Source organism: Lysobacter sp. 2RAF19, from assembly GCF_052115395.1.
In the GTDB taxonomy this organism is placed as follows: Bacteria; Pseudomonadota; Gammaproteobacteria; order Xanthomonadales; family Xanthomonadaceae; genus Noviluteimonas.
This window is the reverse complement of the sequence record NZ_JBFRGO010000004.1, coordinates 165,624-222,555: the sequence shown is the minus strand read 5'-3', so window position 1 is coordinate 222,555 and position 56,932 is coordinate 165,624. Positions and strand designations below refer to the sequence as shown.

At 66.7% G+C, this 56,932-nt stretch carries 54 protein-coding genes and 1 tRNA gene (2 of these 55 only partly in view); 31 read left to right on the top strand and 24 right to left on the bottom strand.

The genetic code is table 11. The features are described 5' to 3' along the window. The 7 genes from AB4059_RS15100 to groES all read right to left on the bottom strand — a co-directional run. Positions 1-1,034, bottom strand: the 5' portion of a protein-coding gene (locus tag AB4059_RS15100; protein WP_498980008.1) for a flavin monoamine oxidase family protein. It extends 523 nt beyond the left edge of the window; the window shows 1,034 of its 1,557 coding nt (coding positions 1-1,034); its start codon is at positions 1,032-1,034; its stop codon lies beyond the left edge, outside the window. A gap of 34 nt (positions 1,035-1,068) precedes the next feature. After that, complete coding sequence (locus AB4059_RS15095; protein WP_498980006.1) at positions 1,069-1,866, bottom strand: TorF family putative porin; 798 nt, start codon at positions 1,864-1,866, stop codon at positions 1,069-1,071. Positions 1,867-1,875: 9 nt separating this feature from the next. Continuing rightward, a complete protein-coding gene (locus tag AB4059_RS15090) occupies positions 1,876-3,123 on the bottom strand; it encodes a S8 family peptidase (protein ID WP_498980005.1) in 1,248 nt (415 codons plus the stop codon). A gap of 5 nt (positions 3,124-3,128) precedes the next feature. Further along, positions 3,129-3,785: a zf-HC2 domain-containing protein gene (locus AB4059_RS15085; protein ID WP_498980004.1), complete on the bottom strand. Its 657-nt coding sequence runs from the start codon at positions 3,783-3,785 to the stop codon at positions 3,129-3,131. Continuing rightward, positions 3,782-4,387, bottom strand: coding sequence for an RNA polymerase sigma factor (locus tag AB4059_RS15080; protein WP_498980003.1), 606 nt, complete (start codon positions 4,385-4,387; stop codon positions 3,782-3,784). Before AB4059_RS15080 ends, AB4059_RS15085 begins: the two co-directional genes overlap by 4 nt. A 203-nt stretch (positions 4,388-4,590) precedes the next feature. After that, the gene (gene groL, locus AB4059_RS15075) at positions 4,591-6,228 is read right to left on the bottom strand and encodes a chaperonin GroEL (protein WP_498980002.1); all 1,638 of its coding nucleotides are present in this window, start codon (positions 6,226-6,228) and stop codon (positions 4,591-4,593) included. A 56-nt stretch (positions 6,229-6,284) separates the two neighbouring features. Further along, entirely contained in the window at positions 6,285-6,572 is a 288-nt protein-coding gene (gene groES, locus AB4059_RS15070) for a co-chaperone GroES (protein ID WP_156639549.1), read from the bottom strand. A gap of 622 nt (positions 6,573-7,194) precedes the next feature. Between groES and AB4059_RS15065 the strand changes: the two genes are divergently transcribed. From AB4059_RS15065 to purD, 16 genes are all read left to right on the top strand, one after another. After that, positions 7,195-7,623 carry a helix-turn-helix transcriptional regulator gene (locus AB4059_RS15065; RefSeq protein ID WP_498962599.1) on the top strand — a complete coding sequence of 143 codons (429 nt, stop codon included), beginning with the start codon at positions 7,195-7,197 and terminating at the stop codon, positions 7,621-7,623. A gap of 64 nt (positions 7,624-7,687) precedes the next feature. Next, positions 7,688-8,014 (top strand): divalent-cation tolerance protein CutA, encoded by a 327-nt coding sequence (cutA, locus tag AB4059_RS15060; protein ID WP_498980000.1) that lies wholly within the window; start codon positions 7,688-7,690, stop codon positions 8,012-8,014. A 13-nt stretch (positions 8,015-8,027) separates the two neighbouring features. Continuing rightward, positions 8,028-10,223, top strand: coding sequence for a protein-disulfide reductase DsbD (locus AB4059_RS15055; protein WP_498979998.1), 2,196 nt, complete (start codon positions 8,028-8,030; stop codon positions 10,221-10,223). Between the two features lie 17 nt (positions 10,224-10,240). Next, the gene (locus tag AB4059_RS15050) at positions 10,241-10,816 is read left to right on the top strand and encodes a TlpA disulfide reductase family protein (RefSeq protein ID WP_498979996.1); all 576 of its coding nucleotides are present in this window, start codon (positions 10,241-10,243) and stop codon (positions 10,814-10,816) included. 126 nt (positions 10,817-10,942) lie between these two features. Then, complete coding sequence (gene aroQ / locus AB4059_RS15045) at positions 10,943-11,395, top strand: type II 3-dehydroquinate dehydratase (RefSeq protein ID WP_498979994.1); 453 nt, start codon at positions 10,943-10,945, stop codon at positions 11,393-11,395. 8 nt (positions 11,396-11,403) lie between these two features. Beyond that, on the top strand, positions 11,404-11,880 hold the full coding sequence (gene accB / locus AB4059_RS15040; RefSeq protein ID WP_498979993.1) for an acetyl-CoA carboxylase biotin carboxyl carrier protein: 477 nt from the start codon (positions 11,404-11,406) through the stop codon (positions 11,878-11,880). Positions 11,881-11,890: 10 nt separating this feature from the next. Then, entirely contained in the window at positions 11,891-13,258 is a 1,368-nt protein-coding gene (gene accC, locus AB4059_RS15035; protein ID WP_156639553.1) for an acetyl-CoA carboxylase biotin carboxylase subunit, read from the top strand. A gap of 12 nt (positions 13,259-13,270) precedes the next feature. After that, positions 13,271-14,014, top strand: coding sequence for a hypothetical protein (locus AB4059_RS15030; RefSeq protein ID WP_498979991.1), 744 nt, complete (start codon positions 13,271-13,273; stop codon positions 14,012-14,014). A 40-nt stretch (positions 14,015-14,054) separates the two neighbouring features. After that, positions 14,055-14,528, top strand: a complete 474-nt coding sequence (locus tag AB4059_RS15025) for a hypothetical protein (protein WP_498979990.1) — start codon at positions 14,055-14,057, stop codon at positions 14,526-14,528. 39 nt (positions 14,529-14,567) lie between these two features. Then, entirely contained in the window at positions 14,568-15,260 is a 693-nt protein-coding gene (locus tag AB4059_RS15020; protein WP_498979988.1) for a hypothetical protein, read from the top strand. A 119-nt stretch (positions 15,261-15,379) separates the two neighbouring features. Beyond that, complete coding sequence (locus tag AB4059_RS15015) at positions 15,380-16,654, top strand: hypothetical protein (protein ID WP_498979987.1); 1,275 nt, start codon at positions 15,380-15,382, stop codon at positions 16,652-16,654. A 26-nt stretch (positions 16,655-16,680) separates the two neighbouring features. Continuing rightward, positions 16,681-17,601: a 50S ribosomal protein L11 methyltransferase gene (prmA, locus tag AB4059_RS15010; RefSeq protein WP_498979985.1), complete on the top strand. Its 921-nt coding sequence runs from the start codon at positions 16,681-16,683 to the stop codon at positions 17,599-17,601. A 33-nt stretch (positions 17,602-17,634) separates the two neighbouring features. Further along, positions 17,635-19,071: a DUF3426 domain-containing protein gene (locus tag AB4059_RS15005; RefSeq protein WP_498979983.1), complete on the top strand. Its 1,437-nt coding sequence runs from the start codon at positions 17,635-17,637 to the stop codon at positions 19,069-19,071. Positions 19,072-19,167: 96 nt separating this feature from the next. Next, complete coding sequence (fis, locus tag AB4059_RS15000; RefSeq protein ID WP_498979982.1) at positions 19,168-19,437, top strand: DNA-binding transcriptional regulator Fis; 270 nt, start codon at positions 19,168-19,170, stop codon at positions 19,435-19,437. Positions 19,438-19,501: 64 nt separating this feature from the next. After that, positions 19,502-21,073 carry a bifunctional phosphoribosylaminoimidazolecarboxamide formyltransferase/IMP cyclohydrolase gene (gene purH, locus AB4059_RS14995; RefSeq protein ID WP_498979980.1) on the top strand — a complete coding sequence of 524 codons (1,572 nt, stop codon included), beginning with the start codon at positions 19,502-19,504 and terminating at the stop codon, positions 21,071-21,073. A 19-nt stretch (positions 21,074-21,092) separates the two neighbouring features. Beyond that, positions 21,093-22,385: a phosphoribosylamine--glycine ligase gene (gene purD / locus AB4059_RS14990; protein ID WP_498979978.1), complete on the top strand. Its 1,293-nt coding sequence runs from the start codon at positions 21,093-21,095 to the stop codon at positions 22,383-22,385. Positions 22,386-22,649: 264 nt separating this feature from the next. Here purD and AB4059_RS14985 read toward each other — a convergent pair whose 3' ends face one another. Then, entirely contained in the window at positions 22,650-24,509 is a 1,860-nt protein-coding gene (locus tag AB4059_RS14985) for an MFS transporter (protein ID WP_498979976.1), read from the bottom strand. A 33-nt stretch (positions 24,510-24,542) separates the two neighbouring features. Then, a complete protein-coding gene (locus tag AB4059_RS14980) occupies positions 24,543-25,967 on the bottom strand; it encodes a hypothetical protein (RefSeq protein WP_498979975.1) in 1,425 nt (474 codons plus the stop codon). A 90-nt stretch (positions 25,968-26,057) separates the two neighbouring features. On the opposite strand from AB4059_RS14980, the gene AB4059_RS14975 reads away from it, so the two are divergent. Then, positions 26,058-26,453 carry a helix-turn-helix domain-containing protein gene (locus AB4059_RS14975; protein WP_498979973.1) on the top strand — a complete coding sequence of 132 codons (396 nt, stop codon included), beginning with the start codon at positions 26,058-26,060 and terminating at the stop codon, positions 26,451-26,453. Between the two features lie 13 nt (positions 26,454-26,466). On the opposite strand, the gene AB4059_RS14970 is transcribed toward AB4059_RS14975, so the two are convergent. The 5 genes from AB4059_RS14970 to AB4059_RS14950 all read right to left on the bottom strand — a co-directional run bounded on the left by AB4059_RS14970 (position 26,467) and on the right by AB4059_RS14950 (position 29,962). Continuing rightward, a complete protein-coding gene (locus tag AB4059_RS14970; protein ID WP_498979972.1) occupies positions 26,467-27,384 on the bottom strand; it encodes a hypothetical protein in 918 nt (305 codons plus the stop codon). 73 nt (positions 27,385-27,457) lie between these two features. Beyond that, a complete protein-coding gene (gene nudC, locus AB4059_RS14965; RefSeq protein WP_498979970.1) occupies positions 27,458-28,363 on the bottom strand; it encodes an NAD(+) diphosphatase in 906 nt (301 codons plus the stop codon). Next, positions 28,360-28,725: an iron-sulfur cluster insertion protein ErpA gene (gene erpA, locus AB4059_RS14960; RefSeq protein ID WP_498979969.1), complete on the bottom strand. Its 366-nt coding sequence runs from the start codon at positions 28,723-28,725 to the stop codon at positions 28,360-28,362. The genes nudC and erpA overlap by 4 nt, the downstream gene beginning before the upstream one ends. 78 nt (positions 28,726-28,803) lie before the next feature. Then, positions 28,804-29,223 carry a bactofilin family protein gene (locus tag AB4059_RS14955; RefSeq protein WP_498979967.1) on the bottom strand — a complete coding sequence of 140 codons (420 nt, stop codon included), beginning with the start codon at positions 29,221-29,223 and terminating at the stop codon, positions 28,804-28,806. A 4-nt stretch (positions 29,224-29,227) separates the two neighbouring features. Beyond that, positions 29,228-29,962, bottom strand: a complete 735-nt coding sequence (locus AB4059_RS14950) for a DUF6776 family protein (RefSeq protein WP_498979966.1) — start codon at positions 29,960-29,962, stop codon at positions 29,228-29,230. A 93-nt stretch (positions 29,963-30,055) separates the two neighbouring features. Here AB4059_RS14950 and AB4059_RS14945 point away from each other — a divergent pair, with 93 nt between their 5' ends. From AB4059_RS14945 to AB4059_RS14935, 3 genes are all read left to right on the top strand, one after another. Next, positions 30,056-30,661 carry a DUF4126 domain-containing protein gene (locus AB4059_RS14945; RefSeq protein WP_498979964.1) on the top strand — a complete coding sequence of 202 codons (606 nt, stop codon included), beginning with the start codon at positions 30,056-30,058 and terminating at the stop codon, positions 30,659-30,661. A gap of 106 nt (positions 30,662-30,767) precedes the next feature. Further along, complete coding sequence (locus AB4059_RS14940) at positions 30,768-32,942, top strand: EAL domain-containing protein (protein WP_498979962.1); 2,175 nt, start codon at positions 30,768-30,770, stop codon at positions 32,940-32,942. Further along, positions 32,942-35,380, top strand: a complete 2,439-nt coding sequence (locus AB4059_RS14935) for an ATP-binding protein (protein ID WP_498979960.1) — start codon at positions 32,942-32,944, stop codon at positions 35,378-35,380. Before AB4059_RS14940 ends, AB4059_RS14935 begins: the two co-directional genes overlap by 1 nt. A gap of 3 nt (positions 35,381-35,383) precedes the next feature. Here AB4059_RS14935 and bfr read toward each other — a convergent pair whose 3' ends face one another. The 3 genes from bfr to AB4059_RS14920 form a co-directional block, all read right to left on the bottom strand. Further along, positions 35,384-35,854, bottom strand: a complete 471-nt coding sequence (gene bfr / locus AB4059_RS14930) for a bacterioferritin (RefSeq protein ID WP_498962646.1) — start codon at positions 35,852-35,854, stop codon at positions 35,384-35,386. 128 nt (positions 35,855-35,982) lie between these two features. Further along, complete coding sequence (locus AB4059_RS14925) at positions 35,983-36,189, bottom strand: (2Fe-2S)-binding protein (RefSeq protein WP_498979958.1); 207 nt, start codon at positions 36,187-36,189, stop codon at positions 35,983-35,985. A gap of 59 nt (positions 36,190-36,248) precedes the next feature. Next, positions 36,249-36,854, bottom strand: coding sequence for an RNA pyrophosphohydrolase (locus AB4059_RS14920; protein WP_498979957.1), 606 nt, complete (start codon positions 36,852-36,854; stop codon positions 36,249-36,251). A gap of 131 nt (positions 36,855-36,985) precedes the next feature. Between AB4059_RS14920 and AB4059_RS14915 the strand changes: the two genes are divergently transcribed. Beyond that, positions 36,986-37,062: transfer RNA gene (locus AB4059_RS14915), tRNA-Met, on the top strand. Between the two features lie 114 nt (positions 37,063-37,176). Then, complete coding sequence (gene queD, locus AB4059_RS14910) at positions 37,177-37,533, top strand: 6-carboxytetrahydropterin synthase QueD (protein WP_498979955.1); 357 nt, start codon at positions 37,177-37,179, stop codon at positions 37,531-37,533. A gap of 7 nt (positions 37,534-37,540) precedes the next feature. On the opposite strand, the gene AB4059_RS14905 is transcribed toward queD, so the two are convergent. Continuing rightward, a complete protein-coding gene (locus AB4059_RS14905) occupies positions 37,541-38,140 on the bottom strand; it encodes an RES family NAD+ phosphorylase (RefSeq protein WP_498979953.1) in 600 nt (199 codons plus the stop codon). Positions 38,141-38,213: 73 nt separating this feature from the next. Here AB4059_RS14905 and AB4059_RS14900 point away from each other — a divergent pair, with 73 nt between their 5' ends. Then, positions 38,214-39,227 carry a magnesium transporter CorA family protein gene (locus tag AB4059_RS14900; RefSeq protein ID WP_498979952.1) on the top strand — a complete coding sequence of 338 codons (1,014 nt, stop codon included), beginning with the start codon at positions 38,214-38,216 and terminating at the stop codon, positions 39,225-39,227. Positions 39,228-39,265: 38 nt separating this feature from the next. Here the strand turns inward: AB4059_RS14900 and AB4059_RS14895 are convergent, their stop codons facing one another. Beyond that, positions 39,266-39,562, bottom strand: coding sequence for a KGG domain-containing protein (locus AB4059_RS14895; RefSeq protein WP_498979951.1), 297 nt, complete (start codon positions 39,560-39,562; stop codon positions 39,266-39,268). A 104-nt stretch (positions 39,563-39,666) separates the two neighbouring features. Then, the gene (locus tag AB4059_RS14890; protein WP_498979950.1) at positions 39,667-40,281 is read right to left on the bottom strand and encodes a DUF4142 domain-containing protein; all 615 of its coding nucleotides are present in this window, start codon (positions 40,279-40,281) and stop codon (positions 39,667-39,669) included. A gap of 165 nt (positions 40,282-40,446) precedes the next feature. Here AB4059_RS14890 and AB4059_RS14885 point away from each other — a divergent pair, with 165 nt between their 5' ends. Further along, positions 40,447-41,832 carry a sigma-54-dependent transcriptional regulator gene (locus AB4059_RS14885; RefSeq protein ID WP_498979949.1) on the top strand — a complete coding sequence of 462 codons (1,386 nt, stop codon included), beginning with the start codon at positions 40,447-40,449 and terminating at the stop codon, positions 41,830-41,832. A 22-nt stretch (positions 41,833-41,854) separates the two neighbouring features. On the opposite strand, the gene AB4059_RS14880 is transcribed toward AB4059_RS14885, so the two are convergent. Then, positions 41,855-42,781, bottom strand: coding sequence for a BON domain-containing protein (locus AB4059_RS14880; protein ID WP_498979948.1), 927 nt, complete (start codon positions 42,779-42,781; stop codon positions 41,855-41,857). Between the two features lie 153 nt (positions 42,782-42,934). Between AB4059_RS14880 and AB4059_RS14875 the strand changes: the two genes are divergently transcribed. The 4 genes from AB4059_RS14875 (at position 42,935) to AB4059_RS14860 (ending at position 51,428) form a co-directional block, all read left to right on the top strand. Beyond that, positions 42,935-43,480, top strand: coding sequence for a hypothetical protein (locus tag AB4059_RS14875; protein ID WP_498979946.1), 546 nt, complete (start codon positions 42,935-42,937; stop codon positions 43,478-43,480). Positions 43,481-43,561: 81 nt separating this feature from the next. Next, positions 43,562-49,054: a HAMP domain-containing protein gene (locus AB4059_RS14870; protein WP_498979945.1), complete on the top strand. Its 5,493-nt coding sequence runs from the start codon at positions 43,562-43,564 to the stop codon at positions 49,052-49,054. Beyond that, positions 49,039-50,766: a response regulator gene (locus tag AB4059_RS14865; RefSeq protein WP_498979943.1), complete on the top strand. Its 1,728-nt coding sequence runs from the start codon at positions 49,039-49,041 to the stop codon at positions 50,764-50,766. Before AB4059_RS14870 ends, AB4059_RS14865 begins: the two co-directional genes overlap by 16 nt. Continuing rightward, entirely contained in the window at positions 50,766-51,428 is a 663-nt protein-coding gene (locus tag AB4059_RS14860; protein WP_498979941.1) for a sensor histidine kinase, read from the top strand. Before AB4059_RS14865 ends, AB4059_RS14860 begins: the two co-directional genes overlap by 1 nt. Before the next feature lie 6 nt (positions 51,429-51,434). Here AB4059_RS14860 and ligD read toward each other — a convergent pair whose 3' ends face one another. Together ligD and ku are read right to left on the bottom strand one after the other, a co-directional pair. Then, entirely contained in the window at positions 51,435-52,304 is an 870-nt protein-coding gene (gene ligD / locus AB4059_RS14855; protein WP_498979940.1) for a non-homologous end-joining DNA ligase, read from the bottom strand. 3 nt (positions 52,305-52,307) lie between these two features. Then, positions 52,308-53,204, bottom strand: a complete 897-nt coding sequence (gene ku / locus AB4059_RS14850; RefSeq protein WP_498962676.1) for a non-homologous end joining protein Ku — start codon at positions 53,202-53,204, stop codon at positions 52,308-52,310. Positions 53,205-53,419: 215 nt separating this feature from the next. Between ku and AB4059_RS14845 the strand changes: the two genes are divergently transcribed. The 3 genes from AB4059_RS14845 (at position 53,420) to AB4059_RS14835 (ending at position 55,192) form a co-directional block, all read left to right on the top strand. Beyond that, positions 53,420-53,803 (top strand): phasin family protein, encoded by a 384-nt coding sequence (locus AB4059_RS14845; protein WP_498979939.1) that lies wholly within the window; start codon positions 53,420-53,422, stop codon positions 53,801-53,803. A gap of 121 nt (positions 53,804-53,924) precedes the next feature. Further along, positions 53,925-54,281: a PadR family transcriptional regulator gene (locus tag AB4059_RS14840; protein ID WP_498979937.1), complete on the top strand. Its 357-nt coding sequence runs from the start codon at positions 53,925-53,927 to the stop codon at positions 54,279-54,281. Further along, the gene (locus AB4059_RS14835) at positions 54,278-55,192 is read left to right on the top strand and encodes a hypothetical protein (protein ID WP_498979936.1); all 915 of its coding nucleotides are present in this window, start codon (positions 54,278-54,280) and stop codon (positions 55,190-55,192) included. Before AB4059_RS14840 ends, AB4059_RS14835 begins: the two co-directional genes overlap by 4 nt. A gap of 40 nt (positions 55,193-55,232) precedes the next feature. On the opposite strand, the gene AB4059_RS14830 is transcribed toward AB4059_RS14835, so the two are convergent. Next, positions 55,233-56,932, bottom strand: partial view of a multidrug efflux RND transporter permease subunit gene (locus tag AB4059_RS14830; RefSeq protein WP_498979934.1) — the 3' portion only. 1,444 nt of this gene lie beyond the right edge of the window; only the last 1,700 of its 3,144 coding nucleotides appear in the window; its start codon lies off the right edge, out of view; the stop codon is at positions 55,233-55,235.

Sequence of the window (56,932 nt, the reverse complement as noted above, 5' to 3'; positions counted from 1 at the left end):
CGTTTGGGCAGCGGGAAATCGATGCGCACGTTGCGCAACAGCGTGAAGGGCAAAGCGAGGATCACCTGGCCGGCGCGCACGTCGATGCTCGCGCCATCGCGGCGGAAGGTCAGGCGCACGCCGTCGCCGTCGGCGCGCACGGCCTCGAGCACGTGGTCGGTTTCGATCGAATCGCCCATGCGCGCAGCGAGGATGCGCGGGATCTGGTCGTTGCCGCCGCGCACGTGGAAACGTTCGTCGCTCTGCCCGAAGACCTTGAACGCGTCCGCGTCCTGCGTGCCGATGAAGGTCAGGAAATTCAGTGCGCTTTGCTGGTCGATCTCCAGGCCCATCTCCGTGGTGTAGGCCACGTCGATCAGCTTGCGCAGCCAGCCGGAAACGCCGTGTTTGTCGAGCCATTGCGCGATCGACAACGCATCGAGCGCGCGGAAGGCCGGGTTGCCATCGCGGTAATCCAGCGCGCCCTCGCCGAGGGTGGCGAGATCGGCGTTGATCGCGGGCACGAGCGGGACGAAGGCGCGCACGATCTCCGCCTCGTCGATGCGGCGCCCGTCGAACCACCAGGTATCGGCGTCCGTTTCCTCCTTAAGCAGGTCGTCGAGCACGAGGCCCATCTGTTCGGCGAGTTTGCGGATGCGGACGTGCCCGGTGTCGATCAGTTCGCCGCCCAGTTCGATGACCTGCCCGTTCGGGAAATGGTTGCGCAGGCTGAGCATGCGACCGCCGACGCGCGATTGCGCTTCGTAGATGCGCGAGGAGACGCCGGCTTCGCGCAGGCGCCATGCGGCGCTCAGGCCCGCGATGCCCGCGCCGACGATGACGACGTCGGCCGTGCGCGGTTTGTGCGCGACCGGCGCGCACGCGGTAAGCGCGAGGCCCGCGGCCGCGCCCTGCAGCAGGCGGCGACGCGTCGCATCCACGCGCAGTTCGATCCCGCGTCCGTGGAATTCATCCAGCGGCATGTCCACGTTCGCGGCGTTGCGCGCGATCCGCGCGGCGCGTTGCAGCAGGGCGAACAACGGCGTGCGTGCCATGGCGAGCCTTCGAAGTGGGCCTCGGTGCGGGAGACTACCAGCGATGCACGCAGCCCAGCACCCAGCCCGCGCGATCGCGCGGATCGTAGGGCGCGGCGTACCCCGCGGCATCGTTCCCGTCGACCTGTTGCCAGGTCAATTGCACATCGCACACGCGCGTGGTGAGCGCGAACCCGGTGCGGACATCGACGTGCGTGCGGTCCTCGTGCATCGTCGGGGCCGGTGCGTAGGCGGCGTGCTGTGCGTGGTAACTCCCGCTCGGATACGACGGCGGCACATAGGTCGGCTCGTTCGAATCGCCGCTGGAATCGCCACTGCGCGCGATGCCCGCGTGCCAGAGCCAGCGCAAGCGTTCGCCCAGCGGCAGGCTGCCGTCGGCTTCGAAATACACGTTCGACACCTTGCCGAAATAATCGGGCGCGTAATGCAGGCGGAGCGCGACGTGGCGCAGCGCAAGCCCGACATGCGCTTCGGCGTAATCGGCCTGCGCGTCCGCGGTGAAGTGCGCGTAGCGCAGGCCGACATCCCAACTGCGGCCCTGCGCGTCGCGTCGCGCGTAGCCCAGGTAGGGAATGGCCTGCACGCCAGAATCGCCGGCGTAGTGCGTGGTCGATGCGAACAGGCCCGCGTAGGCGCCGCTGGCCCAATCGCGCGACAGGCTCGCCTGCAGCGCGGGATCGCCGTCGCTCAGGGAATAACCGCGATAGCGATAGTCGGAGAGGACGCCAACGCTGCCCGACACCTGCGCATGCGCCGAGAACGCGCAGCCCACCGCCCATGCGGCGAAGACGCATCGCAGTCGTCGGGTCTTCCGTTCCCTGGCGTCGCGCACCACCTTCCCTCAGTGGCGCGGCGTCTCCTGTGCGTCGGCGAGCCTGCAGCCGCAGGCACATCCGGGGCCCGCGCGCGCGAAGGCGGCACAGGCGTCGATCGACAGGGGTCGCGCCGCCGCCGAGCCTAGCGCAGGTACGCCCGCAAGGGCGTCACGCACGCGATCGCCGCGCAGATTCGGCGCGGCATCGCGCAACAGAGCGATCAGCCCGCTCACCTGCGCGGCGGCGAAGGACGTGCCGTTGACCAGGCCCCATCCGCCGTCGACGGTCGTGGTGGGCAGGGCGTCGGCGGGAGCAAGGAATGCGTGGACCGGCAGTGCTTGCGATGGATCGCCGGCCACGGCGATGACCCCGGCCTGCGATGCGGGGAATCCCCCATCGGCCGCATGCGGATCCACGGCAGCGACCACCGATGCGCCACGTGTCGTCGCGACATCGAGCAAGCGCCCGAGCAACACATCCCGCGGGCCGCCGAGACTGAGGTTGATGACCTGCGCGCGCTGGTCGATCGCGAACTGCAGGGCCTTGGCCAGGGTGAAACTGTTGCAACGCGCGCGCACGTTTCCATCGGACTGCCAGCAGGCGCGCAGCGCGAGCAGGCGCGCCTGCGGTGCGACGCCGGCGATGCCGAGCGCGTTGTCCGCGCGCGCCGCGATCAGGCCCGCGACTTCGGTGCCGTGCGTTTCGGGCACTACGCGTGCGCTGTCGTCATCGACGAAATCCCGCGACGCGGCGACCTGGCCGCGCAAGTCGGCGTGCATCGCGGCAACGCCGCTGTCGATCACCGCGACAGTGATGCCGCGGCCTGTCGCGTGCCGATGCACTTCATCGAGGTTCCAGAGCTTCTGCGCAGGCTGCGCGGGCGACAGGGGATCGTCGCTCAAGACTTCGAAGGCGTGCATCGCCTGCACCGATTCGACGCGCGGATCGCGTGCCAGCGCTTCGACCGCGGGCGCGACGGCGCTTTCGTCGCGCGCCTGCAGCACGTAGCAATCCACGCCGAGCGCGGGCATCGCCCAATCGTTGCGCACCGTCAGTCCGTTGGCATCGGCGAGCTTGCGCGCGATGCGTGCGCGTGCCGCACGTCCGGGCGCGTTGCGATAGTCGCCGACGTAACCGGCTTCGGGCGTGTCGTGCACGGCCGGTGCGCGCAGCATCACGAGCAACTCGCGCGCCTGGTCTTGCGTCGCCTGGTTCGGCGTCGCGAACGCGCCACCGGAGAGCACGGCGAACAGCAGGAGGAGCAGCCCGCGCACGCGCGTCACTCCGGCGGCGCGAGGCGTTCGGCCATCGCCACGCCCGGCGATGCGCGCAATGCATTGCGCACGAGTTCGGCCTGGCCCGGCGGCACGGCCACGAGGAAGGCGCCGGCCGCGTTCGGCCCATCGACGATGCGCGCGCGGCTCGCGCCGAGCAACTCCCGCATCTGCGCATCGGTGGTACGCGGGTCGAACACGACGAGCAAGGTGTCGCGCGAGGCTTGCGGTGCGGGCGTTGCGGAGAGAGTCGTGTAGGTTTGCGGCGCCGGTTGCGGATCGCCGAGCAGGAACATCGCCAGCACCGCGATGAAGGCGAACTGCGCCGCGACCGCCACGCGCAGCCACGCCGGCGTGCCGGACCAACCGGCGCGCACGCGGCGCCAATCGAATCGTGCACCCGGCGTGCGACGCGCGGCGTGCAGGCGTTGGTGCATGCGCGCCCAGCCGCGATCGGTTTCGCGCGGGTCCATCGACGGCGGCGGGAGGTCGATCACGCTGCGCAGTCCGGACAGTTCGGCGCGACAGGCCGCGCATTCGAGTAGATGCGCGCGCACGCGCGTTTCCTCGTCCGCATCGAGCGTCGCGTTGGCATACCACGGCAGCAGGCGCTCGACGTCGCGATGCGCGTGGCCTTCGAAGGGGAGGACGTGTCCGCTCACAGCGCTTGCACTCCTTCGTCGCCGAGCAGGGTCTTCATGTGGCGGCGCGCATAGAACATGCGCGTCTTCACCGTCGCCACCGGGCAACCGACGACGTCGGCGATCTCCTTGCAGCTGTATCCGTGGAAGTAGGTCATCTCGATCACGGCGCGGTGTTCGGGCGAGAGTTGGGCCATGACCGCATCCAGGCGTTCGCGCAGTTGCGCGTGGGCCAGTTCGCGATCGGGTTCGCCTTCGCGCGGCGCGGCGGGCTCGTCGATCGGATCGGGCATCGACCAGTCGAGGCGACGGAGCGCCTTCAAGGCTTGCCGGTACGCGATGGCGAACAACCAGGTCGACACGCGCGAGGTCGCATCGAAGGTATGCGCCTTGCGCCATGCGACCAGCATCGTGTCGTCCAACACTTCGTCCACCATCGTCGACTGACGCAACATGCCGCGCAGGAAACGGCGGAGCCTGGGGTGATAGGCGCGGTAAAGCGCCTCGAACGCGCGCATGTCCTCCATCGCCACGAGGCCGACCAGGTCGGCTTCGTCCATCGCGATGGATCTGTCGGTCCCGGTCGGCATCCCGCCGTCGGGCCCTTGGTTGGGGTGCGCCATTCGACCCTCCTGTCGCCCGTCAGTACCGTGCCGGGGGCGGCCGGTTCAAACGATACGCCCAGGGCGTGCGCGCAAAAAAGAAAGGCCCGCTTTCGCGGGCCTCTCTGGTGCAGCGGCTTTAGGACTAGCCCCCTAGTTGGGGGCGGTGCCGGCCGAAGGCCGGCAAGTCGGGGATGGCGCTGCGCACCGCGGTATGGATTTCTTTAGAAATCCATACCCCCCATGCCGCCCATGCCGCCGCCCGGCATGGCCGGTTCGTCCTTCTTCGGCTGCTCGGCCACCATCGCTTCGGTGGTGATCATCAGGCCGGCGATGGACGCTGCGTTCTGCAGCGCGGTGCGGGTGACCTTGGTCGGGTCCAGGATGCCCATCGCGACCATGTCGCCGAACTCGCCGGTCTGCGCGTTGTAACCGAAGTTACCCGAGCCTTCCTTGACCTTGTTCAGCACGACCGACGGCTCTTCGCCGGCGTTGGTGACGATTTCGCGCAGCGGCGCTTCCATCGCGCGCAGCGCGATCTGGACGCCGTGGTTCTGGTCTTCGTTGGCGCCGGTGATCTTGCCCACCGAAGCCAGCGCACGGATCAGCGCAACGCCGCCGCCCGGGACCACGCCTTCTTCCACCGCCGCACGCGTGGCGTGCAGGGCGTCTTCGACGCGCGCCTTCTTTTCCTTCATCTCGATCTCGGTCGAGGCACCGACCTTGATCACCGCAACGCCGCCGGCAAGCTTGGCGACGCGCTCCTGCAGCTTCTCGCGGTCGTAGTCCGACGAGGTCTCTTCGATCTGCGCCTTGATCTGCTTGATGCGCGCTTCGATGGCCGAACCGTCGCCGGCGCCGTCGATGATCGTCGAGTTTTCCTTGGTGACCTGGATCTTCTTGGCGCGGCCCAGATCCTTGATCGTCGCCTTCTCGAGCGAGAGGCCGACTTCCTCGGAGATCACGGTGCCGCCGGTGAGGACGGCCATGTCTTCCAACATCGCCTTGCGACGGTCGCCGAAGCCCGGGGCCTTGACGGCGCAGACCTTCACGATGCCGCGGATGGTGTTGACCACCAGCGTGGCCAGCGCTTCGCCTTCGACTTCCTCGGCGACGATGAGCAGCGGCTTGCCGGCCTTCGCCACGCCTTCAAGGACGGGCAGCAGGTCGCGCACGTTGGAGATCTTCTTGTCGTGCAGCAGGATGAAGGGATCATCCAGCTCGGCCGACATCGACTGCTGGTTGTTGATGAAGTACGGCGAGAGGTAGCCGCGGTCGAACTGCATGCCTTCGACGACGTCGAGCTCGTTTTCCAGGCCCGAACCTTCTTCGACCGTGATGACGCCTTCCTTGCCGACCTTCTTCATCGCCTCGGCGATGATGTTGCCGATCGACTCGTCGGAGTTGGCCGAGATCGTGCCGACCTGCGCGATCGCCTTGTCGTCGGCGGTCGGCTTGCTGATGTTCTTCAGCTCGGCGACGGCCGCGGTCACGGCCTTGTCGATGCCGCGCTTGAGGTCCATCGGGTTCATGCCGGCGGCGACCGCCTTCATGCCTTCACGGATCAGCGCCTGCGCGAGCACGGTGGCGGTGGTGGTGCCGTCGCCGGCGTTGTCGGAGGTCTTGGACGCGACTTCCTTCACCATCTGCGCGCCCATGTTCTCGAACTTGTCGGCCAGCTCGATCTCCTTGGCGACGGACACGCCGTCCTTGGTGATCGTGGGGGCGCCGAAGCTCTTCTCGAGCACGACGTTGCGGCCCTTCGGGCCCAGGGTGGCCTTGACGGCATTGGCGAGCACGTTGACGCCGCGCACCATCTTGGCGCGCGCGTCCTCACCGAAACGAATTTCCTTGGCAGCCATTGCGGATTACCTCAGTAGAAAGTTGCTTGTGTACGTTTGAATGCGAAGGGCGAGACTCAGCCGAGGACGGCGAGGATGTCGTCTTCCTTCACCACGAGGTATTCGGTGCCATCGAGCTTCACTTCGGTGCCGCTGTACTTGCCGAAGAGCACCTTGTCGCCAGCCTTGACCTTCGGGCTGCGCACCGAACCGTTGTCCAGGACCTTGCCTTCGCCGACGGCGACGACTTCGCCCTTGATCGGCTTTTCGGTGGCCGAATCCGGGATCACGATCCCGCCGGCCGACAGCTTTTCTTCTTCCATGCGCTTGATGACCACGCGGTCGTACAGCGGCTTGATGTTCATTGACAACCCTCGCAAGTGCTTGATGCGGTTGGTGAAAGGCCGCAAATTCTAGCAGTCGCCGGAAACGAGTGCCAAGAATTCGCGCAAATGAAGCCCGCAGAGCGGGTCGGCGACTCTAATCGGGGTGCGGCCCCGGGCTTTCAAGGGCGGCTGCGCATTCGAATGAAGGAACCCCTCCCCCGCTTGGCGCAGGGGGGAAGGGCGAGGGAGGGGTTCCGCGGAGCCGGGGCGCCGGGGCGCCGGAAAAAAGGGCGCGCACGTGGCCGTGCGCGCCCTGGGGTCGGGAGTTGCCGAGTCCGTGGCGGGCGATCCCTCGCCGTCCTCCACCCCCAGTCCGTTGCCTTATCGAAAAGTTCCTTTCGACGGAGCGGAGAATTGCGGACTTCGTCCCCGTTGTGAAGGGCGGTGGCGGCCGTGAAACGGTGCTTGTTGGTAGCTAAAACCGATATTTACAGGCTGTGTTCCAGCGCCCGGCTCACGCCCGCTACCAAAAGTAGACAGGTTGCTGCCATTATCATTCACGGGGTGAGCAGCGGTAACATTGTCGCTTCATACCGGCAGTTGCCGTGTGTAACGTGCCGACATGCCTTCACTTGGCACGGATTTTTCTACGTAACCCACCATGACTTCCCAGCAACGCATCCGGCTAGCGCGCCGCCACGCCGCCATGTCGCAAACCCAACTCGCGCAGGCGGTGGGTGTGCAACGTAGCGCCGTGAGTCACTGGGAAGCACCGCAAGGCAAGAATCCGAGCGTCAAGCACTTGCGCGAAATCGCGATGGTGACCGGCGTGCAGTTCGAATGGCTGGCCACGGGCCGCGGCCAGATGGCGCCTTCGCGCGAAACGGTGCTCGATTCGGTGGCGGCGGTCGATGCCCTGCTCGTCGACGACTCGCTCGAACAACGCCTGCTCGTGGCCTTCCGCGAGGCGCCGGTGCGCGCGCGCCTGGCGCTGGTGGAGCTGATGGAAGAACTCGCCAGCCAGCGCACGGGTCGCCCGCGTGCGAAATCGCTGATGACCAGCGACGCGTATTACGACAGCCTGGACTGAAGCCGGCACTTAGCCCGGCCGCGGGACGCGAGTACGCTATGGCGCCCCCGTTTCGGCGCCCGTCGTGAACGCCCTGCTCTGCCTCACCGCCTGCCCCGACCTCGATTCCGCGCAACGCATCGCCGATGCGTTGGTCGAAGAGCGCCTGGCCGCGTGCGTGAATCTCCTGCCGGGCATGCAATCCACGTATCGCTGGCAGGGCAAGGTCGAACACGCCGCCGAAGTGCTGCTCTTGGCCAAGACCACGCGCGTGCGCATGCCCGCGCTGCAGGAGCGCATCGTTGCCCTGCACCCTTACGAACTCCCGGAAGTGCTGGCGGTCGAAGCCGGCGGCCTGCCCGCGTACCTGCAATGGATCGCGCGCGAAACCGACCCTTCCGTCCCCGCCTGACGACTTCTTGCCCATGACGATGTTTTTCCGACGCGCCGCGACGGCCCTGCTCGCCCTGCTCATGGGAACCGTGTCGCTCGCGGCGAACTCGGTCGATGAAAAAGACCTGCTGCCGGTCGACCAGGCCTTCGCGTTCAACGCCAAGGCGGCCTCGCGCGATTCCATCGCACTGACCTGGAAGATCGCGCCGGGCTATTACCTGTATCGCCATCGCACGTCGGTGGAATCGGCCGACTTCACGGGCGCTGCGTTGCAGATGCCGCCCGGCAAGCACAAGCACGACGAATTCTTCGGCGACGTCGAAACCTATCGCACGTTGCTGGAAGCGAAGGTCGTCGGCACGCCGTCCGCCGATGCGCGATCGGTGACGTTGAAGGTGAAGTACCAGGGCTGCGCCGATGTCGGCGTGTGTTATCCGCCGCAGATGCGCACGGTGCAGGTCGCGTTGCCTTCGCAGGCCGGCAGCCTGCTCGATGCGCCCGCGTCCGGCGGGTTGTTGCCCCTGCGCAGCGACAAGGGCGAGCCCCTGCCGGAACAACAGGCCTTCCACATCGAGGCCATCGCCAATGGCGGCAACGCGTTGCTCGTGCGCTTCGCGCCGGCGCCGGGCTATTACCTGTACCGCGACAAGACGCAACTGAAGTTCGACGGCGACGGCATCACGCTGCGCGCGCCGCAATGGCCGCCGGGGAAACAACATCGCGATGAACACTTCGGCGAAGTCGTCGTGTATTTCGATCCGGTCGACGTCAACGTCCCGGTGCAGCGCGCGCATGCGCGTGCAGTCGATGGCACCTTGCAGGTCACCTTCCAGGGCTGCCAGGACGGCGGCATCTGTTATCCGGTGATGACGCGCAGCCTGCCGGTGTCCTTGCCGGCCGGCGATGTGTCGAAGGCGACGACGTTCGACGACAGCGGTGCGCTCGCCGAAGACCAGCGCCTGGCGCAAAGCCTCGGCGGCCAGCATCGCGCGTGGGCGCTGGTGTTGTTCTTCGCCTACGGGCTCGGGCTGGCGTTCACGCCCTGCGTGTTGCCGATGGTGCCGATTCTTTCGGGCCTGATCGCCGGGCGCGGCGAACGCGTCGGTGCATGGCGCGGGTTCTCGCTCTCGACGGTCTACGTGCTCGCCAGCGCGGTGGTGTTCACCATCGCGGGCATCCTCGCGGGCTTGCTGGGCGCGGCGGCCAACCTGCAGTCGGCGATGCAGAACGCCTGGGTACTCGGCGCGTTCGCGTTGTTGTTCGTCGTGCTGTCGCTGTCGATGTTCGGCCTGTACGAATTGCAATTGCCGGCGGGTTTGCGCGCGCGCCTGGGCGCGGCGAGCGATCGCCAGCGCGGTGGTTCGTGGATCGGCGTGGCGGCGATGGGCGCGTTGTCGGCGTTGATCGTCGGGCCCTGCGTCGCGCCGCCGCTGATGGGTGCGGTGCTCTACATCGCGCAGGCGCGGGATCCGGTGTTCGGTGGTGCGGCGCTGTTCCTGCTCGCGCTCGGCATGGGCGCGCCGCTGGTCGCCTTCGGCATCGCAGCGGGGCGCGGGATGCCGACCAGCGGCCCGTGGATGGTCGCGGTGCAGCGCGTGTTCGGCTTCGTGTTCCTCGGCCTTGCGATCTGGATGTTGTCGCGCGTGCTGCCGGCGACGTGGACGCTCGCGTTGTGGGGCCTGCTCGCACTCGGCGCGGCGACGTGGGCGTTCACCCTCGGCAGCAAGCTGGGTTCGAAGATGGCCGCGCGTTTCGCGGGGCTCGTGCTCACGATCGTGGGCGCGGCGCAGTTGCTCGGCGCGTTCGCCGGTTCGCACGATCCCCTGCGCCCGCTCGCGGGTTTGCATGCGGTGCAGGAAGAAGCGATCGCGTTCAAGCGCATCAAGTCGGTCGACGATCTCGATCGCGAAATCGCCGCCGCGCGCGAGGCGGGCAAGCCGGTGATGCTCGACTTCTATGCCGACTGGTGCGTGAGCTGCAAGGAGATGGAGAAGTACGTCTTCACCCAGCCGCAGGTGCACCAGGCCTTGCGCGATTACGTGCTGCTGCAGGCCGACGTCACCGCCAACGATGCGCAGGACCAGGCCCTGATGCAGCGCTTCGGCATCATCGGTCCGCCGATGTCGCTGTTCTTCCGCGACGGGCAGGAGCGTCGCGGGTTGCGGCTGACGGGGTTCGAAGAGACCGACAAGTTCGTCGAACGCGCGCATCGCGGGGCGGCGCCTTGAATGCGTCGGCGAAGGTCGTGCTCGTCGCGGTCGCGGCGGGGACGCTCGGCGTCGTCGCCAGCTTGCTGACTTCCGGCCCGGGGCCGGTGTGGAAGACCGAAGTCGGCCAGCGCGCGTTGAACTCCGCGATGCAGGCCACCGCACCGCCGGTACCCAAGGGCGTCGCGGTCGCCAAACGCGGCGAACGCGTCCCGAACTTCGCGCTGCCGGCCATCGACGGCACGCGCATCGACCTCCCGGCGCACTACGCCGGCCGCCCCGTGCTCATCAACGTCTGGGCCAGCTGGTGCGGCCCGTGCGTGAAAGAGATGCCGGCGCTGCAATCCTTCGCCGGGGAACAGGGCGCCAACGGTGTGCAAGTCGTTGGCATCGCCTTGGATGACGTGGCGGCGGTGCGGGCCTTCATCGCGCGGACCGGCGTGACCTATCCGATCCTCATCGACACCCCCGGCCCCGCCGATGCCGGCGTGCGCCTGGGCAACCCCAAGGGCGTTCTCCCGTATTCGGTGCTGATCTCTCCCGACGGGCAGCTGTTGAAACAACGCATCGGCCCCTTTGAGGAAGGGGAAATCGCAGGCTGGGCAAGGGATTAGAGGCCTTACTCAAAGGTCGGCATAAGTCCTGCGAACTTCGTCGATACGGTAGAGAACTGCGGGCTGGGTTCTGGACACCCGGGGTCGGTTCGGCCAGACTGCGCGTCCGCAACCCCGGCCCCATCGATGGCGAAGCTGCTGGTCCTGCATGGCCCCAACCTCAACCTGCTCGGCACCCGCGAGCCGGAGGTTTATGGCCGCACGACCCTCGCCGAAATCGACGCCGACCTCGCACGTCGCGCGCAGGCCGCCGGCCACCAGCTCGAAAGCCTGCAGTCCAACGCCGAGCACGTGCTGGTCGATCGCATCCAGGCCGCGCGCGAAGACGGCACCGCCTTCGCGCTGGTGAACCCCGCCGGGTTCACCCACACCTCGGTGGCGCTCCGCGACGCCCTTGCCGCGGTCGCGCTGCCCTTCATCGAAGTCCACCTGTCCAACCCGCACGCGCGGGAACCGTTCCGCCGCACCAGCTACTTCAGCGATCTCGCCGTCGGCGTGGTGGCGGGGTTCGGCGCGGCGAGCTACCGGCTCGCGCTCGACGCCGCCTTGCAGCGGCTTTCCACCGACACAGCACCCTGAGGCCCGCCATGGACCTGCGCAAAATCAAGAAACTCATCGATCTCCTCGAAGAATCCAACCTGGCCGAGATCGAGATCAAGGAAGGCGAAGAGTCCGTCCGCCTGGCGCGCGTGCCGCGCGGCGGCGTGGCCGTCGCCGCCCCGCAGGTCATGCCGATGCACGTCGAATCGCGCCCCGCGCCGGTGATGCCGATGGCGGGCCCGACCGAAGGCGTCAGCGGCGGCAGCGCCAAGTCTGCCGACCTGCCCGAAGGCCACGTCGTCCGCGCGCCGATGGTGGGCACGTTCTATGCCTCGCCCTCGCCGGACAAGCCTGCATTCGTCACGCTCGGCCAGGCGGTCAAGGCCGGCGAGACGCTCGGCATCATCGAGGCGATGAAGATGTTCAACCCCATCGAAGCCGACGTGTCGGGCACGGTGCTGAAGGTCCTCGTGGAAAGCGGTCAGCCGATCGAATTCGACGAACCGCTCTTCGTGATCGGCTGAGGTCGCACTGATGCTGGACAAAGTCGTCATCGCCAACCGCGGCGAAATCGCACTGCGCATCCTGCGCGCGTGCCACGCGCTGGGCATTCGCACTGTCGCGGTGCATTCCACCGTCGACCGCAACCTCAAGCACGTCGCCATGGCCGACGAATCGGTGTGCATCGGCCCCGCGCCGTCCACCGACAGTTACCTCAACATGGCTTCGATCATCGCCGCCGCCGAAGTGACCGACGCGCAGGCGATCCACCCCGGCTACGGCTTCCTCAGCGAGAACGCCGACTTCGCCGAGCGCGTCGAGAATTCCGGCTTCGTCTTCATCGGCCCGAAGGCCGACACGATCCGCCTGATGGGCGACAAGGTCGAAGCGATCCGCGCGATGAAGGCCGCCGGCGTGCCGTGCGTGCCCGGCAGCGGCGGCCCGCTCGGCGACGACCCGGCGACCAACGTCAAGATCGCGCGCGAAATCGGCTATCCGGTGATCGTGAAGGCCGCCGGTGGCGGCGGTGGCCGCGGCATGCGCGTGGTGCACACCGAAGCGCACCTGCACAACGCCATCCAGACCACGAAGACCGAGGCGAAGGCCGCGTTCTCCAACGACATGGTCTACATGGAGAAATTCCTGGAGAACCCGCGCCACGTGGAGATCCAGGTGCTCGCCGACGGCCAGGGCAACGCGATCCACCTGGGCGAACGCGACTGCTCGATGCAGCGCCGCCACCAGAAGGTCGTCGAAGAAGCGCCCGCGCCGGGCATCACGCCCGAACAGCGCGCCGAGATCGGCCGCGTGTGCGTGGAAGCGTGCATCCGCATCGGTTATCGCGGCGCGGGCACGTTCGAATTCCTCTACGAAAACGGGCGCTTCTACTTCATCGAAATGAACACCCGCATCCAGGTCGAACATCCGGTGACCGAAATGGTCACGGGCATCGACCTGGTGCGCGAACAGTTGATGATCGCCGCCGGCCACAAGCTGTCGATCCGGCAGGAAGACATCGTGCTCAACGGGCACGCGATCGAATGCCGCATCAACGCCGAGGACCCGGACACGTTCATGCCCTGCCCCGGCCTGATCCAGCACTTCCATGCACCGGGCGGCCCGGGCGTGCGCGTGGATTCGCACATCTACGAGAGCTACCGCGTTCCGTCGAATTACGACTCGATGATCGGCAAGCTCATCGTGCACGGCCCCGACCGCGCCACCGCGATCGCGCGCATGCGCGTGGCCCTGAGCGAAATGGTCGTCGACGGCATCAAGACGAACATCCCGCTGCAGCAGCGCATCCTCGCCGACGGTGGGTTCCAGCAAGGCGGGCAGAACATCCACTATCTGGAAAAGCGGCTCGCGGAACGGAAAGAGAAGTCGCTGTCGATCGTTTGATGGAGCAAATGCGTGGATGACTGGAACGTAAAAAACCCGGCCAGCTGGCTTGTTACTGTCTGGGATCGCATGCCCCGAGATTCGTCGACTATTCACGCCCCCGCGCTCGTCGGTTGGGCAGCAACGTTCGGCCTTAAAAAGCACGACATCAGCGTGTTCGAGGCGCTTGCATCGGTTGCTGCGAATGTAGATTTGGCCGTCGAGTTAGTCCGACGCCTCAACGCTCCCGAGAAGAAGAAGGAGCAGCTCACTACGTGGCAGGACGCATTCCGAAACGGGGTGTCACCAGCCCAAAGTGGTAACCAGTGGTCCAACGTCCTTCAATACTTTACGCCTGACCGCAAGGTCCACTTGGACTATTGCTCTACGGAGCTGGATGTCGCAATTCCCTCTTCTGCTTCGATCGGCCAGGTTCGCGACCATGCATCGATGATCGAGAGCCTAATCACCAGTCTGGAAGCTGACGACTCTATTGACGCCGAGTTCAAACACATTGTCCACGACTTGCTTGAAGCCCTTCGTCGTGCTCTAGCTGAGTACGAAACGCGGGGTCAAAAAGGAGTCTTGGATTCGATGGGTTTCATTTTCGCAACCCTGCTCCGCTACAAAGATCTTTTCGATACGCCCGGCAAGCAGCGTTGGGGAGCCAAGCTTCGCCAAGCCTTGTCAGTCGCCGCGGATGTTGCGACGGTTACGGGTGTTACCGCACTGACTTTGAACTCGACACTGGGCGGCTTCCTTCCCGGAACCGTGTAAATCTGCCACGCCCCTCAACAAACCCACCTGCTACGAAGACATGGACTACTTCAAGGATCTGGAACCCGCCCAACGAGAGGTTCAAGCTGAGTGGTGTGTTAGTCGATGGGAGCAACTTTATCGGCTCAATCGCGAAGCAACGGCGGACGCGTTTCGGTACCTTTTCTTGGTGAACGCTGGCGGCGCAGTCGCTGTTCTGGGGTTCATTGGATCTTCGGAAGAGGCGCGATCATCCGGTTCAATCCGAGCGGCCCTCGTTGTGTTTGCGATTGGAATTCTGCTCGTCGGCGTGCTCAAGACACTCTTCTTTCATCAAACACTAACTTTGGTCCAAGGGTGGTCCGCCGACACCAAGCTCTATTTCTCGAGCGCAATTTCCGAGAGTGAGCTTGATTCTCGAGACAACGCAAGGGCAGCAGCGCCGATTTACCGCGCCCAGTACATCGCGGGATACGCGGCATTCGCTTGCTTCTTGCTGGGACTCACCCTGGGCGCAGTAGCGCTTTTTTCCTAGCCTTTCGCTAGGCCGGAATAAGGGATCGGAGGTAACCGCATGTCGGGTTCCGACCACCGCCGCGAAGCCAAGACCGAACTCGACAAGACCGTCGTCGGCATCGAGCTGACACTGATCTCGATCATCCAGGGCCTCGCGCTCGCGGTGTTGGCCACCGCGGCGGTGCCTGCGCTGCTGCAGCTGCAGTACACGACGTGGCCCTACATCGCGACGGGCCTGCTCGTCATCCTGATCTTCTGGTCGCGCTCGCTCATCCATACCCTGAGTTTCATCGGGTGGCCGCTGGAGTTCGGGCACACCTTCGGTTACTTCGGCGCGACCTTGATCGAAGCCGCGGCGCTCACGCAGGTGGCCGACCCGCGCGCATGGTTCGCGCTCAACGCGTGTTACGCCGCCGCGGTGTGGGGCCTGTATGCCTGGGACCTGCGCGTGGTGCGCAGGCAGGCGCAGGATTTCGCGACGGAGGAAGAACGCCTGTTGTTCGAGGACATCGTGCGCGACCAGCGCGCGAACATCTTCGTGCTGATGCCGGCCGCGGTCGCGTTCCAGGGGTGCGCCTGGTGGCTCGTCCATCGCTTCCCCGATGCGATGCTGCGCGGCCATTGGCATCTGTTGCTGATCGGCCTGACGATTTGCTTCAGCCTGCACTACCTGCACGAGGGCGTGCGCCTGTTGCGGCGCAGGCGCGACTGGATCCTCGCGCGCCAGGCGCAGGAGCGGCGCGAAGGCTGAACGAACACCGACCCCGGCCGGCACGCCACGTGGCCGGTTCGCCCGTGAACGCGCGTTTCCCTGATCACACCCGCCAGCCTGCGGGTGTTTTCGTTCCCGGTCCATTCGAGGTCGTTCGCATGTCCCGCTCTTCGATCTTCCGCAACACCAAACGCGCATTGCTCGCCACGGCCCTCGTCGGCGCGCTCATCACGCTGCCCGCGGCCAGCCAGTCGGGCAAGTTGCCGAAGACGCAACTGTGGATGGACGTGGCCACGCACACGATGTCCGGCATTCCCGGCATGTCCGAAACCGGCGGCGGCTTCGGCGGATTCGCCATGCGCATGATGGGCGGCGATGCGGCGCAGAACCATTACGGCGCCGCGCAGACGCCCGGCATGCCCGGGCGCTATCTCGATGTCGCGCTGCTCAATCAATTGAACCCCGGCGCCGAAGCCGAGGACCTGATTCCCACCGGCATGCAGCTCGGCAAGACCTTGCCGCTCGTGCCGCCGAAGGCGCTGGAGCCCTCGCAGCCCGGCGGCAAGGCGACGCCCGGCATGAACGATGGAAACGCGAAGGCGCGCATCCTCATCTATTGGGGCTGCGGCACCGAAGTGCGCGCCGGCCAGCCGCGCGAGATCAAGTTCGAAATGAAGAACGGCAAGGTCACGACCAGCGGCACGCAGTACGCGAGCGCGATGTCGGGCCGTTACGCCCCCAACCGCGACGCGAAGGTCGATCCGCGTTACGCGCTGTGGCCGAACGAGAAGATGCGCAAGATGGTGCCGGCCGGCGCCTCGCTCGTCGGCAACCACGACATCGAGGGCGCGAAGATCCCCGAGTCGATGAAGTTCGACCTCACGCAACAGCAGGACTTCATGCCGGCGATCGCGCTGAGCAGCACCGGCTCGCTCGCGACGGGCCAGACCTGGAACTGGAAGCCGGTGGATCGCGCGAAGGGCTATTTCCTCGCGGCCTTCGGCACGCAGGACGATGCGATGGTGTTGTGGAGCAGTTCCGAAGTCCCCGACGCGGGCATGCAGATCATCGATTACGTCGCGCCGAGCACCGTCGAGAAGTGGATCAAGGAAAAAGTGGTCCTCGCACCGACGGTGACGTCGTGCGCGATGCCCAAGGGCATCTTCGCGGGCAAGGAAGGACAGCCGGGCGGCGGCATGATGTCGATGATCGCCTACGGGCCGGAAACCAACATCGTCTATCCGCCGAAGCCGGCCGATCCCAAGGTCGCGTGGAATCCGGAATGGAACGTGCGCGTGCGCAACAAGTCCACGACGATGGCGATGCTCGGGATGTCGGTCGACGCCAGCCAGGCCACGCAACAGGACGGCCAGCCGCAACAGCCGCAGGAGTCCAAGGGCAAGCGTTTCCTGAAGGGCTTGCTGGGCCACTGATCGGACGGGGGCGTTAAACTGCCCCCATGCCCTGGCTCGAACTCACGCTGCGCTGCCGCGAAGACGATCAACCGCGTTACGAACGCGCGCTCGAGGATGTCGGCGCGCTCGCCGTCACACTGCTCGACGCGGATGTCGATACGCCCAACGAACACGCGATCCTCGAACCCGGCGTCGGTCAGACACCGTTGTGGGGGCAGATCGCGCTGTCGGCGCTGTTCGATGCTCAGACCGATGCGCTCGCCTTGCTCGCCGCGCTCGAAGGCTTCGACCCGGAACTGGATTGGTCGAACGCCGGCTTCCGCAAGGTCGAGGACCAGGACTGGGAACGCGCGTGGATGGATCAATACGTGCCGCTGGCTTTCGGCGCGCACACGTGGATCGTGCCTTGGAATCACGATTTGCCGGTGGAGGCGCAGGCCCATGACGCGGCGGTGGTGCGCCTGGATCCCGGCCTTGCGTTCGGGTCGGGCACGCATCCGACCACCTCGTTGTGCCTCCAGTGGCTCGACGCGCTCGCCGATGCGGGGCAATTGGAAGGCCTGACCGTGCTCGACTTCGGCTGCGGTTCGGGGATCCTCGCGCTCGCGGCCCTGAAGTTGGGCGCAGCGCGCGCAGTGGGCGTCGACAACGATCCGCAGGCCTTGCTCGCCACGGCGGACAACGCGCTGCGCAACGGCATCGACGCGCGCATGAATGTGTTCCTGCCCGACGACGAACCCGTGGCGCAGTATCCGGTCGTCGTCGCCAACATCCTCGCCTCGGCATTGGATGCACTCGCCGAAACACTGGCCTCGCGCGTGGCGCCCGGCGGGCGGATCGCGCTGTCGGGCATCCTGTCGGGCCAGGAGGACGCGCTGCTCGATCGCTACGGCGAGTGGTTCGACGCCCTGGCCGTCGCGCAGGAAGGTGACTGGGTTCGCATCGACGGCGTGCGTGCGGCCTGAGCCCGGTGCGCCGCGGCGTGCTTGAATAGCCGCATGTTCGTCCTGTGCCCCCATTGCCAATTCCTGGTGACGGTCGATCCGCGCAGCGGCCGGCCGCCCGCGGTGTGCCCGAGTTGCGGCAAGCCCATGGAAGGGCAAGCACAGGAGGACGTCGGCGAAGCCGACGACGCGCCGACGCCGACCGCGCCACCAGAACAGGCGTCACCCGCGCAACCCGCACAACCCGAGGTCACGCCGCCGGAACCCGAGCCCGCACCTGCGCCTGCACCCGAACCGCCGCAGCAGCAAGACCAACTCAACGCCGATGCCATCATCGCCCTGATGGCGCAAAAACCGCCACGCCGCGGCCGCGCATCGCAAGCAGCGGACAAAGCTGCGGAGAAACCCGCCAAACGCAAGCGCGAAAAGCCCGCCCCACCGCCGCCACCCGTTGCGAAGCCCGCGCCGCCGCCGAAGCCGAAAGCGCCCGCCGGTCCGCCGATGTCCGTGCGCCTGGCGGCGTTGTGGGCGACGTTCAAGCCCAAGGCCAAGCCCGCCAAGCCCGCCGCCGAAACGCCGCCCGCGACGCAGGATGCGAAGAAGAAGGCCACCGTAAAAGCCGTGCCATCGTTGCGCGAGCGCGCCGCAAAGCGCGCGGCCGATGCGTTGGCTGCGCAAGCGCCTGCGGTCGAAACGCCTGCGGTCGAGACACCTGCCGTCGAAACCCCGATCGAACCCCCGCGCGTCGAAACCCCGCCGATCGAATTCATTCCGCTCGCGCAAACACCCGTCGAGGCCGCGCTCGCAGTCGAAGCCTTGCGCGCGACCGCGGCGCCGGAGACCGCACCAACGCCTGCGCCCGAACCCGCGCCCATCGCGGCCGAACCCGTCGCGCCAGCACCCGAACCCGCGTTACCGCCCGTCGTCCCTCAGCCACCTGCGTTCTCCCCGCCACCGAAACCGCGCGCCGCACTTAACGCGCCCAGTTTCACGCGCACGCGCGCAGGCCTGCGCGGACAGACGCCGACGCGTTGGACGTCGTTCGCGGCCATCGGCGCGTTGTCCTTGTTGCTCGCGATGCAATTGCTGCTCGCGCAACGCGATGCGCTCGCCGCGAACGCGCGCTGGCGTCCGGCGATTTCGGCGCTATGCGGCGTGTTGCGATGCACATTGCCCGCGTGGCGCGATCCGGAAGCCTTCACGATGCTCAGCCGCGACGTGCGCCCGCATCCCAGCGCGGCGGGCACGCTGCAGATCGATGCGAGTTTCCGCAACGACGCGCGCTGGCCGCAGGCCTGGCCGCGCCTGGTGGTGAACCTGTCGGACATTGACGGACGCGTGCTCGGTTCGCGCGCGTTCACTGCACGCGAATATCTCGGCGATGTTTCCGGTACGCAATCGACGCTCGGTCCCGGCCAGACCGCGGCCATCAGCCTGGCGGTCGTCGAGCCTGCGCCGGGCGTGGTCGCCTTCAGTTTCGAATTCCGCTGAGCGGTCGTCGCCGATGATGCACGTGCCGCACTGCCGCGCTAGACTCGCCCTCCCGTTCGGATCGAGCGGGCGCGCCATCGCCGCAGGGGAAGTCGTTTGAACGCCGCCGCCGACCGACAAGACAACCGCGCCGGCCCGCGTCCGCCGCTGCGCGAGCACGTCGCCAATTCCGTCCGCCGCTACCTGCGCGACCTGGACGGATGCGAAGCCGAAGACCTGTACAACATCGCGCTGCGCGAACTCGAGATCCCGCTGTTCGCCGAAGTCCTGAACCATTGCGACGGCAACCAGAGCCGTGCGGCCACGATGCTCGGCATCCACCGCGCCACGCTGCGCAAGAAACTGCGGGATTACGGGCTCGGCTGAGCCGTGCGGCGGGCCGCGGGCCCGCGCCGCTATAATTCGCGGCCCCACATCCCGGTTATTTCCGATGTCCGCCGATCGACTGCCCGTTCGCCGGGCGCTGCTGTCCGTTTCCGACAAGACCGGCCTGGTCGACCTGGCGCGTGCACTGTCCGCGCTGGGCGTCGAACTGGTCTCCACCGGCGGCACGTCCAAGGCCCTGCGCGATGCGGGCCTGGCAGTGCGCGACGTCAGCGAGCTGACGCAATTCCCCGAAATGATGGACGGCCGCGTCAAGACCCTGCATCCGCTGGTGCATGGCGGTTTGCTGGGCCGAAGCGGCACGGATGATGCCGTGATGGCGCAGCACGGCATCGCGCCGATCGACCTGCTGGTGCTGAACCTGTATCCGTTCGAAAAAGTGTCGATGGACCCGAAGAGCACGATGGAAGACATCGTGGAGAACATCGACATCGGCGGCCCGGCGATGCTGCGTTCGGCGGCGAAGAACTTCGCGCGCGTGGCGGTGGCGACCGATCCGGTGCAGTACGCCGGCCTGGTCGAAGAATTGACGGCCCACGGCGGGACCTTGTCGGCGCGCACGCGCTTCACGATGTCGGTGGCCGCGTTCAACCGCGTCGCGCAGTACGACGCATGCATCAGCGATTACCTGTCCTCGATCAACCAGGACGGCACGCGTGCGCACTTCCCCGCGCAGCAGAACAGCAACTTCGTCAAGGTGATGGACCTGCGCTACGGCGAAAACCCGCACCAGCAGGCCGCGTTCTACCGCGACCTGTGGCCGGTGCCGGGCACGCTGGCGACGTTCACGCAGTTGCAGGGCAAGGAACTGTCGTTCAACAACCTCGCCGACGCCGATGCGGCGTGGGAATGCGTGCGCCAGTTCGAACAGCCGGCCTGCGTGATCGTCAAGCATGCCAATCCGTGCGGCGTGTCCGAAGCCGCCGATGTCGGCCACGCGTATGAAATGGCCTACGCCACCGATCCGACCTCGGCCTTCGGCGGCATCATCGCCTTCAACCGCATGCTCGATGGCGCCACGGCGAAGGCGATCCTCGACCGCCAGTTCGTCGAGGTGCTGATCGCGCCGGAATTCGACCCCGCCGCGCTCGACTACGCGAAGAAGAAAGCGAACGTGCGCGTGCTGCGCATCCCGCACGGCGAAGGCCGCAACAATGCCGACGTCAAGCGCGTTGGCTCGGGCCTGCTGATGCAGACCAGCGACATCCGCGAAGTGACGCGTGGCGAACTCAAGGTCGTCACCAAGCGCGCGCCGACGCCGCAGGAACTGGAAGACCTGCTGTTCGCCTGGCGCGTGGCGAAGTACGTGAAGTCCAATGCGATCGTCTATGCACGCGAGCACCACACCATCGGCATCGGCGCGGGCCAGATGAGCCGCGTGGTGTCGGCGAAGATCGCCGCGCTCAAGGCCGAGGAAGCCGGGCTGACCGTGCCGGGTTCGGCGATGGCCTCCGATGCGTTCTTCCCCTTCCGCGACGGCATCGATGCCGCGGCGGTCGCGGGCATTCGCGCCGTGATCCAGCCCGGCGGTTCGATGCGCGACAACGAAGTGATCGCCGCCGCGGACGAGCACGACATCGCGATGGTGTTCACCGGCATTCGCCACTTCCGCCATTGATCCGTTCCGGGAGCCACGCATGAAGATCCTCGTCATCGGTTCTGGCGGACGCGAGCACGCGCTGGCGTGGAAGCTGGCGAAATCGCCGCGCGCGACCGAAATCCTGGTCGCGCCGGGCAACGCGGGCACGGCGCAGGAAGACAAGTGCCGCAATGTCGGCGTCGATGCGAAGGACATCGAGGGATTGCTGGCGCTGGTCGAGCGCGAAGGCGTCGCGCTGACCGTCGTCGGACCCGAGCAGCCGCTGGTTGCGGGCGTCGTCGACCGCTTTCGCGCCGCGGGCCATCGCGTCTTCGGGCCGACCGCGGCGGCAGCGCAGCTCGAAGGCAGCAAGGCCTTCGCGAAGGATTTCCTCGCACGCCACGGCATTCCGACCGCGCATTACGCGGTGCACACCAACATCGACGAAGCCCTTGCGTACGTGCGTTCGAAAGGCGCACCGATCGTCGTGAAAGCCGACGGCCTGGCCGCGGGCAAGGGCGTGATCGTCGCGATGACCCTGGCCGAAGCCGAACACGCGATCGAAGACATGCTCTCGGGCGAAGCCTTCGGCGCCGCCGGCGCGCGCGTGGTGATCGAGGAATTCCTCGACGGCGAAGAAGCCAGCTTCATTTCGATGGTCGACGGCACGCATGCATTGCCGATGGCGACCTCGCAGGACCACAAGCGCGCGCACGATGGCGACACCGGCCCGAACACCGGCGGCATGGGCGCGTATTCGCCCGCACCCGTGGTCACGCCGGAGGTGCATGCGCGCGTGATGCGCGAAGTGGTCGAACCCACCGTGCGCGGCATGATCGCCGACGGCGTGCCGTTCACCGGCTTCCTCTATGCCGGCCTGATGATCGACAAGGCAGGCGCACCGAAAGTCATCGAATACAACGTCCGCTTCGGCGACCCCGAAACGCAACCGGTGATGCTGCGCCTGCGCTCGGACCTGGTGGACCTGATCGAAGCGGCGATCGACGGCAAGTTGTCGACGACGCAAGCCGACTGGGACGCGCGCAAATCCCTGGGCGTCGTGATGGCCGCCGAACACTACCCGGCCACGCCGCGCCTGGGCGACACGATCAACTCCTTCGATACGCCTGATGTCGAAGACACGAAAGTCTTCCACGCCGGCACGCGCATCGAAGGCGAACACGTCGTCACCTCCGGCGGCCGCGTGCTGTGCGTGTGCGCGCTGGGCGATACGGTGGCACAAGCGCAGCAACGTGCTTACGCGGAGATCGCGGGAATTTCGTGGCGCGGGGAGTTCCATCGCCACGACATCGGTTGGCGGGCGATTGCGCGGGAGCGGGGCGAGGGTTGACCGCCTCCCCCTGCGTCATTGGCGCGCCGCCCGAACGTTGTGAGTTCCAAATTTTTTTGGAAAAAAATTTGAAACTCACAACGCTGGGGCATCACCTTTCGAACGTTGGCTCTCGATCGGGGGCTTTGCGCGAGCATTTGTCTTGCCGGTGCGAAGCAAGCTTCGCACTGACCCTATCATTGTCGGAAAAGCACAGCCGAAGAGGCAGCCCGCCCCGTTGAGGTGAGCCTCGCCGCGTGGCGAGGAGTCGGTCCAAAGCGTCGCTTAAGCCGCGTCCCCTCTCAACTCCCGCACCTTCGCTTCAAGCAACTCCGCCGTCGCGATCTGCCCTTCGATCTGCGGCCCGGCCACGACTTCGACATGCGCGCGAAAACGGCGCGGCACGCGCATGCGCTTCAGGCGGCCATCGCGCCGGCTCCACATGCTCGTCCACATGCCGCGCAAGGCCATCGGGATGACCGGGACTTCGCGGCGTTCGAGGACTTTCTCCACGCCCGATTTGAACGCGCTCATCTCGCCGTCTTTCGTCAGCGCGCCTTCCGGGAAGATCCCCACGATTTCGCCTTCGGCCAGCGCAGCGTCGATCTCGTCGAATGCGCGTCGCATCAATTCCGGGTTTTCGCGTGCACCCGCGATCGGGATGGCCTTCGCGGTGCGGAAGATCCAGCGCATCACCGGGATGTTGAAGATCTTGTAGTACATGACGAAACGCACCGGGCGCGGGATGGTCGCAGCCAGGATCAGCGCGTCCATGTAACTGACGTGGTTGCAGACCAGCAGCGCCGGGCCTTCGTCGGGCACGTTCTCCTCGATGCCGTCGGCGCGCAGGCGATACAGCGTGCGCACCAGCACCCAGCTGAGGAAGCGCATCAGGAATTCGGGGACGACGGTGAAGATCCAGAGCGCGACGAGCGTGTTGGCGACCGCCAACGCAAGGAACAGTTGCGGGATCGACAGGTGCGCGTATTGCAGGCCGACGATGCCCAGCACCGCGGCGAGCACGATGAAGCCCGCGTTCTGGATGTTCATGCCCGCGATCACGCGCGAGAGCTCGCCCTTGGGCGTGCGGCTCTGGATCAGTGCGAACAAGGGCACGACGTAGAAACCGGCGAACAGGCCGATGCCGCTCAGGGCGACGAGCGTATGCACCAAGCCATGCGTGTACGTCGCGCCCGCTTCCGGCAGCCACAACGCCAGCACGAAGAGGAACACGCTCATGCCGAACGCGCCGAGCGGCACCAGGCCGATTTCCACCGTGCGCGCGGAAAGCTTTTCGCACAATACCGAACCGATGCCGGTCGCGATGGAGAACACCGCGAGCAGGACGGTGTAAGTGGACACGTCGCCGCCGAGGTTCTCGTCGCCATAGGTGGGCAACTGCGCGGTGAGCATCGTGCCGACGAACCAGAACCAGGAAACGCCGAGCACCGAGTTGCGCACCGCGGGTTGCTTGCGCACCAGCGCGAGCACGCGCATGGACTCGGGAATGGGATTCCAGCCGACCCTCAGATCCGGCGCCGCAGCCTCGGTGGGCGGAATCGCGCGACTGACGAGATTGCCCGCGACCGCGAACAGGATCACCGACACCGCGGCGACGACCGGCCCGTTCGCCCCCGCGACCTGGAAAATCATGCCGCCGAGCAGCATGCCGACGAGGATCGACACCGACGTCCCCATCTCGACCAAGCCGTTGCCGCCGGTCAGTTCTTCGGGCCGGAGTACGGAGGGCAGGATCGAATACTTCACCGGCCCGAACAACGCCGACTGCACGCCCGTGGAGAACAACGCGATCAGCAGCAGCACCATGTTCTGCATCACAAAGCCGACCGCGGCCGCCGACATGATGACGATCTCCATCATCGTGGTGATGCGGATCAATCGCGACTTCTCCAACTTCTCCGCGATCTGCCCTGCCGTGGCGGAAAACAGGAAGTACGGGAGGATGAAGATCGCTGGCGCGAGGTTGGTATAGAAGCTGCGCTCGTCGCTCGCCACGCCCATGTAGAACAGCAGGCCGATGATGGCTTGCCGGAACACGTTGTCGTTGAAGGCGCCGAGCGATTGGGTCGCGAAGAACGGCAGGAAACGCCGTTGGCGGAGGAGCTCGAACTGGTTGTGCGCCATTCGGTGCAACCGCCGACGGGGATGGCGCGGAGCCTAGCAGAGCGCCTCGACCTGCGCGCTGGCCGGCGCCCGTGCGGGGACGGCATGCGCGTGCGCGGGCCCGGCGGCGTCGTTCGCATGGACGACGAACAACAGCTCGCTCGCGCGGCCCTGCGCATCGAGCGCACGGATGCAGACGCGGCGCGGCGCCGCTTGCCAGGGCAGGCGCAAACGGACGGTGCGAACGCCCGCGTGCGCGTCGCGCAGGGCATGCCATGCGCCCTGGAAGACGACACCGTCGTACGTGGGATCGACGGCCCAATCCACCGGCGGATCACCGCGCGCCTCGCCCAGTTGCACCACGAGCCATTCGACGTCGGGCGTGCCGCGCGAGCGTTCGCGATCCACCCACGCCTGGGCCAATCCACCGACGGCGGTGAAGCCCCGCGGATCGACCCGCAGCGAGGCCCCGCGTTCGCCGCGCGGATGGCAGCCGATGGCGAGCACGTCGATGCGTGCATCGCAGCGCATGGCGATGTGTTGCGACAGGGTGGGTGCGAAATGCCAGCCCAGCACGAGGACGCGCGGATACAGGCCATGTTCGCGGCGGGTGATCGCGCGGCTCAATGTGGATTGCCCGGTGCGGCGATCGGGGGCGTCCACCCACACCAGCGTGCGTTCGCCGTCGCGCACGAGTTCGCCGAGCAGGACGTCGCCGCCTGCGCGACGGCGGCCCGCCGGCGTCGTGCACACCGCCGGCAGCGGGAGTGCTTTCGCACCGAAGGCCAGGAGCGCTGCGCGCATCGCCTTGACCGGTTGCGCCGCGGCGTGCCGGCGCGTCCATTCGGCGGGCGTGGCGCCGACTTCCTCGACGCGGAAGGTCGTGTCGCCACGCAGCAACAGCGTGCGGCGCAACGCGGCGCAGCCGGCGGCATCGCGCGTGCAGGCGACCCATGCCGTGTGCGCAGGCGCGAGATCGGCCAGGCGCGATGCGTCGTCGGCGAGCAGGAGCGCGGTCGCGTCGCGCACCGTTGCGTTGCGGCTGGATTCGGGCCAACCGAAGGCATCGAGCACGAGTTGCACGGGCGCGTTCTCGTTCGGCGGAAGATCGAGGGACAACGCCGCCCGCGGCGCGAGCGTGCGCAACAATGCGAAACACGGCGTCCATCGCGTCAGGCGCGCGACGAGCGTGTCTTCGTCGCCTGCAGGATGCAGGTCGAGCACGATGCGTCCCGGCGGCGCACCGATGCCCTGGCGGTGTTCGGCGATCAACGCGGCGACGCACAATGCCGGCGCACCGCACAGCACGCGGCGCACCGGCGCGCGATGCTGTTGCACGGGATCGTCGGGTGCGTGCACGCGTTCGACGGGAACCGCGCGTTCGCGATTCCGTCCGGTGGAAGATTCCATCAGTCGTTGTGCTTGCCGGCGCCCGTGTGCGACCAGGCGCGGCAGCCGTTCCAGAAGCGAGGTGGCCATCGCGAATTACCTGCCATGAACCCGATTGGTTCAATGAGGATAACGCGATAATTGCAAGGCGTTCGCGCGCCAGCGCCTAACGTCGGCGCCATGAAACGCGAACAGGCCCTGTTCGGCGAGCGCCTACGAAGTGCCTTGAAAGCCGCTGGTTATCGGCAGAGCGCGTCGGAGATCGCTTACCTCATTGTCCGGCATGGCGGTGATCCCACCACGCCGCAAGCGGTTTCGCGTTGGTTGAACGGAAAGAGCATCCCGCGCCAGCGCAATCTCATCGTGTTGGCGCACCTGCTCCGCATCGAACCTACCGCGTTGCAGTACGGAACCGAGGCGACTTCCCGCGTTCGCGAGACGCGCGTCGAATTTCGCATTCCGGCGATGGATCAACATGCGATCGACGCGTTCATCGCGTTGCCGCCGAAGGCGCGCAAGGTCGTGCGGGAATTGATCGAGACGCTGCGCGAGAACGAGCAGAAGCGGAAGCGCTGAGCGCTTTGGCGAATCAGGCCACCCAGCCGCCGATCACGAACAAGGCCAGCACCGCCAGCCACAACAGCAGGATGCGCCACACCAGGCTCATCGCATCGCGCAATTCGGGCAGGCCCGGCACGCCGCGCGCAACGGCCACGCCGCCGTCGGCGACGTAGTCGGTCGTATCGATGTCGTCCAGCGCTTCGTCCGCCAATTCGCTGCGCACGCTGGCGCGCGCGGCGGCGGCGAGGAAACGCGTATCGCCCGAGTAGCCGGCGCCGCCCGCGGTCTTCCAGGCTTGGAACACGCTGTCGAAATTGCCGACCAAGGCCAGCGACAGCGTCATCAGTTGCGCGACGGGCCAATCCAGGAAGGCGAGCAGTGTGCGCGCGGCCTGCGACGCCCCTTCGGGCAGGCGCCTGCGCGCTTCGCCCTGCGCGCACAACGACACCAGGCGATACAGCAGCGCGCCGAACGCACCGACGAGCAGGAACCAGAACAACACGCCGAACCAGCGCCACAGCGCACAGCGGAACACCGCTTCGACCAGCGAACCGCCGTCGAGCACCGGATCCACCTGGTCGGGGAACAGGCGCGCGGCCGCATCGCGGCGTGCGACCGGATCGGCGGCGTTGACCACCGCTTCGACATCGTGGTCCAGGTCGCGCGGCCCCCACGCGTAGAACAGCGCGACCAGGGCGAAGACGAACGCCGGGAAACCGTAGAAGTCCCCGCGCAGGGCGATCTGCAACAAGGCGATCAGCAACAGCGGCGGGCCGATCGCGAACAGCAACCCGCCCGCGCCGCGCCACGATGCGTTGTCGCCCAATTGCGCGGCGAGCCATTCGAGCCAGCGGATGAACCAGTCGTAGCGGCGCAACGCCACCAACGCCGGCATCGAGTGACCGACGATCAGCGCGATGACGACGGCGATCAACGTAATGGACATCGGCGACCTCGGGCGAGCGGATCCGCGACATCGGACCCGTCAGCGGCATGATACGGAATCATCCCATGCGCATTCAGCGCGTGACGGATGCCAACCACGACTGGATCAACCAACGTGCGATGGAAATCGGCGCGGACAACGCGATGCCGCCTTCCTCTTCCTCGGGTCCCACGGCCCAGTCGCGCGCCAAACCCGCTTCGATCGTGTCGGCATCGAACCAGCGCGCGTCGTCGAGCTCTTCCCCCACCACGGGGACGTCCGGGCCCGCTTCGGCCAGGAAACCGAGCATCAGCGAACCGGGAAACGGCCAGGGTTGCGATGCGAGGTAGCGACACGAGCGCACGCGCACGCCGGTTTCCTCGAGCACTTCGCGGGCGACGGTTTGCTCGAGCGATTCGCCGGGTTCGACGAAACCGGCGATCACCGACCAGCGCCGCGGCGGCCAGTTGCGCTGGCGCCCGAGCAGCAGGCGCTTGCCGTCGGTGACCGCGGCGATGATCGCCTGGTCGGTGCGCGGGTAATGTTCGGTGCCGCACCGCGTGCACTGGCCGAGCCAGCCGGCGCGCACGAATCCCAGTTCGCCGCCGCACACGCCGCAGAACCGGTGGCGCGCGTGCCAATGCAGCATCGCGCGCGCCTGCGCGAAGACGGTGGCGTCGAAGACCGGCCATTGGCTGGCGGCGGTGCGCAACTCGATGCGCCCGGGTGCGTCGAAGCCCACGACCTTCGCCGACTGGGCGAACCACGCTTGCCCGTCGCGCAGGCCGAGGAAAATCGCGGTGCCCGGCCCGCCGCCGAGCGTCCAGCCTTCGGGCGCGAGCAAGGCATCGTCCCTGTCGGCGAATGCGCGGCCGTCCTCTTCCAGCACGACGATGCGTGCCTGCGGCCAGAGCGTGGCGAGGGTTTCGGCGTCGTCGCGAAGGTGGTCGGCGCGATCCAGCGCGCCGTCGACGAACGCGAAAGGCGACGCGTGCGTCACACCGTGAAGCTGCTGCCGCAGCCGCACGTGGTCTTCGCGTTGGGATTGCGGATGACGAACTGCGCGCCCTGCAGGCTCTCGCTGTAATCCACTTCCGCACCCATCAGGTATTGCAGGCTGAGCGGATCGACGAGCAGCGTCACGCCGTCGGTTTCCACCGCCACGTCGTCTTCGCCGCGCGATTCGTCGAACTCGAACCCGTACTGGAAGCCCGAACACCCGCCGCCCTGGATGTAAACGCGCAGCTTGAGCTCGGCATTGCCTTCCTCGGCGATGAGTTCGCGGACCTTGGCGGCCGCGGCCGGCGAGAACTGGACGGGGGCGTCCAGCTGCTGCCAGGTGGGGAAATCGATCAGTTCCATGCGCGACAAGATGCGGGCCTCAGGCGCCGCAATCAAGCGGCGCGCGCGGAAACGCTGCGAAATGGCGAATCGACGGCCTCAGGCGACGGCGGCGAGCGCCGGAAGCTCGGGAACGGCGGCCGTGGTGGTGTCGGCATGGACGAGCAGCCCGGTCAGCTGGGCGCCGGCGTGCATTTCGACCACGCGGTAGTGCACGTTGCCCTGCACGCGGGCCTTGGCGGCCAGTTCGATGCGCTCGGAGGCATGGACGTCGCCTTCCATGCGGCCGTCGATCATCACGACCGGTGCGCGCACCTCGCCCTGGATGCAGCCGTGTTCGGACAGCATCAGCACGGCCTGCGCGCCCTCGGTGGCGGTGACGCGGCCGATGATGCGGCCTTCGACATAGAGCCCGCCGCTGAATTCGATATCCCCGCGGACCACGACCTGCGGGCCGATGAGCGTGTCGACGGCCTGGCCGTCGCGCGCGGAGGGTTTGGCTTGCGAACTCTTGAACATCCCGTTACTCCCCAGGAGACGACATCGTTGTCCACGCGAGCGCCGTGTCGACGTTCGCGCCCTTGCCGCGCAGCGCCACCTTGACGCGCTGCGGCGTGAAACCGGCAGGCAACACGATGCTGCCCCCAAGCCGCTGGAAATAGCGGAATTCGTATTGTTGCCCCGCAGCCGCCGGCTTTTGTTGCATCTCGTCCCACTTCACCGTCGTCAGGCGTCCGTCCCTCACGCCCTCGACGTCGAACTTCATTTCGCCCTGGCTTACCGCGCCGCGATTGAGGCTCTGCGTGAGCACCACCTGGTAGCGCCAACTGCCGCCGGCCTCGCGTTCGAATTCGGCCGAATGCACCGACAGGCCCTTGCGCTCGCCGCCGCTGCCCACGAAGCGTTCATAGAACGCCACGTCGGCGCGCAGGCTCGCGATCTGCTCGTCCTTGTCGGCCAGCATCGCCTGCACGTCGCGGTTGGCGTCGCGGGTGATCTGGTCCGAGCGCGTCAGGGTGCTGACGCGTTGTTCCAGCTCGGAGACCTGTGCCTGGGTCGCCTTGAGCTGGTGCTGGCTTTCGGCGATCCGGGCCTCGGGCGACCCGACCGCGGGCTTGCCCAGCCACCACGCCAGCCCACCCCCGACCAGCAGCCCCAGCACCAGCGCCGCCACGAGCCAGCCCCAGGCCGGCAGGCGGCCGCGGCCTTCACGCGGGACGATCTCGAATTGGGGGCGGGGCCTGGGTGTCGGCTCCATCGGGCGTGCTCCACGGGACGACACGGGGACCGTGCCTATACTCGGGGCGGCGAGTGTACGGCCTTTGCCCGCCGGCCGATGGAGGAAGCTGCCATGTCCGAAGCGCATCTTTTCGCGATCGGGATTCTGCTGGCGTGGCTTGCGGGAATCCGCGTGTACCTGACGGTGTTCGGCATCGGCCTGGCCGGCGCGATGGGCTGGCTCGACCTCCCCACGGCCCTGGAGCCGACGACCTCGCCGTGGGTGCTCGGCACCTCGGGCCTGCTGGCGGCGGTGGAGTTCTTCGCAGACAAGATCCCGGGGGTCGACTCGGGCTGGGACCTGTTGCACACGGTGCTGCGCGTGCCGGTCGGTGCATTCCTCGCAGCGGCGACGCTCTCGCCCGACGGCCACCTGGGCGCCGGCATGCTGGCCACCGGGGCGGGCGTGGCCCTGACGAGCCATGTGCTGAAGGCCGGCAGCCGCGCGTTGCTGAACACTTCCCCCGAACCGGTGAGCAACTGGACCGCGTCGGTGACCGAGGACGCGGCCGTGGTCGGCGGGCTGGCGCTGGCCTTCGCGCATCCCTGGATCGCATTGGCGATCGTCATCGCGATCAGCGTGCTGATGGCCACCGCCGTCTGGTGGGTGTGGAAGCGCGTGCGGCGCGCGCTTTTCGGGCCCCGCACGGTGTCGGCAGCCCCGAATATGCCGCATTGAGAATCGCGTCACGTCTTGCAAGCGGCTGGCCGAAGGCGTATCCAGTTTTCGTGCTCTTCCCTTGATGGGGAGCAAGGGATAATGGCGGCACACGCCGGGGGAGCCGATGCCCGCCACCAAAAAACGCCAACAGGCGTCGTCTGATCCGCTGTCGCAGTTGCGCGACGGTGTCGATGGCCTTGCGCAGCATTTGCGCAGCCGCCGCGCGATGGGCTGGGATCCCGGCTCGTTCGAACAGATCGCGCACGAAATCGACCGTCTCCACGGGCAGGCCGTGCGCCTGGACCCGCGCTGGGCCGGCATGCTCGCGCAGTTGCATTCGCAGATGTCGGCCGCGCGCGTCGCGCAGCACATGCCGGATGCCGCGTCGACCGCGCAGCTGATCTCGGTCGCCGAAAACCTGATGCTGCAGTTGCCGTCGGCCGCGCAGGTGGCCGAAGACGAGACCGCCGCGCGCGCGGAAACGCCGCCGCAGGCCTATTGGCGCCGCTGGAGCGAAGACGCGCCGCCCGCCGACGCCGCCGAAGACGCGCCATCCGGCGAATCGGCGGAGTCCTCCGCTTCGTCTTCGACCACCGAACCGGATTCGAGCTCGGCCCCCGACGACGTCGCCCTGCCCCCGCTGGGCACGGGCGAAGAACCGCCGTATCGCGTGCTGATCGTCGAGGACGACCGCGCGCAGGCCATGTTCGCCGAGGGCGTGTTGAACGGCGCGGGCATCGAAGCGGTCGTCGCCGCCGAATCGCGCGACGTGCTCGACACGATGCAGCGCATCAAGCCCGACCTGGTGCTGATGGACCTGCACATGCCCGGCATGTCGGGCACCGAGTTGACGACGATGATCCGCGCGCACGAATCGTTCCTGCACACGCCGATCGTCTTCCTCACCGGCGATCCGGATCCGGAGAAGCAATACGAAGTGCTCGAAGTCGGCGCCGACGATTTCCTGCAGAAGCCCATTCGCCCGCGCCATCTCATCGCCGCCATCGAAAGCCGCGTCAAGCGCGCGCGCATCCTCGGCAAGCAGCGCATGACCGAAGCCAGCCGCCACCCGGCGACCGGCCTGATGGCGCGTCCGGTGCTGTTGCAGCAATTGAGCACCGCCTTGCCTGCGAGCGCCGGCGGCATCTACTTCCTCGAGATCGAAGGCACCTCCACGCTGCGCGAACGCTTCGGCTACGCCGCGCTGGAACGCCTGATGACCGAAGCCGGCCGGCGCCTGGGCGCGCTTGCCGGCGTGCACCCGGCCACGCGTTTGAACGATCACTCCTTCCTGGTCTACACGCCGAACCTGGAAGACCTCGCGCTGGATCGCCAGGCGCGCGTGTGGCGCGACGGCTTGTCGCAGAAGCCCTTCGACGTCGACGGGCACACGATCAAGTTGCGGGTCACCGTCGGTTACACCGCGCTGCGCCACGGCTTCGCCGATGCAGGCGGCGCGCTGGAAGCGGCCGAACAGGCCTCGCGCCACGCGCGTTCGCAGGCGCTGGGCATCTTCGCGTTCGAACCGCCGGACCACGGGCAGACGAGCGACCTGTCCGATTACCTGCGCGATGCGCTCGCGGACGATCGTTTCGAATTGATCTACCAGCCGATCGTCGCCGTCGCCGGCGGCGACGAAGCGCAATACCAGACGCTGCTGCGCATGCAGGCCTCCGACGGCACGATGCACAACGCCGCCGAGATCGTGCCCGCCGCCGAACAAGCCGGCATGATCCACGACATCGATCGCTGGGTGCTCGAACGCGCACTGGACGTATTGCAGCAGCGCCGTGCGCAGAGCCGGCCGGTGCGGCTGTTCGTACCGCAGTCCTCGCGCACGCTCGCACGCGATGCGTATGCCGAATGGCTCGCCTCGGCGATCGCCGTGCGCGGGCTGGAAGGCCCGTCGCTGGTCATCGACATCCGCCTGGCCGATGCGCTGATCCACGCGGTCACGCTAAAAACCTTCTGCGACCAACTCGTACCGGTGGGCGTGCAGTTCTGCCTGAGCCAGTACGAGCATTCGCCGGATGCCGATTCGCTGCTCTCGCAGTTGCCGCTCGGGTACATACGCCTGTCCGCGCGGTACGCGCATGCCGATGGCGGCGCGTTGCGCGACGCGATGCGCACGTCCATCGATCGCGCGCACCGCCAGGGTTTGCAAGTGATCGGCCATAGCGTCGAGGATCCGCAAGCCGCGGCGACGCTGTGGATGAGCGGCATCGACTTCATCCAGGGCAACCTCGTGCAACAGGCGGCGAGCGAGCTCGACTTCGACTTCAAGAACGCGGTGCTCTGATGCCCGAACGCCAGGCCACGAGCCGCTGGCTCACGATGCGGTGGCTGGCGCTCGGCGCCGCCGCCGGTGCTGCGGTTTCCCTTGCGCTGGAAGCCGGCGGGATCGAGGGTCCCTGGCAATTCGCCGCGCTGCTCTTCGTGCTGACGGCGCTCATCGCGCTGATGGCCGTGGTGTACGTGCTCCATCGACGCGACCAGCAAATGGCGGCGATGGAAGACAAGGCCGAGCGTGGCCAGTTCCAGGTCGACCAGTTGCAGCGCGAGATCCAGCGCCACCACGAACTCGAACAGCAATTGACCAAGGCCAAGCAGGCGGCCGAATCCGCGGTGCTGGCCAAGGGCGAATTCCTCGCCACGATGAGCCACGAGATCCGCACGCCGCTCAACGGCATCGTGCCGATGCTCGACCTGCTGCTGCACGCGCGCCTGCTGCCCGACCAACACGAGCTGGTGCGCACCGCGTACACCTCGTCGCAGCAGTTGCTGCGCATCGTCGACGACATCCTGGACTACTCCAAGCTCGAGGCGAACAAACTCGAGCTGGAAACCACGACCTTCAACCTGCGCGACCTGCTCGAAGCGGTCATGCAATTGATGGAGCGCCCCGCCGAATCCAAGGGCCTGCGCCTGCACCTGCACCTGGATCCGGGCGTGCGCCTGCCCGTGCGCGGCGATCCGGTGCGTTTGCGCCAGGTGCTGACGAACCTGATCAGCAACGCGGTGAAGTTCACCGAGCGCGGGTCGATCTCGATCAGCGTGCGCCGTGTCGGCGAAACCACCGCCCAGCATCAGTTGCGCTTCGAAGTGCGCGACACCGGCATCGGCATCGCGTCGGATGCGCAGTCGCGCCTGTTCCATGCGTTCACGCAGGCCGATGCATCGACCACGCGTTTGTACGGCGGCACGGGCCTGGGCCTGGCGATCTGCCATCGCATCGTGGACCTGATGGGCGGCCGCATCGGCGTGCAGTCCGAACCCGGCCACGGCGCGACCTTCCATTTCGAGATTCCGCTGCTGAAGGTGCTCGGCGACATGCCGACCCGCGAAGCCGACCTCAGCGGCCAGCGTTTGTTGCTGCTCACATCCGATGCGCGCCTGCGCACGCGCCTGAGCATGTTGGTGCCGAACTGGGGCTTGCGCGTCACCGCGGTCGAAACGACACAGGAAGCGCTCGATCGCCTGCGTGCGGCCGCGACGCAGGGGCCGCCGTGGACCTACGGCGTGGTGCTCGCCGACCTGGCGAGCATGCGCAACACGGCGATCGCCTTGCATCGCAACGTGGGCCGCCATGCGAGCTTCGGCGACGTGCGCCTGGTGTACCTGTATGCCGACGAAGAAGTGCCGCAGGAATTGCACACCGGCGCGACGCTGCTGCCGCGCCAGGCGCCGGATGCCGAATTGCGCGCGGCGCTCGCGCAACGCGCCCCGCGCGGCGAAACGACGGAAGAACGCAAGGCCAGCGACAGCGACAAACCCGCGCGGCATTGGCAGGCGCGCGTGCTGCTCGTCGAGGACAACCCGGTCAACCTGCTCGTCGCGCAACGCCTGCTGAGCGTGCTCGGACTCGAGTGCGACACGGCCACCAACGGCGAAGCGGCGCTGATGCGCATGCGCGACGGCAACTACGACCTGGTGCTGATGGATTGCCAGATGCCGGTGCTCGATGGCTACAGCGCCGCGCAGAAGTGGCGCGAGATCGAAGCGGCCGATCCGACCGGCCCGCACCTGCCGATCGTCGCGATGACGGCCAACGCGATGGCCGGCGACCGGCAGCGCTGCCTCGACGCGGGCATGGACGATTACCTGGCCAAGCCGGTGACGCGCGGCCAACTCGAACATTGCCTGCGTCGCTGGCTGCAGGAAGCGCCGCGTGCGCGTGCGCCGTCGGCGGCTGCGTTCGCCGACGCGAATGCCGGCAATGCGATGCCTGTGCCGAAAGCCGCGCCGGCCGCGTCGCCGACGCAGCGCGCCCCTTCCTTCGCGATGCCGACCGTGGAGACCACCGACATGCCCGTGCCGCCGTCGCAGCCGCCTGCCGCGCCGCCCGAAGTGCCGCCGTCGGAAATGGTCTCCGCGCCGGTGGATCCGATCATCGACGACGGCGCGCTCGACGAGCTCTACGCCGTCATCGGCGCGGACGCCTCGCGCATCGTGCAAGTGTTTCTGGAAGACGCGCCGCATCTGCTCGCGCAGCTGGAACGCGCGGCGCTCGCGCCCGACTTCAACGCACTGCGCGAAGCGGCGCATTCCCTGAAGTCTTCGAGCGCGAACCTGGGCGCGATGGCGCTGTCCGCCGCAGCCAAGCGCATCGAGCTCGGCGCGCGGATGGAAACGCTGGATCGGCCCGCGGTCGCGGTGACGATGCTGACGGACGAATTCGAACGGGCGCGTGCGGCGTTGCAGCTGCGGCTGCGGAAACGCCGCACGGCGGAAGCCTGACGCTTACTCTTCGATCTTCGTGAGCAGGTAGTTCGCTTCGCCCAGGCGATCGATCAGCGCCAGCTGCGTTTCGATCCAGTCGATGTGCTCTTCCTCCGAATCGAGGATGTCGGTGAACAAGCGACGGCTCACCGAGTCGCGGATGCTTTCGCAATACGCGATCGCATCGCGCAGGGTCGGCAGGGCTTCGAGTTCGAGCGCCAGATCGGCCTGCAGCACTTCACGCGGATTCTCGCCGATGCGCAGCTTGCCCAGCGCCTGGAAGTTCGGCAGGCCCTCGAGGAACAGGATGCGCTCGGCCAGGCGATCGGCGTGCTTCATCTCGTCGATCGATTCCTTGTACTCGTGCTCGGCCAGTTCCTTCAGGCCCCAGTTCTTCAGCATCTTGGCGTGCAGGAAATACTGGTTGATCGCGGTGAGCTCGTTGTAGAGCGCCCTGTTGAGATGTTCGATGACCTTGGGGTCGCCCTTCATGCCCGTGCTCCTTGCTTCGAATGCGCGGATGCTAACGCCATCACGCACAGGGCGACGAAACGCGATGCGTTTGCATCAACGCACGCGGGCCGCGGGAGGGTCGAACGGAGGAAAAACAACAGGCCGCCTCAGGCGGCTTGCAGCACCGGGAGTTCGGCGAAGCCCGGCTCCGCCGGCGCATGGCGGGCGAGCAGGTCGGCGGCCATGTCCATGCAGCTGCCGCAGGAGGAACCGGCGCCGGTGCGCATGGTCAGCTCGGACACGCTCGTGACGCCGTTTTCCGCGGCTTCGCGAATCGTGCTGTCGGTGATGCCGTGGCAGATGCAGACGAACATGGGGGAGGAACCGCAGGCCGGGGAGGACGGCGCCATTTCCCCATAAATGCGAATCATTGTCAATTCGCTTCGGGTGCGGATCCCCCGCCGCGTTCACCTGCGACCACCCGACGGCGCGGCCGCTGGCGGCCGTGGGCGCCCAGGTCCGGGCGCAGGTCCTTGCTCGGATGCGGGATCGCCGTCGGGCCGGCCACCTGCCGGGCGAACGGCGCCAGGTGCCCCAGGGCGCTGGCATAGACGCTGCGCTTGAAGTTCACCACGTGCTCGACCGGGTACCAGAAGTCCACCCAGCGCCAATGGTCGAATTCAGGCTTGTCGGTACTGTCCAGGCACAGGTGGCATTCCTCACCGGTGAACTGCAGCAGGTACCAGACTTGCTTCTGCCCGATGCAGACCAGCTTGTCGTTTCGGCGGATGGCCCGTTGCGGCAGCCGATAGCGCAGCCAACCGGGCGTGACGCCCAGGACCGCCACATGGTCCGGCAACAGGCCGGTTTCCTCGCGCAGCTCGCGATACATCGCCTCGAGCGGCGTCTCGTCGGTATTCATCCCGCCTTGCGGGAACTGCCAGCCGTCGCGGTGGACACGGCGCGCCCAGAACACCCGTCCATCCGGGTGCATGAGCACGATGCCCACGTTGGGCCGGTAACCGTCCGGATCGATCACGATGCGGACTCCTCAATGCACTGCGACCGACTCTGCCACGCCCCCGTCGCCCCCACAAGCGAACTTTGGTGAAGCATTGCGAGCATTGACGCGGCAGCCCCCTGCCGTGAATAATTCGCGGCTCTCCGCGTGGCTATGTAGCTCAGCCGGTTAGAGCACAGCACTCATAATGCTGGGGTCGGTGGTTCGAGTCCACCCATAGCCACCACACGTCGAAGGCCGGCCTTGCGCCGGCCTTTTGCGTTTTTCACCTGCGCGGCCGATACAGGCGCGCCAGGTTCGAACCGTCCGCCAAACGGCGCGGAAGATTAGAATCGCCGGCATGGACATCTTCAAATCCTTCACCCTGGAAGCCGCGCACCGGCTGCTGAACGTTCCGCCGGGCCACAAGTGCGCGCGGCTGCACGGGCATTCGTTCCGCGTGGAGCTCCACGTCTCGGGGCAGCCCGGCGCCGACACGGGCTGGGTGATGGATTTCGCCGACATCAAGACGGCATTCCGCCCGCTGTACGACCAGCTCGACCACCACTATCTCAACGACATCGAAGGTCTCGACAACCCGACCAGCGAAATGCTCGCGAAGTGGATCTGGACGCGGCTGAAGCCTGCGCTGCCGCAGTTGTCGGAAATCATCGTCAACGAAACCTGCACGTCCGGTTGCCGCTACCGCGGCGACTGAACGCGCGTCAGATCCGCAAGCGCGGATCGAGCTTGAGCGGCGTGAGTCGATCCAGATGCAACTTCGGGAAGTCGGGGTGCTGCGGATTGACGAGGATGTTGCACTCCCCTTCGCACACCGCGCTCGGCACGCGTAGCGCGAGCGAATCCTGCGCCTTCGCCCACCGGTCGCCGATCTGGCGCACGGTGTCGCGATAAGGGCGTTCCTTCCAGTCGCTCGGAAGATCCAGCTGCGCGAGCACGCTGCGCATCGGCACCGTCGCCCGCGCGAGCAGCAATTCATCGGGTGTCTCGCCTTCCACGTGCACGAGGTATTCGAGCATCGCCGCGGCCGGCGACAGCGATGCGTACACGCCCGGCGTGCGCGGCGAGGTCCAGCGTCCACCCGAATCGGCGCCCGAACCCGAGAACGGCTCGGCGGCCTTGCGCGGTTCGATCACGCGATACACATACAACTGATCGCCCGTCAGCCCCAGCTCGTGCAGCGGCATCTGCGATTGCGTCGGCGTGGCGGTCACCGGTTGCGATTGCGATGACGGATCGCTGGCAGGGAAGGAATCGGCGATCGACTTGTCCAGGGCCAGTTCTGCGGACTTGCTCGTGCTCATCGGGCTAGCGTCGTTCCGCGCCCGTTGCGCACGCGTGAATACGATTTCGACAGGCGGCTGTTACAACGCGCACATGCAAACCCTCGCGCCACCGGAGCAGGAACGTCGGCCGTCCGTGCGCGCCCTGCTGTTCGATGCGAACGGCGAGGACCGCCCCGTCGAGGATCCGCGCGAGCTCGACTTGGACAGCCTCACCGACGAGGAATTGGCCTGGATCGACATCGTTTCCGACGGCCGGGAGGCGACCGAAGCGCTGATGCGCGAGGTCGGCCTGCAACCCGATCTGATCGCCCCGCTGTTCGACGCGCACAGCGATCCGCTGGTGATGCGCAAAGGCTGGTACGCCGTGCGCGCCATCGCACCGCACTGGGTCGAAAAGGACGAAACCATCCACGGGACGCCGTGGTTGCTCGTGGTGGGGCCCAATGTCGTGTTCACCGCGCATCGCGATCCGATCCCGTTCCTCGATGCGGTCGTCGCGCAGCACGACCCGGCCTCGCACATCGGCGACCTGGATGCCGACACCTTCGCCATCGCATTGCTCGATCGCATGCTCACCGCGTATTACGCGGCACTGGATGCCTTCGAGGCGCGCGTCGACCACATGGAAGTCGCGATGCTGCACGGCCACGTCCACGATGGTTTCGCGCAGGAACTCGGCGGACTGCGGCGTGCGGTCGCGCGTTTTCGGCGCCTGCTGGGTTCGCATCGCGACCTGTTCGACGCATTGCGTCGCGCGGACTTCCGACCGGAACAGGATGCGCTTGTGCAGAAGCGCTTCCGCGCCGTCAGCGACCGCTACGAACGCGTGATGGACGCGGTGGAGAATGCGCGCGACCTGGTGGTCGGCAGTTTCGGATTGCTGGACACGCGGCTGTCGCATCGCACCAACGAAACGATGCGGCTGTTGACATTCGTGACGGTGCTGCTCGGCACGCTGGCCGTGGTGGCGGGCATTCTCGGCATGAATTTCCACGCGAGCCTGTTCGACAGCGGCACGAAGGGATTCTGGTGGGCAGTGGGCGCGATGATCGCGGTGCCGGTGGCCGCCCTGGTGCTCGCGCGCTGGCGCGGCTGGTGGAAGTAGAAACGGGGGCGGCGACGCGAGGGTCGCCGCCCGCCCCATCACAGATGACCACCCTTCGGCAGTTCATCCGACATCGCGTGCATCGGGCTCGCCGCCGGCGGTTGCTGGATGTCGCGATCGGCGTTCGCCAGGCTGGCGGCGCGCGATGCGGCGCTCCTGCTGCTGCGCGCCTGTCCGCCCTTGCGTCCGGCGGCACGCGCTTCTTCCGAATCGAACTCGTGGGCCACGCCTTGCGCGTGGGCGGCACGCCCGCCTTGCGCGGCGATGGTGCGTTGCTTCTCGGGATCCATCGATGCGAACCCACGATTGCTGGTTCCTGTTCCTCGTGTAGCCATTGACGTTCTCCTTCACGCGCCCGGGGGATGGAGCGGCTCTTCAGTGACGCACGAACCGGGCCATTCATGCGCGCGGTCCGGAAGGCGAGGTGCGTGCGGGAATTTCATTCCGCTGCGGTGGCTGCTTGCACGGCGGCCAGATGGCTCTTCAGCTTCGGCAACGCGTCGCTCGCCAGCTGGCGCACCGACTCGCTGAGCGTCCGGTCGGTGCTCGCTTGCGTGAACAACCCGATCGCCTTTTCGTGCTGATCGCGGAAGGTCGCGATCAGCTGGCCATCGAATGCTTCGCCTTGCAGGTCGGACAGCGCGTTCGGGGCCTGAACCGTGGGCGGCGTCCCGAGCGTCGGTGCGAGTGACGTGATCTCATCGCGCAAGGCGACGTGGTCGCCGTTCAACATGCGCGAAAGGTCCTTGTTTTTCGCATTGCCCTGCGACATGCCGAGTTCGGTGGTCGCGATTTCTTCTTCGTTGGCGCGCGCCGCGGCAGAGAGGAACGACAGGTCGCCCGGGTTGAGTTGCGCACTCGGCGATGTCGCGGCCCCCGGCGCGGCGGGTGCGATCGTCGATGCCGAGGCGATCGTGGATGCGGACGGCGTGCTGCGCGTTCCGGGCGAAGGGCTCGCGTCCTGGCCTTGTTTGTGCCGATCACAGCCGTTCGTCGCGAAGAGCACGACCGCCAACAACCACAGCGATTTGTGAGGGATGTGAAGACGCATCATGGTGACTCCTGCTGATTCGGGGGATGTCTTCACGACGCAATCGCCGTGCCTGCAGCCTGAATGCGCCGGAAAACATTTCCGGTTGCGGAAAAAGTAGCTCGGCCTTCACCTCGGGATCGCTTACTGCGGAGTAAACCGCAACGCGTCCCCCGCCCCGAGCCCGACATGGAACCCTCCCGGTCGTCCGACAGGACGGCGAGCGAACCCACCGCGATCCGCGCGCCGACGTTGCTCATCGTCGACGACGATGTCGGCTTCGTGCACGCCACGGCGGAGGTCGCGCGACTGGAAGGATACGAAATCACCATCGCGAGCGAACTGAACCAGGCGCTGCAGCGCATGCGCCAGCGCGACTACGATCTCGCCCTCGTCGATCTCGATCTGCCCGACGGCAACGGACTGCAGTTGCTCGACGATATCGACGCGCGACGGACGCGCGCGGTGATCGTCACCGGCCGGCCTTCGGTCGAGTCGGTGCTGCATTCGCTGCGCAGCTCGGTCGTCGACTATCTGGTCAAGCCCATCTGTCCCGAACGGTTGCGCGAACTGTTGCAAGCGGCCGCGACCGATCGCCGCATCGCGCCGCCGATCGCACCCGCACCGAACCACGGCATGGTTGGTGCATCGCGCGGTTTTCAGTCGGTGTGCCGGATGATCGAAAAGGTCGCGCCTACCGATGCGGCCGTGCTCGTGCATGGCGAAAGCGGCGTCGGCAAGGAACTGATCGCGCGGGCGATCCACGAAGCGAGCGGCTGCAGCGGCCCCTTCGTCGCGGTCAATTGCGGCGCGGTCGCCGGCGAACTGCTTGCGAGCCAGTTGTTCGGCCACGAGAAGGGCAGCTTCACCGGTGCGTTCGCGCGGCACCTGGGATTCCTGGAACAAGCCGCGCACGGCACGCTCTTCCTCGACGAGATCACCGAGATGGCGCCGGTGCTGCAGACGCACTTGTTGCGCGTACTGGACTTCGGCTGTTACCGCCGCGTGGGTGGACATACCGACCTGCCGGTGGAGGTGCGCATCGTTTCGGCGACCAATCGCAATCCGCGCGAAGCCGTCGCCAGCGGCCGCTTGCGCGAAGACCTGTACTACCGGCTGAGCGGTTTCGACATCGCGGTGCCGCCCTTGCGCGAACGCGAAGGCGATTCGGTGCGACTGGCCAATGCCTTCCTCGCCGAACTCAACGCACGCGGCGGAACGCGCCACGCGTTCTCGCCCGACACGATCGACGCCATCGCGCACGCGGCGTGGCCGGGCAACGTGCGCGAATTGCGCAACGCAGTGCAGCGCAGCTACATCCTCGCCGAGGACGGCGTGGTGCGCATGTCCCCGCAATCCTTCCCGAAACCGGCCGAAGAGTCCTCGCACACGATCACCTTCACCATCGGCACCTCCTTCGAGGAGATGGAACGGCGGATCCTGCGCAAGACGCTGCAGCATTACGGGAACAACCGCAGGCGCGCGGCCGCGGCCCTGGGCATCACCGCGCGAACGATCCGCAATCGGCTGGCGCGCGAGCGTTCGGGTACGGCGACGGAGGATGAGGAGGGCTAGTCGCCCTCCCCACCATTCACCCTCAATGACGCTTGTTTTCGTCCAGCGTCTTGCCGGTTGACTGCGACGGCTGACCCTGCGCACGCATCGCATCCTGCGATTGCACGCGCAACTGGTTGTTGATGTTCGACACGCCGCCGATGCGCTCGACGAGGTCTTCGGCCGCGTAACGCATGCGGCGTTCGTTGACCGTGCCGGTCAGCGTGACGTTGCCTTCGTTGACGTCGACCATGATCCCGCGCGCGTCGATGACATGGCTGTCGGTCAGGCGTTCGTAGATGTCGTCGCGGATGCGTTCGTCGGAACGCTTGTAGTTGGCCGGACCCATGCCGCGGAAGGATTGCGAGCGATAGCTCGAGCCGAACTCGCGCTCGCGCCCGAACTCGGTCCCACTAGATGCGCCCAGGCCCATGCCGGTGCCGACGTGGAAGGGCTCGTAATTGCGCTGGCCGGTGTCCAGATCGTCGTCCCAACCGGCGGTCTCGTAACTCGAAGCGCGTTGCTGGTCGTTGCGTTCCTCGCGGATGCGCGATTGATCGCGCTGCCCGTAATCGCGTCCGCCGAAATCGCGGTTTGTGCCGGCGGCCTGGCGTCCGAAGCCCTGCATGCCGTAACCCTGCGTGCCGTACCCCTGCCTGCCGTAACCCTGGGTGTTCTCGCCCCACTCGCGCCCGCTGCCGGCGTAACTGCCGCGCGAAGTGCCGGCGTATCCGTATTCGCTGCCGCCGTACTGGCTGCCGCCGATGCCGGATTCGAACTGCTGGTCGTCGCGTTGTTCACGGTCCTGGCGCAGCCACTGCGGCTCGGGGGTGTAGGTGTCGCGCAAACCGCGCGCGTAACGCTGGTCGTCCTGTTGCGAGCGCCCTTCCTCGTTGCGTTGGCGCTCCATGTCGCGGCCGCCGTGGCGGCCCAGGTGAAGCTGTTCACGATCTCGATCACGATGGTTCATGCAAATCTCCTGCTGGCGTTGTCCTGGACTCCGCGCACCGAAAATACGAGCGACGCGGTTATGCGCCGATGAGGCCACGCCTCACGCCGGTTCCACACGCGGTTGGCGAAAGTGCACAGCTTCGCGAGACGCGCTCTCCACACGAGGAAGGCCGTGACGCAACCCCCCGATGACCATGACGCCGCGCCGCATTCCTTGCGCGATGGGGTACACGACTTGCGCAACGTCCTGAATGCCGTCCAGATGAATGCCTACGCCGCGCGCCAACTCGTCGACGAACCCACGCGCACCCTCGCCTGCCTGACGCGCATCGAAGCGGCAGTCGAACGCGGTAACGGCGTGCTGGCGCACCTGCCCGCCGACGAAACCCTGTCGACGGCCGCGCTGATCCTGCGCGAGCGCCTGCACGGCGAGATCGACGTGGCCTGCGACGGCGACGAATCGGCGCCCGTGCCGGGCTTGCTGCGCCAGGCCCTGTGCGTGGTCGCGGTCGAGAGCCAGGCCCTGGGCGCCAATGCGTTCCGCCTGCGCGCGGGCGAAGGCGCCAGCGGCGAACTCGCCTGCCATGCCCATGGGCTCGTCGCGCCCGGCCCGATCGCGACGGCATTGGCCGGGTCGAAGGTGCCGGAGTTGCGGGTGACCGCCGAACGGGCCGACGGCGGATGGACCTTTCGCTGGGCGGTCCCGCCCCTACAGTGAAGATGGTCTTCACATGGCCCCTACCTGCGTGTCGATAGCGTCCGCGTCTGTTTGCCCGTGGGGACGGGTACCGGAGGTTCAGTGAACAACGAAAGCCAGCCCGCCCGACGTGCACGTCGCGGCGCCAGCATCGCAACGCCGGCCGAAACCGTCGTCGCTTCCGCATCGAACGTCGTCGACGCCAACGTCGCCGAGCAACTGCAACAACTCCTGATGGCGATGAACTCGGTCCGCGAAGGCGACTTCTCGGTCCAGTTGCCACCGCATTGGGAAGGGTTGTCGGGCAAGCTCGCCGATGCCTTCAACGACATCGTCAACCAGAACAAGCGTCTGGCGAACGACTTGGCGCGCGTCGCGCAACGCGTCGGCGGCGAAGGCCGCACGCGCCAGCGCATGCCCGCGGCGAATCGCCAGGGCGCATGGTCGGACATGGAGTCGTCGGTCAACGGGCTGATCCGCGATCTCGCGCGCCCGATCGAAACGATGACCGAAGCGATGGCCGCGGTGGCGAAGGGCGACCTCTCGCGCACCGTGCCGATGGACAACGATGGCCGGCCGCTGGAAGGCGAGTTCCTGCGCGCGGCGAACATCGTGAACCGCATGCTCGAACAGATGTCCGAGTTCTCCTCGGAAGTCACGCGCGTGGCGCTCGAAGTGGGCACCGCCGGCCGCCTCGGCGGCCAAGCGAAGGTGAAGGGTGTGTCGGGTGTGTGGAAGGACCTCACCGACTCGGTGAACCAGATGGCCTCCAACCTCACCGCGCAGGTCCGCAACATTTCCGAAGTGACGATCGCCGTGGCCAACGGCGACCTTTCGCGCAAGATCACCGTGGACGTGCGCGGCGAAATCCTGCAGCTGAAGGAAGCCATCAACACGATGGTGGACCAGCTGCGCGGCTTCGCATCGGAAGTGACGCGCGTGGCGCGCGAAGTGGGTACCGAAGGCAAGCTCGGCGGCCAGGCGATCGTGCCCGGCGTCGCAGGCACCTGGAAGGACTTGACCGACTCGGTCAACGCGATGGCATCGAACCTGACCTCGCAGGTCCGCAACATCGCCGAAGTGACCACCGCCGTGGCGAAGGGCGACCTTTCGCGCAAGATCACGGTGGACGTGCGCGGCGAAATCCTGGAACTGAAGAACACCATCAACACGATGGTCGACCAGCTCAACGGCTTCGCGGCGGAAGTGACGCGCGTGGCGCGCGAAGTGGGTTCCGAAGGCCGCCTCGGCGGCCAGGCGCAGGTGCCCGACGTCGCAGGTACGTGGAAGGACCTCACCGACTCGGTGAACTCCATGGCCTCCAACCTCACCTCGCAGGTGCGCAACATCGCCGAGGTGACCACCGCGGTGGCGAAGGGCGACCTCTCGCGCAAGATCACCGTGGACGTGCGCGGCGAAATCCTCGAGTTGAAAGACACCATGAACACGATGGTGGACCAGCTCAACGGCTTCGCGGCGGAAGTCACGCGCGTGGCGCGCGAAGTGGGTACCGAAGGCAAGCTCGGTGGCCAGGCGCAGGTGCCGGGTGTGGCGGGCACGTGGGCCGACTTGACCGACTCGGTCAACGCGATGGCCTCCAACCTCACCTCGCAGGTGCGCAACATCGCCGAGGTGACCACCGCGGTGGCCAAGGGCGACCTCTCGCGCAAGATCACGGTGGACGTGCGCGGCGAAATCCTCGAGCTGAAGAACACCATCAACGTCATGGTGGACCAGCTCAACGGCTTCGCGGCGGAAGTGACGCGCGTGGCGCGCGAAGTGGGTACCGAAGGCAAGCTCGGTGGTCAGGCGCAGGTGCCTGGCGTCGCCGGCACGTGGAAGGACTTGACCGACAACGTCAACTCGATGGCGTCCAACCTCACCGCGCAGGTGCGCAACATCGCCGAAGTGACGACCGCGGTGGCGAAGGGCGACCTCTCGCGCAAGATCGCGGTGGACGTGCGCGGCGAGATCCTGCAGCTGAAGGAAACCATCAACACGATGGTCGACCAGCTCAATGGCTTCGCGGCGGAAGTCACGCGCGTGGCGCGCGAAGTCGGTACCGAAGGCAAACTCGGTGGCCAGGCGCAGGTGCCGGGTGTCGCCGGCACGTGGAAGGACTTGACCGACAACGTCAACTCGATGGCGTCCAACCTCACGACCCAGGTGCGCAACATCGCCGAAGTCGCGACCGCGGTGGCGAAGGGCGACCTCTCGCGCAAGATCGCCGTCGACGCGCAGGGCGAGATCCTGCAGCTGAAGTCGACGATCAACGTGATGGTGGACCAGCTCAACGGCTTCGCGGCCGAAGTGACGCGCGTGGCGCGCGAAGTGGGCACCGAAGGCAAACTCGGTGGCCAGGCGCAGGTGCCCGGCGTGGCCGGTACGTGGAAAGACTTGACCGACAACGTCAACTCGATGGGCGCCAACCTCACCACGCAGGTGCGCGGCATCGCGAAGGTGGTGACGGCGGTGGCCAACGGCGACCTGCACCAGAAGCTGACGGTGGAAGCGAAGGGCGAAATCGCCGAACTCGCCGACACCATCAACTCGATGACCGAAACGCTGGAAATCTTCGCCGACCAGGTGACGACGGTGGCGCGCGAAGTCGGCGTCGAAGGACGACTGGGCGGCCAGGCCAACGTGCCGGGCACCGCGGGCATCTGGAAGGACCTGACCGCGAACGTCAACCAACTCGCGGCCAACCTCACCACGCAGGTGCGCGCGATCGCCGAGGTGGCCACGTCGGTGACGCAGGGCGATCTCACGCGTTCGATCCAGGTGGACGTGCGCGGCGAGCTGGCCGACCTGAAGGACAACATCAACGCGATGATCGGCACGTTGCGCGCGACGACCGAATCCAACCGCGAGCAGGACTGGCTGAAGACCAACCTGGCGAAGTTCTCCGGCATGATGCAGGGCCAGCGCGACATGATCACGCTGGGCCACATGTTGCTGTCGGAACTCGCGCCGCTGGTCTACGCGCAACAGGGCGTGTTGTACGTCATCGAAACCGACGAACGCCGCGGCCGCAATCGCCTTCGCCAACTGGCCGGTTACGCCGATGCCAGCGCGAACGACGAGGAGCCGCGCTACGTCGAATTCGGGCAGGGCCTGATCGGCCAATGCGCCGCGCAAGCCGAGATGATCGTGATCAACGACGTGCCGGCCGGCACGGTGCAGATCGAATCCGGGCTCATCAGCGCCGTGCCGCGCAGTGTCGTGGTGTTGCCGGTGTTGTTCGAAGACCAGGTCAAGGCCGTCATCGAACTGGCATCGCTCACCGAGTTCACGCCCTCGCAGCGCGCGTTCCTCGAACAGCTGTCGGGTTCGATCGGCATCGTGCTCAACACCATCGAAGCGACGATGCGCACCGAGCGCCTGCTCTCGCAGTCCCAGCAGCTCGCCGGCGAATTGCAGTCGCAGCAGAAGGAACTGCAGCAGACCAACGAGGACATCGCGCTCAAGGCCACGCTGCTGGCCGAGCAGAAGACCGAGGTGGAACGCAAGAACCAGGAAATCGAACAGGCCCGTCGCGCACTGGAGGAAAAGGCGGCCGAACTGGCGCTCACCTCGCGCTACAAGTCCGAGTTCCTCGCCAACATGTCGCACGAGCTGCGCACGCCGCTCAACTCGATCCTGATCCTCGGCCAACAGTTGGCCGAAAACCCGGACGAGAACCTCAGCGACCGCCAGGTCGAATTCGCCAAGACGATCCACGCGGCAGGTTCGGACCTGTTGCACCTGATCTCCGACATCCTCGATCTGTCGAAGATCGAATCGGGCACGGTCACCGTCGACAGCGAAGAGATCGCGTTCTCGCACCTGCGCGAAAACCTCGAACGCGGTTTCCGCCACGAAGCCGAACGCCGCCGCCTGGATTTCTCCGTCGACTTCCCGAGCGAAATCGGCCGCGTGTTCCATTCCGACCCCAAGCGCCTGCAGCAGATCCTCAAGAACCTGCTGTCCAACGCGCTGAAGTTCACCGAACGCGGCAGCGTGCGCCTCGCCGCGCGCGTGGCCACGCACGGATGGTCCGAAGGCCATCCGGTGCTCGACAGCGCGCCGACGGTGATCGCCTTCGACGTCACCGACACGGGCATCGGCATCTCCACCGAGAAGCAGCGCATCGTGTTCGAAGCCTTCCAGCAGGCCGACGCGGGCACCTCGCGCAAGTACGGCGGCACGGGCCTGGGCCTGGCGATCTCGCGCGAAATCGCGGGCCTGCTCGGCGGCGAATTGCGCCTGCAGTCGGCTCCGGGCAAGGGCTCGACGTTCACGCTCTACCTGCCGCTGGATTACGTCGGCTCCGGCGAGCCGGTGCGCAACGTGCTCGGGCAGCAGACGCAAGCGGTCACGGCGGACCAGAGCTTCCCCGAACTGGTGGAAGTGCCCGACGACCGCGAGCACCTGGATCCGGACAAACCCGTGCTGTTGGTGGTGGAGGACGACGCGAATTACGCGGCGATCCTGCGCGACCTGGCGCGTTCGCGCGGCTTCCAGGTCCTCACCGCCAACCGCGGCGCCGAAGCCTTGCGGCTGGTGCGCGATTACGCGGTCAACGCGATCACGCTCGACATCTTCCTGCCCGACATGCTGGGCTGGACGGTACTCGCGCGCCTGAAGCAGGACTCCACCACGCGCCACATCCCGGTGCAGATCGTCACCATCGAGGAAGAGCGGCACCATTCGATCGAGCGCGGTGCGTTCTCCTACCTGGCCAAGCCGTCCAACGCCGAGTCGATCCAGCAGGCGCTCGAGCGCATTCGCGAATACACGCTGCCGCGCACAAAACGGCTGCTGATCGTGGAGGACGATGATCGCGAACGGATGAGCATCGAAGAACTCTTGCGCCACGACGACATCTCCATCGACACCGCGCAGACCGGCGAGCAGGCGCTGCAATCGCTCGCCGACAACGACTACGATTGCGTCGTGCTCGATCTGCGCCTGCCCGACATGACCGGCCTGGACCTGCTCGACCGCGTGCAGGAGCAACCCAAGCTGCACGAGTTGCCGATCGTCGTGTTCACCGGCAAGGAGCTCACCGCCGCCGAAGACGCGTACCTGCGCAAGGCTGCGCGCAGCGTGGTGATCAAGGGCGTGGAATCGCCCGAGCGCCTGCTCGACGAAACCGCCCTGTTCCTGCACCGCGTGATCGCCGACCTGCCGCCGCAGAAGCAACGCATGGTGCAGCGCCTGCACGAAACCGACGATGCGCTCAAGTCCAAGCGCGTGCTGGTGGTCGACGACGACGTGCGCAACATCTTCGCGCTGTCCAGCGTGCTCGAGCGCCACGGCATGAGCGTCATCACCGCCGGCACGGGCCACGAAGCGATCGAAAAGGTCGCCGACGACCCGGACATCGACTTGGTGCTGATGGACATCATGATGCCCGGCATGGACGGCTACGACACGATGCGCGCGATCCGCGGCATGCCCGACGCACGTGCCTTGCCGATCGTCGCGCTCACCGCCAAGGCGATGAAGGGCGACCGTGAGAAGTGCCTGGAAGCCGGCGCGTCGGACTATCTCGCCAAGCCCGTGGTGACCGACCAGTTACTCGGAGTGCTGCGTCAATGGCTGCACCGTTGAGCAACCTCCCCTCCGGGCCGGGCCACGTGCCGGTCAACATCCTGCTGGTCGACGACCAGCCGGGACGCTTGCTGACGTACCGCGCGATCCTCGAACCGCTCGGCGAGCGGCTCGTGGACGCGAGCAGCGGGCCGGAGGCGTTGCAGAAGCTGATGCAGGACGAGTTCGCGGTGATCCTGCTCGACGTCAACATGCCCGGCATGGATGGCTTCGAAACCGCGAGCCTGATCCACCAGCATCCGCGTTTCGAACGCACGCCGATCATCTTCGTCACCGCCGTCAACGTCTCCGACCTGGACCGCATGCGCGGTTACAAGCTCGGCGCCGTGGACTACGTGATGGTGCCGGTGATCCCGGAGATCCTGCGTTCCAAGGTGGTCGTGCTGGCGGAGTTGTTCCGCAAGCGCCGCGAGTTGCAACTCGCCAACGAACGCCTCGCCGCGGCGAACGAAGCCCTGCGCACCGAAAAGGCGCGCGAGCTGGAAATGCTCAACGAATCGCTGCGCCTTGCGAACGTCGAGCTCGCGCAACGCAACGTCGACCTGCAGTCGGAAATCGGCGAACGCACGCGCGCCGAGGCGCAGTTGCGCGAACTGGATCGGCGCAAGGACGAATTCCTGGCAACACTCGCGCACGAGTTGCGCAATCCGCTCGCTCCGCTGCGCAACGCCGTCAGCATCCGCAAGCTCACCGGCAGCGACGATCCCTTCCAGGCGATGATGGAACGCCAGCTCGGTTTGCTGGTGCGTCTGATCGACGATCTGCTGGACGTGGCGCGCATCAGCCGCGGCAAGCTGGTGCTCAAGCCCGAACCCACGACACTGCAGCAGATCCTGCAGGCGGCGATCGAAACCGCCTCGCCCGTGCTCGAGGCGGGCGCGCATCCGTTGCAACTGGCCTTGCCGGAAATGCCGCTGCCGATGCTCGCCGACGGCGAACGGCTGTCGCAGGTGTTCTCGAATCTGCTCAGCAACGCGGCGAAGTATTCCGATGCCGGTCGCACGATCGAAGTCGTCGCGCAGCGCGAGGGCCCGTTCGTCACCGTCAGCGTGCACGATCGCGGCATCGGCCTGACGCGACAGCAGATCGAGGAAGTGTTCGAACTGTTCGCGCAGGTCGACACGTCGGTCGAACGTGCCCGCGGCGGCCTGGGCATCGGCCTGACGCTGGTCAAGCAACTGGTCGAGATGCACGGTGGCGCGATCCGCTGCGAAAGCCCGGGCCTCGGCCACGGCAGCGTGTTCATCGTCACCCTGCCCTTGCGCGAGGTCGCGACTGAACCGACGCACGCGCCGGTGCCCGCGGTGCCTGCCGCTCCCACGCGCACCTTGCGTGCGCGCTCGCGCCGCATCCTCGTGCTCGACGACAACCGCGACGCCGCCGACACGCTGGCGATGATGCTGGAGATCCTCGGGCACGAAGTGACGCGGCTCTACGATCCGCACCAGGCGGTCGCGGAAGTCGAACGCTTCGATCCCGACCTGGTCTTCCTCGACATCGGCATGCCGAGCCTCAGCGGTTACGAACTGGCGCGCCAGTTGCGTGCGCAGCCGGGCGGAAGCCGTCGCGTTCTGGTGGCGGTCACCGGTTGGGGCCAGCCCGACGATCGCCGTCGCACGGCCGAAGCCGGATTCGACCATCACCTGGTCAAGCCGCCGGACCTGGATATCGTGCGCAGCATCTGCGACGAAGTCGAAACCCGGACGGTGTGATGGCGCACGACGACGCTCGCGGCGGCAACCCGTGGTTCAACCGGCTCGCGCACGATCTGCGCAGCCCGTTGTCGTCGCTGCAGACGGCCGCGTACCTGTTGCGCACCGATCCGGGCGGCGCGACGGCGAAGGAACTGTCGGACATCGTCGTGCGGCAGTCGCAGCGCATGGCGCGGATGATCGACGAGTTGGACGATTGGTCGCGCGCGCAGCAACACCGGTTGGTGGACCTGCATGAGCGCGTGGAGCTCGGTGGCATTCTCGACATGGCGGTCGGCTCGCTGCACGGCAGCGTCGATCCGGTTTATCGGAACGGTTCGGCGGACGCGGTCGTGCTCGCCGATTCCTCTCGCCTGGCCCAGATGTTCCGCACCTTGCTGGAACAGACCCTCGCGCGCGATGCGCAGGGCGCCCGCGTCGACGTGACGACGAACGGCGAGACCGTGGAGATCGTCTTCGCCGACAACGGCCCCGCGGTGGACGAAGCGGTGCGCGCGAAGTTGTTGGAAGCGCCGCAGATTCCGCCGCCCGACGAAGGCCTCGGCCTGCGCTTGCTGATCGCGAAGGCGATCATCGATGCCCATGCGGGCACGCTTTCGATCGAAGGGCCGGGCGAGGGCGCGACACAACGCATCCGTTGCGTTCTACCGGTGGCGGCGTAACGCGCTTCAGAGCTTCGGCAGTTTCTGGTCCTTCGCGCTGGCCAGGTCCCAGATCGGCGCATCGACGCGCTTGATCGCATCTTTCAGTTTGAACCGATCCGGCGCGCGCACCGTCGCGAACTCGTCCCACGTCACCGGCATCGCCACCGGCGCGCCGGGGCGTGCGCGGAGCGAAAAGCTCGACACCGCCGTCGCGCCGCGGCCGTTGCGCAACCAATCGATGAACACACGCCCTTCGCGCTTGGCCTTGCTCATCGTCGCGACATAGCGCTGCGGCGCGCGTTCTTCCATCGCATGCGCGAAGCGGTCGCAGAACGCGCGCGATTGGTCCCAGGTGTAACGCTTGGCGATCGGCACGACGAGATGCACGCCCTTCCCGCCACTCAGGCGCGGGAACGAGATGAGCCCGAGTGCCTGGAGTTCGTCGCGCAACTCGCGCGCCGCGGCCTTGATCTTCGGCCAACCGATGCCGGGATCCGGATCGAGGTCGAAGATCAGGCGATCGGGTTTCTCGAGCGTCTTGACCTTCGACGCCCAGGGATGGAACTCGATGACATTCATCTGCGCGAGCGACAACACGCCGGCCAGATCGTCGAGCCACGCATATTCGGCGTGCTTGCCGTCGTTCTCGGCGATTTCGATGCGATGCAGCGCCTTGCCGAACGCGGGACCCAGGTGCTTCTGGAAAAAGCGCTCACCCTGGATGCCGTCGGGGCACCGCACGACGGACATCAGGCGTTCGCCCGAGTCCTCCAGCAAACGCTCGGCGACGGCGGCGTAATACTCGAACACTTGCCGCTTGGTGATGCCCACGTCGGGATACACGACGCGGTCGGGCGAGGACAGCGTCGGCAATGCCGGCTTGCGTGCGGCCACGCGTCAGGCGCTCTTCTTGCTCTTGCTCGTGGACTTGGCGGGCGCCTTCTTGGTCGCGGGCTTCTTCGAGGCCTTGCGCGCGGTCGCCTTCGCGGGCGCCTCGCCCTTCTTCTCCAGGCTCTTCTTGAGCAGGGACATGAAGTCGACCACGTTGGTCGTCGCTTCCGGGGCCGCGGTTTCTTCCTCGACGGTCGTCGTCGCACCCTTCTGCTTCAGGCGCTTTTTGATGGCGGCGGTCAGGCGTTCCTTGAATTCGTCCTTGTAGTCGTCCGGGTTGAAGTCGCTGGCCATGGATTCGAGCAGCGTCGTCGCCATTTCCATTTCCTTCGGCGTGACGTGCCACTTGGTCGCGTTGCCTTCGGGGATGTTGTATTCCTCCAGCGAGACGACTTCTTCCGGGAAGCGCAGCAGCATCAACATCAGCGCGTCGTCCTGCGGCAACACCATCGAGAGGTATTCCTTCGTGCGGATCACCACGCGGCCGATGCCGACCTTGCCGGTCTTCTTCAACACTTCGCGCAGCAGCACGTAGCCCTTCTCGGCCTTCTTGCCGGGGACGAGCACGTAAGGTTTCTCGATGTAGGCCGGGCTGATCTGTTCGCGGTCCACGAAGGCTTCGATGTCGATCACCTCGCGGTTCTCGCTCGCGGCGTTCGCAAGGTCTTCGGGTTCGAGCACCACGTAGTTGCCCTTGGAGTATTCGAAGGCCTTGACGATCTCCTTCCAGGGCACCTCTTCGCCCGTCTCGGCATTCACGCGCTCGTACTTCACCGGCGCCTTGTTGCGCGCGTCCATCATCCGGAAATGCAGCTCGGTGCGTTTTTCGCCCGTCATCAGCTGGATCGGGATGTTGAGGAGGCCGAACGAGAGGGTGCCGTTCCAGATCGGGCGGGCTGCCATGACCGCGAACTCCAACGGGTGGGCCCTGCAGACTCGCGCTCGACAGGTGGGGGCGGCGTGAACGTGGCGTGGACGTAACACGCTGATTTCACGCAGATTACGGGGACCAAAACGAAACGACGAACGGTTGTTGCACCGCAACATCGACAGGGCTATGCTGCGCCGCACCATTCGGCAATTCCGCCGGCTGGCCCCCACCGTGGAGTCCACCTGCCATGTACCAGCAGATCAACGACCAGTTCGCCGCCGCCTCGCGCCAGTTCGCGGACACCGCGGCCCAGATCAACCGCCTCGCCCTCGACAACGCCACCCAGGTCTTCGGCCTGCAGATGGCCGCCCTCGAAGCCGGCACCAATGCGGCCTTCGCGTTCCTCGGCGAAGTCGCCGAAGCCCGCAACCCCGAGCAGCTCAAGGCCGTGTGGCCGAAGGGCCTGCAGGTCGCCCGTGAGAACGTCGAGCGTTCGATCGCCACCGGCCAGGACGTCCTCGGCCGCACCGTGAAGACGCAGGAAGCCATCGGCCAGATCGCCAAGTCGCAGTTCGAAGCGCAGGCGAAGCAGGCGACGGACCAGGTCGCGAAGGCCACCCAGGCCAAGTAAGCCTCGGTCTCGCCCCACGAGAGCCCGACGAAAAGCCTCCCCCGAAAAGGGGAGGCTTTTTTGTATTGACGTACTGTGCGTCGCAATGTAGTGTGCGCCGCAAGTCACAAGGCGAAGCACCGTGGATATCCGAGAGACCACCGCGCCCGAGAGCGCAGCACCGAAGCTGGAAGGCGAACTCCGCCGCGGGGCGCTCGTGCTGGCCGTGCTCTCGCAGTTGCGCGAGGTGCAATACGGCTATTCGCTGCGCCAGGCCCTGGCCCAGCGCGGCATGCCGATCGAGGAAGGCACGCTCTACCCGTTGCTGCGCAGGCTCGAGGCCCAGGGCGTGCTCGCCTCGGAATGGCGGATCGAGGACGGCCCGCCCCGCCGCTACTACCGTTTGAACGACGCAGGCGAGGCGTTGCTCGTCGAACTGACCGGTACCTGGAACGCCCTGGTGCGCACCATGGCCGGCCTGATTGGGAGCGGGAAATGAACCCGAACGAGGTCATCGAATCCTACGTGGCCGACGTCATCCGTCGCGTGCCGCTCAAGGAGCGCAACGACATCGGATTCGAGCTGCGTGCGTTGCTCACCGAAATGCTCGACGAGCGCGCGCAATCCGAAGGCCGGCCCGCCGACGATGCGATGGTGCTGGCGATGTTGCGCGCCTTCGGCCTGCCCGCCGACATCGCAGCGCGCTATCGCGCCCCCGGCTTCGTCATCCTGCCGGCCGAACGCACGCGCTCCTTCGCCTGGTTGTCGCTCGGCGGCATCGCCTTGCAATGGGCGCTCACCCTGCCGCGCGTCGCCGAAGGCGCGTCGATCGGCACGTGGTGGTTGACCTGGGGGCTTGGCGCCTTCTGGTGGCCGGGCTTCATGTCGATGATGGCCCTGTTCGGCGCATGGATCCGCCAATGGCGCACGACGCCGCCGGCATGGACGCCGCGCGAGATCGATCGCGACCGCGTGCATCGCGGCGCATTCGCCTTCGGCCTGACGTGGTTCGCGATCGGTGTCGCGCTGATGCTCGCCCTGCCGTGGATCAGTGCGCAGTTGCCCGAGCCCTTCCCGCGCATCTTCGCGTTCGATCCGGACTTCCTGCGCACGCGCGCATGGGCGGTGGTCGCGTTGTGGCTGGTGAGTTTCGCGCTGCTGGTGTCGGTCCTGGCGAAGGGACGCTGGACGCCTGCCGCGCGCCGGATGGAACTCATCGGCAGCATCGCGTGGCTCGTGGTCCTCGGTTGGCTGATCGCCTCGGGCCACATCTTCCAATTGCAGGCGACGACGGAAGGCGCGCGGTTCGGCCTCGGCATCGTCTTCCTGATCGTGCTGGTCGACGTCGGCACCAAGGTGTACCGCCTGCGGCCGGGCTTGCACGCACCCAAGGTCGCCACGCGGCACTGACGAAAAAAAACCCCGGCGTTGGCCGGGGTTTTTCGTTGCGTCAAACGTCGTCCAGGTGCTGCGTGATCTTCGGCGGCTCGTCCATCTTGTCGCCCAGCGCGCGGCGCACGATCGCGTAGAACACCGGGATGAAGAGCAGGCCGAGGAAGGTGGCCGCGAGCATGCCGCCGATGACGCCGGTGCCGATCGCGTGCCGCGCATTCGCACCCGCGCCGGTGGAGATGGCCAGCGGCAACACGCCCATGATGAAGGCCAGCGAGGTCATCAGGATCGGGCGCAGTCGCAGCTTCGCCGCTTCGACGACGGCGATGCCCAGCGGCTTGCCTTCGTTGCGTTCCTGGATCGCGAACTCGACGATCAGGATCGCGTTCTTCGCCGCCAGGCCGATGACCGTGATCAGGCCGATCTTGAAGTAGATGTCGTTCGGCAGGCCGCGCATCATCGACAAGGCCACCGCACCGAGCACGCCGACCGGCACGACCAGCAGCACCGCCACCGGCACCGACCAGCTTTCGTACAACGCGGCCAGGCACAGGAAGACCACGACGATCGACAGGATCATCAACATCGTGGTCTGGCTGCCGGACAGGATTTCCTGGTGCGACTGGCCTGCCCAGTCGTAGCCGAAGCCGGTGGGCAATTGCGTGTCGACGATCTTCTGCATCGAACTCATCGCTTCGCCGGAGCTGTGGCCCGGCGACTGCGAGCCGACGATTTCCACCGCCGCGAAGCCGTTGTAGCGCGTGAGCGTCGGCTCGGCGACTTCCCACTTCGCCTTCACCAGGTTCGAAAGCGGAATCATCGTCGGCAAGCCGTTGGCCTGTTTGTCCGGCGAGGGCGTGTAGAAATGCGACAGCGACTCCGGCCCCGTGCGATACGCCGAATCGGCCTGCATGTGCACGCGCTTGACGCGCCCGCCCTGCACGAAGTCGTTGACGTAGACCGGCGCGAGCATCAACTGGATCGCACTGTAGATATCGCCGACCGACAGGCCCATCGCTTCGGCCTGCACGCGATCGACGTCGAGTTTCAATTGCGGCGAAGGCGCCAGCGAATTCGGACGCACGCCGACCAGCGCCTTGTCCTCGCCGGCCTTCTGCAACAGCGTGCCCATCGCGGCGTTGAGCGCGTCGCGACCCTGGCCCGCGCGATCCTGCAGGTACATGTCGAAGCCGCCGAACTGGCCCAGGCCGTTCACCGTCGGCAGGTTCATCACGAAGATCTGCGCGTCGCGGATCGGATACAGCGCGCCATTGGCCTTCGCGATGAACTCCGTCGCGGTGATCTTGCGCTGGTCCCACGGCTTGAGCTTGATGAACGCCATGCCGACGTTCTCGCCCTGGCCGATGAAGCTGAAACCCGACACCTGCATCATGCCGTCGAAGCCTTCCAGCTTCGAGACCGCCGGACGCATCTGGTCGAACACCTCGTTCGTCCGACGCAGCGTCGAACCCGGCGGCAGCTGCACGATCGCGAACGCGTAGCCCTGGTCTTCCTCGGGAAGGAAGCTGCCGGGCATGCGCCAGAACAGGAACGCGCACCCCGCGGCCAGGATCAGGAACACCACCATCCACCGCGGCGCATGGCGCACCGCGCTGCCGATGTGGCGCACGTAGGTGTTGCCCATCCTTCCGTAGTACTTGTTGAACACGCGGAAGATCGGATTGCGGCTTTCGTGCTGCGTGCTCGGCTTGAGCAGGCTGGCGCACAGCGCCGGCGTGAAGCCCAGCGCGAGGAAGG

Bases quoted from the DNA above. Each gene is read 5' to 3' on its own strand.
- AB4059_RS15080 (WP_498980003.1), bottom strand. From the start codon at position 4,387: ATGGCGCACCCCAACCAAGGGCCCGACGGCGGGATGCCGACCGGGACC.
- groL (WP_498980002.1), bottom strand. From the start codon at position 6,228: ATGGCTGCCAAGGAAATTCGTTTCGGTGAGGACGCGCGCGCCAAGATG.
- groES (WP_156639549.1), bottom strand. From the start codon at position 6,572: ATGAACATCAAGCCGCTGTACGACCGCGTGGTCATCAAGCGCATGGAA.
- AB4059_RS15065 (WP_498962599.1), top strand. From the start codon at position 7,195: ATGACTTCCCAGCAACGCATCCGGCTAGCGCGCCGCCACGCCGCCATG.
- AB4059_RS15055 (WP_498979998.1), top strand. From the start codon at position 8,028: ATGACGATGTTTTTCCGACGCGCCGCGACGGCCCTGCTCGCCCTGCTC.
- aroQ (WP_498979994.1), top strand. From the start codon at position 10,943: ATGGCGAAGCTGCTGGTCCTGCATGGCCCCAACCTCAACCTGCTCGGC.
- accB (WP_498979993.1), top strand. From the start codon at position 11,404: ATGGACCTGCGCAAAATCAAGAAACTCATCGATCTCCTCGAAGAATCC.
- accC (WP_156639553.1), top strand. From the start codon at position 11,891: ATGCTGGACAAAGTCGTCATCGCCAACCGCGGCGAAATCGCACTGCGC.
- AB4059_RS15025 (WP_498979990.1), top strand. From the start codon at position 14,055: ATGGACTACTTCAAGGATCTGGAACCCGCCCAACGAGAGGTTCAAGCT.
- AB4059_RS15020 (WP_498979988.1), top strand. From the start codon at position 14,568: ATGTCGGGTTCCGACCACCGCCGCGAAGCCAAGACCGAACTCGACAAG.
- AB4059_RS15015 (WP_498979987.1), top strand. From the start codon at position 15,380: ATGTCCCGCTCTTCGATCTTCCGCAACACCAAACGCGCATTGCTCGCC.
- prmA (WP_498979985.1), top strand. From the start codon at position 16,681: ATGCCCTGGCTCGAACTCACGCTGCGCTGCCGCGAAGACGATCAACCG.
- AB4059_RS15005 (WP_498979983.1), top strand. From the start codon at position 17,635: ATGTTCGTCCTGTGCCCCCATTGCCAATTCCTGGTGACGGTCGATCCG.
- purH (WP_498979980.1), top strand. From the start codon at position 19,502: ATGTCCGCCGATCGACTGCCCGTTCGCCGGGCGCTGCTGTCCGTTTCC.
- purD (WP_498979978.1), top strand. From the start codon at position 21,093: ATGAAGATCCTCGTCATCGGTTCTGGCGGACGCGAGCACGCGCTGGCG.
- AB4059_RS14985 (WP_498979976.1), bottom strand. From the start codon at position 24,509: ATGGCGCACAACCAGTTCGAGCTCCTCCGCCAACGGCGTTTCCTGCCG.
- AB4059_RS14980 (WP_498979975.1), bottom strand. From the start codon at position 25,967: ATGGCCACCTCGCTTCTGGAACGGCTGCCGCGCCTGGTCGCACACGGG.
- AB4059_RS14975 (WP_498979973.1), top strand. From the start codon at position 26,058: ATGAAACGCGAACAGGCCCTGTTCGGCGAGCGCCTACGAAGTGCCTTG.
- AB4059_RS14970 (WP_498979972.1), bottom strand. From the start codon at position 27,384: ATGTCCATTACGTTGATCGCCGTCGTCATCGCGCTGATCGTCGGTCAC.
- erpA (WP_498979969.1), bottom strand. From the start codon at position 28,725: ATGGAACTGATCGATTTCCCCACCTGGCAGCAGCTGGACGCCCCCGTC.
- AB4059_RS14955 (WP_498979967.1), bottom strand. From the start codon at position 29,223: ATGTTCAAGAGTTCGCAAGCCAAACCCTCCGCGCGCGACGGCCAGGCC.
- AB4059_RS14950 (WP_498979966.1), bottom strand. From the start codon at position 29,962: ATGGAGCCGACACCCAGGCCCCGCCCCCAATTCGAGATCGTCCCGCGT.
- AB4059_RS14945 (WP_498979964.1), top strand. From the start codon at position 30,056: ATGTCCGAAGCGCATCTTTTCGCGATCGGGATTCTGCTGGCGTGGCTT.
- AB4059_RS14940 (WP_498979962.1), top strand. From the start codon at position 30,768: ATGCCCGCCACCAAAAAACGCCAACAGGCGTCGTCTGATCCGCTGTCG.
- AB4059_RS14935 (WP_498979960.1), top strand. From the start codon at position 32,942: ATGCCCGAACGCCAGGCCACGAGCCGCTGGCTCACGATGCGGTGGCTG.
- bfr (WP_498962646.1), bottom strand. From the start codon at position 35,854: ATGAAGGGCGACCCCAAGGTCATCGAACATCTCAACAGGGCGCTCTAC.
- AB4059_RS14925 (WP_498979958.1), bottom strand. From the start codon at position 36,189: ATGTTCGTCTGCATCTGCCACGGCATCACCGACAGCACGATTCGCGAA.
- queD (WP_498979955.1), top strand. From the start codon at position 37,177: ATGGACATCTTCAAATCCTTCACCCTGGAAGCCGCGCACCGGCTGCTG.
- AB4059_RS14905 (WP_498979953.1), bottom strand. From the start codon at position 38,140: ATGAGCACGAGCAAGTCCGCAGAACTGGCCCTGGACAAGTCGATCGCC.
- AB4059_RS14900 (WP_498979952.1), top strand. From the start codon at position 38,214: ATGCAAACCCTCGCGCCACCGGAGCAGGAACGTCGGCCGTCCGTGCGC.
- AB4059_RS14895 (WP_498979951.1), bottom strand. From the start codon at position 39,562: ATGGCTACACGAGGAACAGGAACCAGCAATCGTGGGTTCGCATCGATG.
- AB4059_RS14890 (WP_498979950.1), bottom strand. From the start codon at position 40,281: ATGATGCGTCTTCACATCCCTCACAAATCGCTGTGGTTGTTGGCGGTC.
- AB4059_RS14885 (WP_498979949.1), top strand. From the start codon at position 40,447: ATGGAACCCTCCCGGTCGTCCGACAGGACGGCGAGCGAACCCACCGCG.
- AB4059_RS14880 (WP_498979948.1), bottom strand. From the start codon at position 42,781: ATGAACCATCGTGATCGAGATCGTGAACAGCTTCACCTGGGCCGCCAC.
- AB4059_RS14865 (WP_498979943.1), top strand. From the start codon at position 49,039: ATGGCTGCACCGTTGAGCAACCTCCCCTCCGGGCCGGGCCACGTGCCG.
- AB4059_RS14860 (WP_498979941.1), top strand. From the start codon at position 50,766: ATGGCGCACGACGACGCTCGCGGCGGCAACCCGTGGTTCAACCGGCTC.
- ku (WP_498962676.1), bottom strand. From the start codon at position 53,204: ATGGCAGCCCGCCCGATCTGGAACGGCACCCTCTCGTTCGGCCTCCTC.
- AB4059_RS14845 (WP_498979939.1), top strand. From the start codon at position 53,420: ATGTACCAGCAGATCAACGACCAGTTCGCCGCCGCCTCGCGCCAGTTC.
- AB4059_RS14835 (WP_498979936.1), top strand. From the start codon at position 54,278: ATGAACCCGAACGAGGTCATCGAATCCTACGTGGCCGACGTCATCCGT.